Origin of the sequence: Pseudomonas sp. IT-P171 (assembly GCF_949767765.1) — a bacterium.
GTDB lineage: Bacteria > Pseudomonadota > Gammaproteobacteria > Pseudomonadales > Pseudomonadaceae > Aquipseudomonas > Aquipseudomonas fluorescens_B.
In genome coordinates, this window is the sequence record NZ_CATKQN010000055.1 from 112,629 (window position 1) to 168,969 (window position 56,341).

The following is a 56,341-nucleotide window of genomic DNA, read 5'->3' on the forward strand; positions in this document are numbered from 1 at the left end:
CGGTTGCTGGTGCAGCCAGCATTTTCATAATTAGATTCACGCGTTCACCCTCAATGGTGGCTAGTCACGCCTACGGCCACGGTTCGCAGGCGGGCGCAAGTATAGCGGTAAGCCCGCCGCACTGAAACAACCCCAAAGTCGAAGGGGTCTTGTTGCGCCGCGGAAAAACCCTTTGGGTGTCGCTGCCGTGCGGGCAGGACGCCTCTTCTCTTAGAAATTCGCCGGCGTGGCTGCGCTGATTAGCCGCGCCGGCGCATCGAACGGATTACGGAAGCGATGTGGCTTGGTACTTTCAAAGTAGTAGCTATCGCCTGCTTCAAGCACAAAAGTTTCCAGCCCGACCACCAGTTCCAGCCGTCCTTCCACCAGAATCCCGGTTTCCTCGCCCTCATGGGTGAGCATCTCGTCACCGGTATCGGCGCCTGGCGGGTAGATTTCATTGAGGAAGGCGATGGCGCGGCTCGGGTGCGCCCGGCCGACCAGTTTCATGGTCACGGCACCATCGGAAATATCGATCAGCTCGTTGGCCTTGTAGACGATCTGAGTCGGTTTTTCCTGCAGGATCTCTTCGGAAAAGAACTCGACCATGGACATGGGAATCCCGCCCAGAACCTTGCGCAGCGAACTGATCGAGGGACTGACGCTGTTCTTCTCGATCATCGAAATGGTGCTGTTGGTGACGCCCGCGCGTTTAGCGAGTTCACGCTGCGAAAGACCTTTGAGCTTACGGATGGATTGCAGTCGTTCACCGACGTCCAAGCTTGCGCCTCCAGGATTCAGGTTGTAGGAATATTGAGCGTTATCATGGCGACAGCGTTCAGTATTTACAACACTTTGGCCTGAATCCCGTGCGGCGAGGCGACTTCCGGTGCGCAGTGTTTGGGCTTAAGCCCCGGAATAGAGCAGCGGTACCCGGCGCAGGTTGCAAAAGATCTGGTAAGGAATCGTGTCAGCCGCTTCCGCAACCGTGCTGGCGAGCACATTTTTGCCCCACAACTCGACGGTCGAGCCGAGGCCGGCTTGCGGCACATCGGTCAAATCCACGCAGAGCATGTCCATCGACACCCGGCCGATCAACTGGCTGCGCTGACCGGCAACCATCACCGGTGTACCGGTTGGCGCGTGACGCGGATAACCATCGGCATACCCCATGGCCACCACGCCCACACGCATCGGTTTTTGCGTGATGAATTTTGCGCCGTAACCGATCGGCTCCCCAGCCGGCAGCTCACGCACGCAAATCACCTTCGATTCCAGGGTCATCACCGGTTGCAGGCGGGAGGCTACCGCGTTGGCTTCTTCAAACGGCGTGGCGCCGTAGAGCATGATGCCCGGGCGTACCCAGTCGCTTGGAATCTGCGGCCAACCGAGCACCGCCGGAGAGTTACGCAGGCTGATCTCGGCGGACAAACCCTGACGCGCCGCTTCAAATACGGCCACTTGCTCGGCACTGGCCTGACTGTGCAGCTCATCGGCACGGGCGAAGTGACTCATCAGCACGATCTTCGCGACCTTGCCGCTCGCCAGCAGACGTTGATAGCCCGCCTGGTAATCCTTCGGATGCAGGCCGACCCGGTGCATGCCCGAGTCAAGCTTGAGCCACACCGTGATCGGCTTGCTCAGCGCGGCTTTTTCGATGGCTTCGAGCTGCCACAACGAATGAACCACGCACCAGAAATCATGCTCGACGATCAGCGCCAGTTCATCGGCTTCGAAAAAACCTTCCAGCAGCAACACCGGCGCCCGAATGCCCGCGGCCCGCAGTTCCAGAGCCTCTTCGATGCACGCCACGGCAAACCCGTCCGCCTCGCCCTCCAGCGCCTGGGCGCAACGCACTGCGCCATGGCCGTAGGCATCGGCCTTGATCACCGCGAGGGCCTTGGCCCCTGTGAGTTCTCGGGCGATTTGGTAGTTGTGACGCAGGGCTTGAAGGTCGATCAGGGCACGGGCTGGACGCATGGCGGCAGGCTTCTAGGCGGTCGTGGAAATAAAAACCGGCGCTGGCTGACGGCGTTAACCGCCCACAGCACCGGGAGAGGGATCTTTCTGACAGGCTTATGGCAGAGCGGCTACAACCGACAGCTCTACCAGGATTTCCGGTTCGCACAGCTTCGACTCAACCGTTGCACGGGCCGGGGCGACGCCTTTTGGCAGCCACTTGTCCCACACCGTATTCATGCCCTCGAAGTGCGCGTCGATGTCTTTCAAATAAATCGTCACAGACAGCAAGTGGTGCTTATCGGTACCCGCCAGATCGAGCAATCGCTCGATATTGGCGAGGGCTTCGCGAGTCTGTTGTTCAATCCCGGCGTTCATGTCATCGCCGACCTGCCCGGCCAGATACACCGTACCGTTGTGAGCGACGATCTGACTCATGCGCTCATTGGTGAGCTGGCGCTGGATTGCCATGTTTTGCGGACTCCTGGAGTTTGCTGCCATAACGGGAAATATCGAGGCCTTCGGCGCTGATCTGTGGCGTTTTCTTCGCCATCAGGTCGGCCAGCAAACGGCCGGAACCGCACGCCATGGTCCAGCCGAGCGTACCGTGCCCGGTGTTCAGGAACAGGTTGCTGAACGGCGTTGCGCCAACAATTGGCGTACCGTCCGGGGTGGTCGGACGCAGACCGGTCCAGAAACTCGCCTGGGCCAGATCACCGCCCTGAGGATAAAGGTCGTTGACGATCATCTCCAGGGTTTCGCGCCGACGCGGGTTCAACGACAGGTCAAAACCGGCTATTTCAGCCATGCCGCCGACACGGATACGGTTATCGAAACGGGTGATCGCGACCTTGTAGGTCTCATCGAGGATAGTCGAAGTCGGGGCCATCGCCGGATTGGTGATCGGCACGGTCAGCGAGTAACCCTTGAGCGGATACACCGGGGCGCGGATGCCCAGCGGCTTGAGCAGTTGCGGCGAGTAGCTGCCGAGTGCCAATACATAACGGTCAGCGGTTTCCAGCTTGCCGTCGATCCATACACCGTTGATGCGATCACCGGCGAAGTCGAGCTTCTGAATGTCTTGGCCGAAGCGGAATTCCACACCAAGGTTCGTACACATCTCTGCGAGTTTGGTGGTGAACATCTGGCAATCGCCAGTCTGGTCGTTCGGCAGGCGCAGGGCACCGGCGAGAATGTCGGTGACGCTGGCCAGGGCCGGTTCAACGCGGGCAATACCGGCACGGTCGAGCAGTTCGAACGGCACGCCGGACTCTTTGAGTACGGCGATGTCTTTCGCGGCGCCGTCGAGCTGAGCCTGGGTGCGGAACAATTGAGTCGTACCGAGGCTTCGGCCTTCGTAGGCAATGCCGGTTTCGGCGCGCAATTCGTCGAGGCAGTCGCGGCTGTATTCGGACAAGCGGACCATGCGCTCCTTGTTCACCGCGTAACGGCTGGCGGTGCAGTTGCGCAGCATCTGCGCCATCCACAGGTACTGGTCGATGTCGGCGGTGGCCTTGATCGCCAGCGGTGCGTGGCGCTGCAGCAGCCACTTGATGGCCTTGAGCGGCACACCCGGCGCCGCCCACGGCGAGGCATAACCCGGCGATACCTGCCCGGCGTTGGCGAAACTGGTCTCCATGGCCGCAGCCGGCTGACGGTCCACCACCACCACTTCGAACCCGGCACGCGCCAGATAATAAGCACTGGTGGTACCGATGACGCCGCTACCCAAGACCATAACGCGCATTTTCATATCCCTCATCGCGGCGTGCCGCTGACGTTTGTAGTTCAGACCGTAGATGTGGGCAGTTTAAAAAAGATTAGCCAGTGCTTTTCACTATATAAGCACCTATATTTGGCGACAATTCTCGGCAAAAACGCTTTTCACGGAGGCGCATCCCCTATGCGTACCAACACTCAGACCAAACGTGAGCTGGACAAGATCGACCGCAACATCCTGCGGATCCTGCAAGCCGACGGGCGCATTTCCTTCACAGAGCTTGGGGAAAAGGTCGGGCTCTCGACCACACCCTGCACCGAGCGGGTTCGGCGCCTGGAGCGCGAAGGCATCATCATGGGCTACAACGCCCGGCTGAATCCGCAGCACCTCAAGGGTAGTCTGCTGGTGTTCGTCGAGATCAGCCTCGACTACAAATCCGGCGATACTTTCGAAGAGTTCCGACGTGCGGTGCTGAAACTGCCCCACGTGCTGGAATGCCATTTGGTGTCAGGGGATTTCGACTACCTGGTGAAGGCGCGGATTTCCGAGATGGCCTCGTACCGCAAGCTACTGGGCGACATTCTGCTCAAGCTGCCGCATGTGCGGGAATCCAAGAGCTATATCGTGATGGAAGAGGTTAAAGAAAGTTTGAGTTTGCCGATTCCGGATTGAGCCTTTGTGGTGTCTGTTCAGACCTCATCGCTAGCAGGCCAGCTGCTCCCACAGGTGGACTTCAGTGGACACACATTCTGTGTACGACACAGAACCATTGTGGGAGCTGGCCTGCTAGCGATTACAGGCGACTCGGTCTTCCTTCAGACGAGCACCTGCCGGGTAGAAGCCATGTACTCATGAATCTGCTTCTCCACCCGCGGATGAATCAACTCAACCGGCCCCCGCCCATTCGGGCACGGCAGCGTCTTGGTGGTGCCAAACAACCGACAAATCAGCGGCCGCTCGTCATACACCGTGCAGCCGTTCGGCCCAAGGTGCACACAGTTCAGCTCATCCATCGCCGCATCCTGCTCGGCGCGGGTCTTGCGCGGCAGGCGGGACATTTCTTCGGGTGATGTGGTCACCGGCCCACAGCAGTCATGGCAGCCGGGCACGCACTCGAACGAGGGGATCTGCTGGCGCAAGGTGCGGATTTTCTGACTGTTGCAGCTCATCGAAACGGTAGTCCAAAGCGGAATAGAGCGGGATTCTGCAGCAAAAGTGTCGATCCAGACAGCCACAACCGACCAGTGTTGCCCGCGCCGGAAGGTCCGGCTTATGCTCCGTCAAATTTTCTAGACACAAGACTCAGGATGACGCGCATGAATGCCCGCGCCCAGCACATTGCTTCCTATTACGCCGCCAGCAGCCTGCCACAGCCCGATTACCCGGTGCTTACGGAGGATTTGGTGGCCGATGTGTGCGTGATCGGTGGTGGGTTTTCCGGGCTGAACACCGCGCTTGAGCTGGCAGAACGCGGCCTCAGCGTGGTGCTACTCGAAGCGCAAAAGATTGGCTGGGGCGCCAGCGGCCGCAACGGAGGGCAGCTGATTCGTGGCGTCGGTCATGGGCTCGATCAATTCACCAACGTGATCGGCGCGGACGGTGTGCGTCAGATGAAACTCATGGGCCTGGAAGCGGTGGAAATCGTCCGACAGCGGGTCGAGCGTTTTCAGATCCCTTGCGACCTGACATGGGGTTACTGCGATCTCGCCAACAAGCCTCGCGACCTGGAAGGTTTCGCCGAAGACGCCGAAGAACTGCGCAGCCTCGGCTACCGCTACGAAACCCGTTTGCTGCAAGCCCATGAAATGCACTCGGTGGTGGGTTCCGACCGCTACGTTGGTGGCCTGATCGACATGGGCTCCGGGCATCTGCACCCTCTCAACCTGGCCTTGGGCGAAGCTGCCGCCGCGCAGGAATTGGGCGCGAAGTTGTTCGAACAATCGGCGGTAACCCGCATCGATTACGGCCCGGAGGTGAAGGCCCATACGGCTCGAGGTTCGGTTCGCGCGAAGACGCTGGTGCTGGGCTGTAATGCCTACCTTAACCAGCTCAACCCCGAACTCAGTGGCAAGGTGTTGCCCGCCGGCAGCTACATCATCGCCACCGAACCCTTGAGCGAAGAACAGGCGCACGAACTGCTGCCGCAGAACATGGCGGTCTGCGATCAGCGGGTGGCGCTCGATTACTACCGGCTCTCGGCGGATCGACGCTTGCTCTTTGGTGGCGCCTGCCACTATTCAGGTCGCGACCCGAAGGACATCGCCGCGTACATGCGGCCGAAGATGCTGGAGGTTTTTCCGCAACTGGGTGGGGTGAAAATCGATTATCAATGGGGCGGGATGATCGGTATCGGCGCCAACCGCCTGCCGCAGATCGGCCGGCTCAAGGATCAGCCGAATGTGTATTACGCCCAGGCTTATTCAGGTCACGGGGTGAATGCCACGCACCTGGCAGGCAAGTTGCTGGCCGAGGCGATCAGTGGGCAGCAGGGTGGTGGGTTCGATCTGTTTGCCAAGGTGCCGCATATCACCTTCCCCGGCGGGAAGCATTTGCGCTCGCCGCTGTTGGCGTTGGGGATGTTGTGGCACCGGATGAAAGAGTTGGTCTGAACCCTGTAGGCGCTGCCTTCGGCAGCGCCTACAGGGGATCGCGTTTAGGCTTCAGATCCTCCAGAAAGACTTAAGTCCCTCCTCCCGCGCCTGCTCCCGACTCAACCCGACATCCTTCAATTGCTCCGGCGTCAGATCGAGCAACGCCTTGCGCGTGTGCAGACGATGCCAGAACAGGCCCCAGCGACTCAGGCCGGACGGTGCGTTGCGCATAATCGCTTCCCGCGCACCGTTTTTTTGCCCTGCCGCCAGTTCCTGACTGCGTAACGCCAGCCGCACATCGCTCAAGCCGTTCATTTTGATTGCTCCTGTTTACTTGGGTAGCCAGAGCTTTCATGATGCGTGGACGGCGAAAAGCATTACAGATTCAACTTGTCAGTATTAACTCCATACAGATTTCGCGTTTTAGCCTCTGAATCATGATTTTTTACCTGATCTGTACTGGTTAAGCGAATCACCTACACCGAGACTGCGCCATGACCCTTTACGTCAACCTCGCCGAATTGCTCGGCACGCGTATCGAACAGGGCTTCTATCGCCCCGGTGACCGGCTGCCGTCGGTGCGGGCGCTGAGCGTCGAGCATGGCGTCAGCCTGAGCACGGTGCAGCAAGCCTATCGGGTGCTGGAAGACAACGGCCTGGCGATGCCGAAACCCAAATCCGGCTACTTCGTTCCGGTCAGTCGTGAACTGCCGGAGTTGCCGGCGATCGGTCGCCCCGCCCAGCGCCCGGTGGATATTTCGCAATGGGATCAAGTGCTGGAACTGATCCGTGCGGTACCGCGCAAGGATGTAGTGCAACTGGGCCGCGGTATGCCAGACATCACCACCCCGACCATGAAACCGTTGCTGCGCAACCTCGCCCGCATCAGTCGGCGGCAGGATATGCCCGGTCTGTATTACGACAACATTCACGGCACCCTCGAACTGCGCGAGCAGATCGCCCGCCTGATGCTGGATTCCGGATGCCAACTGACCGCCAACGACCTGGTGATCACCACTGGCTGTCACGAAGCGCTGTCCACCAGCATTCGCTCTATCTGTGAGCCAGGTGACATCGTCGCGGTGGACTCACCCAGCTTTCACGGCGCGATGCAGACGCTCAAGGGCCTGAATATGAAGGCCCTGGAAATCCCCACCGACCCGCTGACCGGGATCAGCCTCGATGCGTTGGAACTGGCTCTGGAACAATGGCCGATCAAGGCCATACAGTTGACGCCCAACTGCAACAACCCGCTGGGCTACATCATGCCGGAATCGCGCAAACGTGCGTTGTTGACGCTCGCACAGCGTTTCGACGTGGCGATTATCGAGGACGATGTGTATGGCGAACTGGCCTACAACTACCCGCGTCCCCGCACGATCAAATCCTTCGACGAAGACGGCCGGGTCCTGCTCTGTAGTTCATTTTCCAAAACGCTGGCGCCGGGTTTGCGCATCGGCTGGGTTGCACCGGGCCGGTATCTGGAGCGGGTGCTGCACATGAAATACATCAGCACCGGCTCTACGGCGCCGCAGCCGCAGATTGCCATCGCCGAATTCCTCAAAGCCGGTCACTTCGAACCGCATTTGCGGCGGATGCGCACGCAATACCAGCGCAATCGCGACATGATGATCGATTGGGTCAGCCGCTATTTCCCCGCCGGCACCCGCGCCAGTCGCCCGCAAGGCAGTTTCATGCTCTGGGTCGAACTGCCTGATGGTTTCGACACCCTGAAACTGAATCGCGCCTTACATGACCAGGGCGTACAGATTGCCGTCGGGAGCATCTTTTCGCCCTCGGGCAAGTACCGCAATTGCCTGCGGATGAACTACGCTGCCAAGCCAACACCACAGATCGAAGACGCGGTGCGCAAGGTCGGCGCTGCGGCGATCAAACTGCTGGCGGAAAATGACAGCTTCACGGACTGACTTTTTACCGGAATCCAGCGTCCATATGCGGACACCTGCCGCCAATCGGAACGATCCTACGTGAGAGTCAGACAGCCCCTGCTCGCTCTTCTGCTACTGGCCTCGCTCCTGGGAGGTTGCGCCAGCTTCGACGTTCAACGCGAGCCCAGTCAGGCGCTGCCCGCCAGTGATTCGGCATTCGGTCGATCGATCCAGGCCCAGGCCGCGCCCCATGAGGGGAAGTCCGGTTTTCGCCTGCTGTCCAATAGCGGCGAAGCCTTCATGGCCCGTGCCGAGTTGATCCGCAACGCCCAAAGCAGCCTCGATTTGCAGTACTACATCGTCCACGACGGCATCAGCACCCGCATGCTGGCAGAGGAATTGCTCAAGGCCGCCGACCGTGGCGTGCGCGTGAGAATCCTGCTCGACGACACCACCAGCGACGGCCTCGACTGGATCATTGCGACCCTGGCGGCGCACCCGCAGATCCAGATCCGCCTGTTCAACCCGTTGCATCTGGGCCGGGCCACAGGCGTGACGCGAACCATGGGCCGGCTGTTCAACCTGTCGCTGCAACACCGGCGCATGCACAACAAGCTGTGGCTGGCGGACAACAGCGCGGCCATCGTCGGTGGCCGCAATCTGGGGGACGAGTATTTCGATGCCGAGCCCAACCTGAACTTCACCGACATCGACATGCTCGGCGTCGGGCCGGTTGCCGAGCAGCTTGGCCATAGTTTCGACCAGTACTGGAACAGTGCGCTGAGCAAGCCGATCGATGAGTTCCTGTCGAGCAAACCGACGCAAAAGGACCTGCAAAATACCCGCACCCGCCTGGAAGAGTCGCTGGAAGAGACGCGCAAGCAGAATCACGCGCTGTATCAGCAGCTGATGACCTACACCACAAACCCGCGCATGGACATCTGGCGCCGGGAGTTGATCTGGGCCTGGAACCAGGCGTTGTGGGACGCACCGAGCAAGGTCCTGTCAGACGGCGAGCCTGACCCGCACTTGCTGCTCACCACGCAGTTGGCGCCCGAGCTCACCGGCGTCAGCAAAGAGCTGATCATGATCTCGGCATACTTCGTACCGGGGCAACCGGGGCTGGTTTACCTCACTGGCCGCGCCGATGCCGGGGTCTCCGTCAGCCTGCTGACCAACTCGCTGGAAGCCACCGACGTCCCGGCGGTGCACGGCGGGTACGCGCCCTATCGCCGGGCGCTGCTGGAACATGGCGTGAAGTTGTACGAATTGCGCCGCCAGCCCGGCGAAGGCGGCGGCAGCGGGCCGCATATTTTCTACAGCAAGTCCTACCGTGGTTCCGATTCGAGCCTGCACAGCAAGGCGATGATCTTCGATCAGCAGAAATCCTTCATCGGCTCGTTCAACTTCGACCCGCGCTCAGTGTTGTGGAACACCGAAGTCGGCGTGCTGGTGGACAGCCCCGAACTCGCCGCGCATGTGCGCACAGCGGCGATGGAGGGTATGGCGCCGCCCCTCAGTTATCAGGTGAAGCTGGAAAACGACCGGATCGTCTGGGTGACCGAGGACGACGGAAAAATGCATACGCTGACCAAGGAGCCGGGCAGCTGGTGGCGCCATTTCAATGCGTGGATGAGTACCGCGGTCGGCCTGGAACGGATGCTCTGACAGACGACACACCCCCCGCGGGACAGTCCGTGGCGTCAGGCAGGCTCGGCGACCGTACCGAATGCACCTTCGCGCATCAGCAAAATCACCAGCCCGAACGCACCAGCCGCCATCAAAAGAGGCAACGCGTGCCCGCTGATCCACTGACTGCCAGCCCCGGCAGCCAACGGTCCGACCAGACAACCAATGCCCCATAGCTGCGCGATATGCGCATTGGCGCGCACCAGCGCGTCGTCGCGATAACGCTCGCCGATCAGGATCAGTGACAAGGTGAACAAGCCCCCGGCACTGGCGCCGAACAGTACCCACAACGGCCAGATCAGCAACGTGTCGATCAGCAACGGGATTGCCAGACTCGACAGCATCAGCACCACAGCACAACCGGTGAACAACGTGCGTCGCGACAGGCGATCCGCCAACGCACCAATCGGCAATTGCAGCAAGGCATCACCGACCACCACGGTGCTGACCATCGCCAAGGCTATCTCAGTAGTGAACCCCTGACGCAGGCAATAGACCGGCAACAAGGTCAGGATCATCGCCTCGAACGCCGCGAACAGCGCCACACCCCAGGCAATCGCCGGCAGTCCTCGGCAGAAGCGCCACAAGTCGCTGAAGGTCACGCTGCAGGCTTCACTGGTGGGTGCGCCGCTGCGACCCAGCAACAGGAACGGCGCCACCGTGAGCAAACCGACGCCGACCCAGAAGCCATAATCGTGTTCGGTGCCCAGAACGCCCAACAGCAACGGCCCGGCCAACTGACTCAGCGCATAGCTGCTGCCGTACAGTGCCACCAGTCGGCCACGCCACTGCTCGACCACCAGCTGATTGATCCAGCTTTCGCCAAGAATGAAGACCAGCGTGAGGATCACACCAATCATCAATCGCAGCACCAGCCACACCGGATAGCTCGGCAACAGCGCCAGCAACCCGATGGATACCGCCCCGGCCCACAAGCACAGGCGCATCAGATTGGCCGTGCCGAGACGCGCCGCCAGATGACTGGAGATTTTCGCCCCCAGCAACACACCAATCGCCGGCATCGCGGCCATTACGCCGATGGCAAACGAACCGTAGCCCCAGCCTTCCAGGCGAAACGATACCAGCGGCATGCTGACGCCCAAGGCCAGGCCGACACTCAAGACAGACGCCAACACGGCGAAATAAGTCGCCCAACGCATGTTCCACGCTCCTGTGGATATCTTTATGTACAACACAAAACACTGTGGGAGCGAGCCTGCTCGCGATGACGGAGCAACATTCAACATTTTCGTCGACTGTTACACCGCTATCGCGAGCAGGCTCGCTCCCACAAGGGATCTGCGTCGTTCGGGAGGACTGTTACTTATAGGCCTCCCTTAACGGCTTACAACTTGATCCAGGTCGCCTTCAGCTCGGTGTACTTGTCGAACGCGTGCAGCGATTTGTCGCGACCGTTGCCCGACTGCTTGAAGCCACCGAACGGTGCGGTCATGTCGCCGCCGTCGTACTGGTTGACCCACACGCTACCGGCACGCAGCGCACGGGCAGTCAGGTGAGCCTTCGAGATGTCCTTGGTCCACACCGCGGCGGCCAAGCCGTAAGGCGTGTCGTTGGCAATCGCGACGGCTTCTTCGGCAGTGTCGAAAGCAATGACCGACAGGACCGGGCCAAAGATTTCTTCCTGAGCGATTTTCATCGCGTTGCTGACGCCGTCGAAAATCGTCGGCTCAACGTAAGTGCCACCGGTTTCCTGCAGCGTGCGCTTGCCGCCAGCGACCAGTTTGGCGCCATCGGCGTGGCCGGATTCGATGTAGGACAGCACGGTATTCATCTGCTGCGTATCCACCAGCGCGCCGACGTTGGTCGCCGGGTCCAGCGGGTTGCCTGGCTTCCAGGTTTTCAGGGCTTCGATCACCAGCGGCAGGAATTTGTCCTTGATCGAGCGCTCGACCAGCAGACGCGAACCGGCGGTGCAGACCTCGCCCTGGTTGAAGGCGATGGCGCCGGCGGCGGCTTCTGCGGCAGCTTGCAGGTCCGGAGCATCGGCGAACACGATGTTCGGGCTCTTGCCACCGGCTTCAAGCCAGACGCGCTTCATGTTCGATTCGCCGGAGTAGATCAGCAGTTGCTTGGCGATCTTGGTCGAACCGGTGAACACCAGGGTGTCGACATCGTTGTGCAGGGCCAGAGCCTTGCCGACGGTGTGACCATAACCCGGCAGCACGTTCAGCACGCCTTTCGGGATGCCGGCCTCAACGGCCAGCGCAGCGATGCGGATGGCGGTCAACGGCGATTTTTCCGACGGCTTGAGAATCACCGAGTTACCGGTGGACAGCGCCGGGCCGAGTTTCCAGCAGGCCATCATCAACGGGAAGTTCCACGGCACGATGGCGCCGACAACGCCCACCGGCTCGCGGGTCACCAGACCCAGTTGATCGTGCGGGGTCGCGGCGACTTCGTCGTAGATCTTGTCGATGGCTTCGCCGCTCCAGCTCAGGGCTTGCGCCGCACCGGGAACGTCGATGTACAGGGAATCGCTGATCGGTTTGCCCATGTCCAGAGTTTCAAGCAGGGCGAGTTCTTCGGCGTGCTGTTTCAGCAGGCCGGCGAAACGGATCATGGTGGCTTTGCGTTTGGTCGGCGCCAGGCGCGACCAGACGCCGGAATTGAACGTGGCACGAGCGTTTTCAACAGCGCGCTGGGCATCGGCGGCGTCACAGCTGGCGACTTTGCCCAGCAGACGGCCATCGACCGGGCTGATGCACTCGAAGGTCTCGCTGGAGACGGCATCGGTGTATTCGCCATTGATGTAGGCGCGGCCTTCGATCTTCAGATCGCGAGCCCGTTGTTCCCAATCGGCACGAGTCAGGGTGGTCATTCGAGTGTCCTCCTCTTATTGAATACGAGCGCCCCGCGTTCTTCGCGGACGTCCCCAGGAATTCTGCCCGGCCAGCCTGCAATTCGGCCAAAGGCAACCGCCACCCTAAACCAGTGACCGGGGTTGTTTCAATATATTTGACATAAGGTCGTTAAACGGCCTTGCGGTGTTCATTTTAATAAACATAGACTTTGGGCTTTCCAGCACCTTTCCAGCCACTCGCGCCGCAATCACGGGGGATAACAACAATGAGCATCCAGAACATCGTCGACTTCAGCCAGGCCGCTACCGAGCCCGAGCGCTACAGACCGGACCAGGCGAAAATCTTGAAGGGCGACCCTGAGCAGGTGGTTTACAACCACTACAACAGCCCGTGTGGCCAGTTGAATGCGGGCGTGTGGGAAGGGGCGGTTGGCCAGTGGCACGTGAACTTCACCGAGCATGAATACTGCGAAATCGTTCAGGGCGTTTCGGTGCTGCGCGACAACGATGGCAACAGCAAGACCGTGCGCGCAGGTGATCGCTTCGTGATCCCGGCCGGGTTCCGCGGCACCTGGGAAGTGCTGGAGCCGTGCCGCAAGATCTATGTGGCGTTTGAACAGAAAGCGTGAGGATTTGCGCTGTCTGAGCTGGGCAACAAGAAATTCAGGCAACAAAAAAGGCCCGTATCTCGCGATACGGGCCTTTTTCGTAAGAGGGAAAAATCAATTACTTGATTTTGCCTTCTTTGTAGATCACGTGCTTGCGAACAACCGGATCAAATTTCTTGATCTCGATTTTGTCCGGAGTAGTGCGCTTGTTCTTGTCGGTAGTGTAGAAGTGACCAGTACCGGCGCTCGAGATCAAACGAATCAATTCACGCATGATTATCTCCCTTAGATCTTGCCAGCTTTGCGGATTTCGGCCAGCACGACAGTGATGCCACGCTTGTCGATGATACGCATGCCTTTGGCAGATACGCGCAGACGCACGAAACGTTTCTCTTCTTCAACCCAGAAGCGGTGATGCTGCAGGTTCGGCAGGAAACGACGACGGGTTTTGTTGTTTGCGTGGGAAATGTTATTCCCAGTCACCGGACCCTTACCGGTAACTTGACATACTCTCGACATGCCTCAGCCCTCTAAAACCACATGCCCAACCCGGCATGGGTTGGCCGCTTAATCTCTCAGTCATTTGGCGCCAGGCGCCGCGTTTCTTTAGAGGTCTTACCGGCTACACCTACAGTGAAGGAACCGGGCCCCTAGAAAAGAGCGCTGCTTTATACCAGAAAGACTGGGGTGCAACAACATTCCGTGTGCACGGACTTGATAAAAACCCCGTTTTTCTGGCTCCGAGCGCCTTGGATAAAGGCTATCGTCGATAAAGACCGCTCGTCGCAGAAAATCGGCCAACCGGCCTGTTCAAGGTTTTCCTCGGCCGGCATTCACCGAAAACGATCGCATATAGTCCTCTTAAAATGAAAAAGGGGATAGTCATTTGCAAAAGAGCCCACTAGGGTAAGACGTTTCCAGACTGCACTTGCAGATGGGCCTTCGATCTGTAAAGGAATCCGACCATGCGCCTCGCTGCCCTACCGCTATTGCTCGCCCCGCTTCTACTGAGCCCGCTGGCCCATGCTGCCGCCCTGAGCGTCTGCACCGAGGCCAGCCCGGAAGGGTTCGACGTGGTGCAATACAACTCGCTGACCACCACCAACGCTTCGGCCGACGTGTTGATGAACCGTCTGGTGGACTTCGACACGGCCAGCGGCAAAGTGGTCGCCGGCCTCGCGGACAGCTGGGAAGTCACCCCCGACGGCCTGACCTACGTGTTCAAGCTGCATCCGCAGGTGAAATTCCACCGCACCGAATACTTCAGCCCTACGCGCGACCTGACCGCCGAAGACGTGAAATTCAGCTTCGACCGCATGCTCGACCCGGCCAACCCGTGGCACAAAGTGGCACAGAGCGGCTTCCCGCACGCGCAATCGATGCAGCTACCGGCGCTGATCAAGAAGATCGACGCGCTCGACCCGCTGACTGTGCGCTTCACCCTCGACCATCCGGATTCAACCTTTCTGCCGACCCTGAGCATGGGCTTCGCTTCGATCTACTCCGCCGAATACGCCGATAAACTGCTGAAAGCCGGTACGCCGGAGAAGCTCAACAGCCAGCCGATCGGCAGCGGCCCCTTCGTGTTCACGCGGTTCCAGAAAGATGCCTCGATTCGCTATAAGGCCAACCCGGACTACTTCCGTGGCAAGCCTGCGGTGGACCCGCTGATTTTTGCCATCACCCCGGACGCCAACGTCCGACTGCAGAAGCTGCGCCGCAACGAGTGCCAGATCGCCCTGTCGCCCAAGCCACTGGACGTACAAGCCGCGCTGAAAGAACCGACGTTGAAAGTGGAAAAGACCGACGCGTTCATGACGGCGTTCGTCGCCATCAACAGCCAGCATCCACCGCTGGACAAGCCTGAAGTACGGCAAGCCATCAATCTCGCGTTCGACAAGGCCAGCTATGTCAAAGCCGTGTTCGAAGACACCGCCGAAGCCGCCAACGGCCCGTACCCGCCCAACACATGGAGTTATGCCAAAGGCTTGCCGGGCTACGCGTACGATGTGGAAAAAGCCAAGGCACTGATGGCCAAAGCCGGGCTCAAGGACGGTTTCCAGACCACCATCTGGACGCGCCCATCCGGCAGCCTGCTCAACCCGAACCCAAGCCTCGGGGCGCAGATGCTGCAATCGGATCTCGCAGAGATCGGCATCCAGGCCGAAATTCGCGTGATCGAGTGGGGCGAAGTGATCCGCCGCGCCAAGGCAGGCGAACACGATCTGCTGTTCATGGGCTGGGCCGGCGACAACGGTGACCCGGACAACTTCCTCACGCCGCAGTTTTCCTGCGCGGCGGTCAAGTCCGGCACCAATTTCGCTCGCTACTGCAATCAGGATCTGGACAAGCTGATCAGTGCCGGCAAGACCACTTCCGAGCAAGGCGTGCGCACCAAGCTTTATGAACAGGCCCAGGCGCAGATCCAGCAGCAGGCGCTGTGGTTGCCGCTGGCCCACCCGACGGCCTTCGCGCTGATGCGCAAGGGAGTCGAGGGGTATTCGGTCAGCCCGTTTGGTCGCCAGGATTACTCCAGGGTCAACCTCAAGTAACGCTCGGAAACGCTGCGCAAATGCTTCTCTGTGGCGAGGGAGCTTGCTCCCGCCGGGCTGCGCAGCGGCCCTGAAGATCCTGTGAGCGCTGCGCACTCAAGCGGGAGCAAGCTCCTTCGCCACAGAAGCCCGTCCCCCGCCCTACATCCACCCATACTCGGCCATTGAAAGCGGCTCGCCGTCACCAATGATGAAATGGTCAAGCACCCGCACATCAATCAATTCCAGCGCCTCTTGCAGGCGTTTGGTCAGCGTGCGGTCGGCCTGGCTGGGGTTGGTGTTTCCCGAGGGATGGTTGTGGCAGAGGATCAACGCGGCGGCGTTGTGCGCCAGGGCGCGCTTGACCACCTGCCGTGGATGAACGCTCGTGTTGTCGATCGAGCCGCGAAACAACGCTTCGAAGGTCAGCACCTGATGCTTCGAATCCAGAAACAGGCAGCCAAACACTTCGTGAGGCTCGTGCCGAAGCATCGACTTCAGGTAATCACGAACGGCCTGGGGATTTTCCAGCGCCGGCTTCTGACGCGCGCGCTCGGCCAAATGTCGCCGCCCCATTTCCAGAATCGCCTGCAACTGAGCGAATTTCGCCGGACCGAGCCCTAATTGCTTGCTGAATGTTGCTTGATCGGCTTCCAACAGCGAACGCAGGCTGCCAAATTGGCTCAACAAGTGTCGCGCCAGATCCACCGCACTTTTACCGGCCACCCCGGTGCGTAAAAAAATCGCCAGCAGCTCGGCATCCGAAAGGCTCGCCGAGCCCAACTCCAGCAATCTCTCCCGCGGCCGCTCCGCCGCCGGCCAATCCCGAATACTCATAACACCTCCCTGGTCTGTGGGCGCCGCTGTTCCGTAGCGGTCGCTGTGATATCGTAGCCCATCTTTTTTGCGGGCGATTTCACTCCTGGGGAGGGGGTACCGCCACGCAGTCATCAACGAAATGAAAGGCAGACCTATGCAGCGGCTGTATCGGAAACGCATCGTTCTGGGCGTCGGCGGCGGTATTGCCGCCTACAAGAGCGCTGACCTGGTTCGCCGCCTGATCGACCAGGGCGCCGAAGTGCGCGTGGTCATGACCCGTGGCGGCAGCGAGTTCATCACCCCGCTGACCATGCAGGCCCTGTCCGGCCACCCGGTTCATCTGGACCTGCTCGACCCGGCGGCCGAAGCCGCGATGGGTCATATCGAGCTCGCCAAGTGGGCCGACATGGTGCTGATCGCCCCCGCCACTGCGGACCTGATCGCCCGCCTGGCCCAGGGTATTGCCGACGATCTGCTGACCACACTGGTGCTGGCCACCGACGCCGTGGTCGCCGTAGCCCCGGCGATGAACCAGGCCATGTGGCGCGACCCGGCCACCCAGGCCAACCTGCAAACCCTCGAAAGCCGCGGCATCAAAGCCTTCGGCCCGGCCTCCGGTAGCCAGGCCTGTGGTGACGTCGGTCTGGGCCGCATGCTCGAAGCCGTCGAACTCGCGCAATGCGCGGCGGACTGCTTCCAGCGCCAGGCGCTGACCGGCAAACACGTGCTGATCACTGCCGGCCCGACCCAGGAAAACATCGACCCGGTACGCTACATCACCAACCACAGCTCCGGCAAAATGGGCTTTGCGCTGGCCGAAGCGGCGGTTGAAGCCGGCGCCCGCGTGACCCTGATCACCGGCCCGGTGCACCTGCCAACCCCGGATCGCGTCACGCGCATCGACGTGGTCAGTGCCCGCGACATGCTCGCCGCTTGCGAAGCCGCGATCCCTTGCGACCTGTTCATTGCCTCGGCAGCGGTCGCGGACTACCGCCCCGAAGTCGTTGCCCCACAGAAACTCAAGAAAGACCCTACGAACGGCGACGGCTTGTTACTACAAATGGTGCGTAACCCAGACATCCTGGCCACCATTGCCACCCGCCCCGACCGTCCGTTCAGTGTCGGTTTTGCCGCCGAAACCGAACACCTGCTCGACTACGCTGCGCGCAAGTTGAAAGACAAAAACCTCGATTTGATCGTCGCCAACGACGTCGCCAACCCGAGCATTGGCTTCAACAGCGAAGAAAACGCCTGCAGCGTGATCGACCGGGAGCTACACGCCACACTTTTCGCCCAGACCAGCAAGAGCAAGATTGCTCGCCAGCTGATCACTTTTATCGCCGAACGTCTGAACCAGGTTTAATTTACATGCACGCTTTGCAAGCCAAGATCCTCGACCCCCGCATCGGTACCGAATTTCCGCTGCCGCAGTACGCCACCCCAGGCTCCGCCGGCCTCGACCTGCGCGCCATGCTGGAAAAAGACACCGTGATCAAGCCGGGCGAAACCGTGCTGATTCCGACGGGCCTGTCCGTCTACATCGGCGATCCAGGTCTGGCCGCGCTGATTCTGCCGCGCTCCGGCCTGGGCCATAAGCACGGCATCGTGCTGGGCAATCTGGTCGGCTTGATCGACTCCGATTACCAGGGTCCACTGATGGTGTCGTGCTGGAACCGTGGGCAGACCGACTTCAACATGGTGGTGGGCGAGCGTTTGGCACAGTTGGTTTTGGTGCCAGTGGTTCAAGCGCATTTCGAGATGGTCGAAGAGTTCGTTGAAACCCAGCGCGGTACGGGCGGTTTCGGGCATTCCGGCAGCCATTGATCGGATAGACGGCGACCCTGTGGCGAGGGAGCTTGCTCCCGCTGGGTTGCGTAGCAACCCTTAAATACTGTGAGTGCTCCGCACTCAAGCGGGAGCAAGCTCCCTCGCCACAGGATGCTGAAATCGCACAGCCGTCATCTGCAAGGTTTACTACTGAAAACCAAGGCATTGACCGGCCAGATGCTGACTGAAACCGGTGTCATGGCCTTTTCGCACCACGAACTCTCTGTGGAAAACGTCGTCATACCCTTCAGTTCGAACCCGCCAAAGCGTTCTTCGCGTGCAGGTCCAGCCACTTTCGAGATGGAGCATTCCTACAGATGAACACCCCCGCCCAAGTCGCACCCAAGTTCCCTGACAGCATTTTCCGCGCCTACGACATTCGCGGCACCGTCCCGGAATTCCTGAACGCTGAGACCGCTTACTGGCTCGGTCGCGCCATCGGCGCCCAGAGCCTGGCCGAGGGCGAACCGAACGTTTCCGTTGGCCGTGACGGTCGCCTGTCCGGCCCGGAACTCGTCGAACAACTGATCAAAGGCCTGGCCGAGGCTGGTTGCCATGTCAGTGACGTGGGCCTGGTGCCAACGCCGGCGCTTTACTACGCCGCCAACGTACTGGCCGGCAAGTCGGGCGTGATGCTCACCGGTAGCCACAACCCGTCGAACTACAACGGTTTCAAGATCGTCATCGCTGGCGATACCTTGGCCAACGAACAAATCCAGGCCTTGCACGACCGCCTCAAGACCAACAACCTGAGCAGCGGCAAGGGCAGCATCACCCAAGTCGAAATCCTCGACCGCTACAACACTGAAATCGTCGGGGACATCAAACTGGCTCGCCGCCTGAAAGTCGTGGTCGACTGCGGTAACGGTGCGGCCGGTGTGATCGCTCCGCAACTGATCGAAGCGCTGAACTGCGAAGTCATCCCGCTGTTTTGCGACGTCGACGGCAACTTCCCGAATCATCACCCGGACCCGGGCAAGCCTGAAAACCTTGTCGACCTGATCGCCAAGGTCAAGGAAACCAACGCCGACATCGGCCTGGCCTTCGACGGCGACGGCGACCGCGTTGGCGTGGTGACCAACACCGGCAGCATCGTCTACCCGGACCGCCTGCTGATGCTGTTCGCCCGCGACGTGGTGGCGCGCAACCCGGACGCGGAAATCATCTTCGACGTCAAATGCACCCGCCGCCTGACGCCGCTGATCAAGGAATACGGCGGTCGTCCGCTCATGTGGAAGACCGGTCACTCGTTGATCAAAAAGAAAATGAAACAGACCGGCGCCCTGTTGGCCGGCGAAATGAGCGGGCACATTTTCTTCAAGGAGCGCTGGTTCGGTTTCGACGACGGCATTTACAGCGCCGCGCGACTGCTGGAGATCCTGAGCAAGGAAAAATCCACGGCGGAAGAGCTGTTTGCGACCTTCCCGAACGATATTTCTACGCCGGAAATCAATATCCATGTGACCGAAGAGAGCAAATTCAGCATCATTGATGCATTGCACGACGCGAAGTGGGGCGAAGGCGCCGACCTGACCACCATCGACGGCGTGCGAGTCGACTATGCCAAAGGCTGGGGCCTGGTGCGCGCGTCCAACACCACACCGGTGCTGGTGCTGCGCTTCGAGGCCGATGACGAGGCTGAATTGCAGCGCATCAAGGACGTATTCAAAGTCCAGTTGAAGCGTGTTGCACCTGATCTCCAACTACCGTTCTGATTCACCCGGAGCCCTGAATGACCCTCGAACGCGAAGCCGCCGCCAACACCGCCAAGGTCCTGTCCGAAGCGCTGCCTTACATTCGCCGCTATGTCGGCAAGACGCTGGTGATCAAATACGGCGGCAACGCGATGGAAAGCGAGGAGCTGAAAACCGGCTTCGCCCGCGACATCGTGCTGATGAAAGCCGTGGGCATCAACCCTGTGGTGGTTCACGGCGGTGGTCCGCAAATCGGCGACCTGCTCAAGCGTCTGTCGATCGAGAGCCACTTCATCGATGGCATGCGCGTGACGGATGCGCAAACCATGGACGTGGTGGAAATGGTCCTCGGTGGCCAGGTGAACAAGGACATCGTCAACCTGATCAACCGTCATGGCGGCAGCGCCATCGGCCTGACCGGTAAAGACGCCGAGCTGATTCGCGCGAAAAAACTCACCGTGACCCGCCAGACCCCAGAGATGACCCAACCGGAAATCATCGACATCGGCCAGGTGGGCGAAGTGGTCGGGATCAACACCGACTTGCTGAACCTGCTGGTAAAAGGCGACTTCATTCCGGTGATCGCGCCAATCGGCGTCGGTGCCAACGGCGAGTCGTACAACATCAACGCTGACCTCGTGGCCGGTAAAGTCGCCGAGGCGTTGAAGGCTGAAAAGCTGATGCTGCTGACCAACATCGCTGGCCTGATGGACAAGTCGGGCACGGTTCTGACCGGCCTGACGACTCAGCAGGTGGACGATCTGATCGCCGACGGCACCATCTACGGCGGCATGCTGCCGAAGATCCGTTGCGCGCTGGAAGCGGTTCAGGGCGGCGTGGGCAGTTCGTTGATCATCGATGGTCGGGTACCGAATGCGATTCTGCTGGAGATCTTCACCGATACGGGTGTGGGTACGTTGATCAGCAATCGCAAGCGTCACTGATTCAAAAACGTTAAAAGATCGCAGCTTTTGGCAGCGCCTTCGGATGTAAGAAAATTCCGTAGGCTCTGAAGAAATCTGCGATTTTTTTTATGGGCATAGGAAATGCCTGACCTGATTCAGCGAAACGCCTGACATCGCTCAGGAATCAATCTGCATAGGATCTTCCCTGTATCCACAGGAGGACTCCCTCATGAAAAAAGATTACGTTCCTTACGGCAGCGATGTTTCCCCAGGTACTTACGAGTGTGTCGACTGCGGCCACCAATATTCGAATCAGGCCAAAACTTCGATGCCGCCGTGTCCACAGTTTCGTAAAACCGTGCATTCGCGCTATGGCTGGAAAATTCTCACCGGCCAAGGCGACGCAGTGAAGGATCCCTATCCGGAGAAATCGGAAAACCCTGGAATCAAAAGCGCCGAGGTCATCAAACCCGCGAGCAAAAAATAACCTCGCGGACGCCCCCGATCCAGAAAAAAACCCCGATCAGCCTGACTGAGCGGGGTCTTTTTTCGCCTGCGATCCCTGAGGGAGCTGCCGTTATACGCCGAATTGGGCGCGGTAAGCTTCTACAGCTGGCAGGTGCTGCTTGAGCTGCGGATCGTCAGCCAGGAATTCCAGCACCTGATTCAGCGAAACAATGCTGATCACCGGAATGCCGAAGTCACGCTCCACTTCCTGGATTGCCGACAACTCACCGTTGCCACGCTCCTGACGGTTGAGGGCGATCAGCACGCCCGCCGCCTTGGCGCCGTCCTGGGAAGCGATGATCTGCATCACTTCGCGGATCGCGGTGCCAGCGGTGATCACGTCGTCGATGATCAGCACGTCACCGGTCAACGGTGCGCCAACCAGGCTGCCGCCTTCGCCGTGGGCCTTGGCCTCTTTACGGTTGAAGCACCATGGCAAATCACGGTTGTGATGTTCAGCCAGGGCCACCGCAGTGGTCGCCGCCAACGGAATGCCCTTGTACGCCGGGCCAAACAGTACATCGAACGAAATACCGCTCTCGACAATGGCTGCCGCGTAGAAACGACCCAGCTGCGCAAGGGCGGAACCGGTGTTGAACAGGCCGGCATTGAAGAAGTAAGGACTGGTGCGCCCGGACTTCAGGGTGAACTCACCGAAGCGCAAAACGCCGCGATCGATGGCAAAACGAATGAAATCGCGCTGATACGCTTGCATGAAAAAAACCCCAAATACCACGGATTTAGCTAATTAGGTTGACGCCGTGTATCATACACGCACGCGATTTTTGGGGCCATTTATGCGGATCATCAGTGTGAACGTCAATGGTATTCAGGCTGCAGTGGAGCGAGGTTTGCTCAGTTGGCTGCAAGCACAGAATGCCGACGTCATCTGCCTGCAGGACACCCGCGCCTCCGCCTTTGAACTGGACGATCCAGCCTTCCAACTGGATGGCTACTTCCTTTATGCCTGCGAAGCCGAAGTTCCCGCCCAGGGTGGCGTGGCTTTGTATTCGCGGTTGCAACCGAAGGCAGTCATCAGCGGTCTCGGGTTCGAGACGGCCGACCGCTACGGGCGCTACCTGCAAGCCGATTTCGACAAGGTCAGCATCGCGACCTTACTGCTCCCTTCGGGGCAGAACGGCGATGAAGACTTGAACCAGAAGTTCAAGCTAATGGACGATTTCGCCCGTTATCTGGATAAACAGCGGCGCAAACGTCGCGAGTACATTTACTGTGGCTCGCTGTACGTGGCGCAACAGAAGCTGGATATCAAAAACTGGCGCGACAGCCAGCAATCCCCGGGCTTCCTGGCACCTGAGCGTGCCTGGATGGACGAGATTGTCGGCAACATGGGTTATGTCGATGCCCTGCGCGAAGTCAGCCGGGAAGGTGACCAGTACAGCTGGTGGCCGGATAATGAGCAGGCAGAAATGCTCAACCTGGGCTGGCGCTTCGATTACCAGATACTGACCCCGGGCCTGCGCCGCTTTGTACGCAGTGCGCGCCTGCCACGTCAGCCACGGTTCTCGCAGCATGCTCCGCTGATCGTTGACTACGACTGGACACTGACTATCTAGTTTTCGCTGACACGAAAACCTGCTGACCGGTGAACGAAAATGCCCGTATCGAAAGATACGGGCATTTTTCTTATGGGTTATCCCTTCACGCAGCAGCGAGGAATGGCAGCGCCAGATACAACTTGATCACGATCACATTAATGATGTCGATGAAGAAAGCACCCACCATTGGCACCACCAGAAACGCTATCTGCGAAGACCCATAACGCTGCGTCACCGCTTGCATGTTTGCGATGGCAGTTGGCGTTGCACCCAGTCCAAAACCGCAATGCCCTGCCGCCAGAACGGCGGCATCGTAGTTACTGCCCATCATTCTGAATGTCACGAAAATCGCAAACAGCGCCATGACCAACGCTTGCGCAGCGAGGATGATAAAGATCGGCAAAGCCAGTGCGGCCAGATCCCACAGCTTGAGCGACATCAGAGCGATCGCCAGAAACAGCGATAAGCTGACATTCCCCAACACGGAAACTTCACGCTCAAACACCTGATACAAGCCAAGCGCTGATAGCCCGTTCCGTAAAATCACCCCCACGAACAAGACGCAAACGAACGTCGGCAGCTCAAATGCAGTTCCTTGGAGCTGACCATTCAGGAGAGAACCCACCAGCAAACTGACGGAGATCAGAGCGAGCGTCTCGACAAACGAAAATGGCGTGATCGAGCGCTCTTTGTTCGGTTGCTCAAACCCCCTTGGCAGCCGTGGCTTTTCTTGCGTAAGACCGGGCACCTGGACACGCTTGATGAGCAGGCGAGCGACCGGACCACCAATCAAACCGCCCAACACCAGGCCGAACGTCGCAGAGGCCATCGCGAGCTCGGAGGCAGAAGCCAGACCGTACTTCTCACTGAACACCGTTCCCCACGCAGCGCCTGTACCGTGACCGCCCGCCAGGGTTATCGAGCCTGTCAGCAGGCCCATCAACGGATCGAGTCCCAACGTTTTTGCCAGCGCGAGGCCCATGGCATTCTGGACCACCAAAAGCGTGGTGACCGCCAGTACAAAGATTCCCACTACGCGCCCGCCTTTCTTCAGGCTGGCGAAGTCTGCACTCAAGCCGATGGTGGCAAAAAATGCCAGCATCAAGGGCGTTTGCAGTGAGGTGTCAAACCGGACGTCAATATCGAGCCCCCGCAAAGCCAGGAGAAGCAGAGCAACCACCAGGCCGCCTGCTACAGGCTCAGGGATATTGTAGTTACGTAAAAAACCGATTCGTGTGACCAGCCCGCGCCCCAGTAACAGTACTAAAGAGGCGGCCACAAGTGTTCCATAAAAATCGAGCTGAACCATTGGGATTATTCTTTGATATATATTCAGGGGCGAACTTTTTACCTGGACACGCCTCTTGAACAGGTTGATTTATCAACGCTGGTTAGTTTTGGATTCAAGGACCGTCAATGGTCAGAATATATCGAAATATTTCTTGATAAATATTACTTGGCGCAACTCTATCAACCGCCAAGTCAGATTGCCAAGCTCATACACGGCACTGAAGCTTTACAGTTGTGACTAAAAGTGTAAGGGAGATAGTTATACAAGTGTAAATCTGGGCAGAGGCTTAGCCAGTCGGGCACGCATCTTTTACATCGGGAGAAAGTTTCAACTTTAAAAAAAGAAAAGTCCTACACGGCAGGGTAATTAATTTCAAGTTTCGGTGCACTGCGTTTTGCCGCTGAATTTTAAATGTGAAAGCGGGCTTGCTCGCGAAAGTGGTGTATCACTCAACTTAAGTGTTGAATGATAAGCCGCTTTCGCGAGCAAGCCCGCTCCCACATGAATTACGTGCTACTGGCTACTTGATCAACCGCCAAGTGAACGGATACCGGTACGGCACGCCCTCATTGGCTTTCACGCCAGCAATGATCGTCAACACCAACGCACCAATCGCCACCAGCCCAAACAGGAAGAACCCGATGATCACCACCATCAGCAAGAAGCAGATGGCGGAGGCAATGGCGACGGTGATCTGGAAGTTCAGCGCCTCCTTGCCCTGCGCATCGACAAACGGGTCCATATCGCGCTTCATCTGCCAGAGAATCAGCGGGCCGATCAACGTGCCGAACGGAATCCAGATTCCCAGCAAGGCGGACAGATGACAAAACATTGCCCACTGCCGAACCTCTTTGCTCGGGGTGGGAAGCAGCTCTTGCTCGTCACTCATGATGTCCTCCTTGTCTGGAATGGTTCCGGTCAGTCAGCCAGTGCAGCCTTTTGCAATTCGAAGATTTCGGTCATGCCTTTCTTCGCCAGCTCCAGCATGGCATTCAGCTCTTCAGGCTGGAACGGCGCACCTTCGGCGGTGCCCTGCACTTCGATGAAGCCACCGGTGCTGGTCATTACCACGTTCAAGTCCGTCTCGGCAGCCGAGTCTTCCAGGTAGTCGAGGTCGAGCACAGGCTCGCCCTGATACATGCCCACCGAAACGGCCGCGATCATTTGCTTGAGTGGGTCGCCGCCTTTCAGGCCGCCACGCTTCTTGATGACTTTCAAGGCATCGACCAGTGCAACCATGGCACCGGTAATGGACGCCGTGCGGGTGCCGCCGTCAGCCTGGATCACGTCGCAGTCGACGTACAGGGTAACGTCGCCCAGCTTGGACATGTCCAGCGAGGCGCGCAGGGAACGACCGATCAGGCGCTGGATCTCCAGGGTCCGGCCGCCTTGCTTGCCACGGCTCGCTTCACGCTGGTTACGCTCGCCGGTGGCGCGCGGCAGCATGCCGTATTCGGCGGTCAACCAGCCTTGGCCCTGGCCTTTGAGGAAACGCGGCACGCCGTTTTCAACGCTGACGGTGCAGATGACTTTGGTATCACCGAACTCGACCAGTACAGATCCCTCGGCGTGTTTGGTGTAGTTGCGGGTAATGCGGATCGAGCGGAGCTGATCGGCAGCGCGACCACTTGGACGTTTCATAGGGAATACCTGTACGGAGGACGGAAAACTGCCGAGCATTATAGAGCCGCGCGCCAAGACTGGGCACTTCTAAAAAAGCCGCCCGACGATTGAAGGGCCTGGTTTGAGCTTAGAACAGCGCTTAACCGACGGCCTGCAGCCCTTTGTCACACCGTGTGTTTGGGCGCATCCGCCCCACTGCGCTACAATCCTGCGCCTTTGCTGCCTCTTGGCTTCAATTCACAGATAGCGGGTCCGCGAAACCTTGGGTAACGCATGGACCTGCATTGCGAGGTACCTCCATGGTGCACAGCATGACCGCCTTCGCCCGCGTCGAAAAAGCCGGCGCCCAAGGCACCCTGAGCTGGGAACTGCGCTCGGTCAACAGCCGCTACCTGGAACCCCACCTGCGCCTGCCCGAGTCGTTTCGCGACCTCGAAGGCGCGGTCCGCGAGGCACTGCGTCAGGGCATCTCCCGAGGCAAACTCGAGTGCACCCTGCGCTTCACCGAAGAAAACACTGACAAACCCCTGCAAGTGGACCGCGAGCGCGCCGCGCAACTGGTTGCGGCCGCCGAAACCATCGCAGGCCTGATCAAGAATCCGGCGGCGCTGAACCCGCTGGAAGTGCTGGCCTGGCCCGGCGTTCTGGTCGGCGACGCCAGCGACCCGCAAGCCTTGAATGCCGAAGCGCTGGCACTGTTCAACGAAGGCCTGAAAGAACTCAAGGCTGGCCGCGAGCGCGAAGGTGCGGAGCTGGCACGGTTGATCAACGATCGCCTGACCTCCATTGAAGAAGACGTGGTGACCCTGCGAGAACTGGTTCCGCAGATGCTCGCCACCCAGCGCCAGAAAGTCCTCGACCGCTTCGCCGATATGAAAGCCGAGATGGACCCGCAGCGCCTGGAACAGGAAATGGTCATGCTCGCGCAAAAGAGCGACGTCGCCGAAGAACTGGATCGCCTGAGCACTCACATCATTGAAGTTCGCCGGGTGCTCAAGTCCGGCGGTGCTGCCGGTCGGCGCCTGGACTTCCTGATGCAGGAACTCAACCGCGAAGCCAACACACTGGGCTCCAAAGCCTTCGACCCGCGCAGCACACAGGCAGCGGTCAACCTCAAAGTGTTGATCGAGCAGATGCGCGAACAAGTGCAGAATATTGAGTAAGGCAAACCCGACATGACCCACAGCACCGGCACCCTGTACATCATTTCCGCCCCTTCGGGCGCGGGCAAGAGCAGCCTGGTCAAGGCCCTGACCGACACCAACCCGGAGATCCGCGTATCGATTTCCCACACCACCCGTGCCATGCGCCCGGGTGAAGTGGACGGCGTGAACTACCACTTCGTGAGCCGCGAAGCCTTTGTGAAGATGGGCGAACACGGCGATTTTCTGGAGCGCGCCGAAGTATTCGGCAACTTCTATGGCACCTCGCAAAGCCATCTGCAGCAAACGCTGGACGAAGGTCACGACCTGATTCTGGAAATCGATTGGCAAGGCGCCGAACAAGTGCGAAAGCTGATGCCTCAGGCGCGTTCGATCTTCATTCTGCCGCCATCGCTGCAAGCCTTGCACCAGCGCCTGACCCACCGTGGCCAGGACAGCGACGAGATCATTGCGGGCCGGATGCGTGAAGCCGTCAACGAAATGAGCCACTATGTCGAGTACGACTACCTGATCATCAATGACGATTTCTCCCACGCACTGGATGACCTGAAGGCGATTTTCCGTGCCAATCAATTGCAACAGAAGCGCCAACAGGTGCGTTTCGGCATGTTGCTGGCTGAATTGCTGGGCTGAAACAGCTCTTCCCAAAACCGCTGCAAGGGCTTTACATTGGCACTTGCAGCGCGTTGAAGGGCTTGGTCAAAAAATCAGCGCTTCCCTAATCGCTGGTGATTTTTTAAACTGTTGAGTCCGCTCGCCCAACCGGGCAGCGCGCATATTGCATTCGCTCCGAGGAATACCATGGCCCGCGTAACCGTTGAAGACTGCCTAGAACACGTGGAAAACCGCTTTGAGCTGGTCATGCTCTCTACCAAGCGTGCCCGTCAACTGGCCACAGGCGGCAAAGAGCCACTGGTTCAGTGGGAAAACGACAAGCCTACCGTTGTAGCCCTGCGTGAAATCGCCGAAGGCCTGATGAGCTACGAGTTCATCGCCAACGCTGAAATCGTCGAAGACGAACCGCTGTTCGCAGCGTTCGAGGACGAGTCCAACGAGGCCGTCTAAGCCTATGCCTGGTCGACGTAGCACGGCGCGGGGTCACAACGAACGGCTGGAGTCATCATGCCGAGCATAGACGCCCTCGCCGATCGCTTATCGACCTACCTCGGCAAGGACCAGGTCAACCTGGTCCGCCGAGCGTACTTCTACGCCGAACAAGCCCACGACGGCCAACGCCGCCGCAGCGGTGAGGCGTATGTCACGCATCCTCTTGCCGTGGCCAATATTCTTGCCGACATGCACATGGACCATCAGAGTTTGATGGCCGCGATGCTGCATGACGTGATCGAAGACACCGGTATTGCCAAGGAAGCGCTGCAAGCGCAGTTCGGTGAAACCGTGGCCGAACTGGTCGATGGCGTCAGCAAGCTGACCCAGATGAACTTCGAGACCAAGGCCGAAGCACAAGCAGAAAACTTCCAGAAGATGGCCATGGCCATGGCGCGCGACATTCGCGTGATCCTGGTCAAGCTCGCCGACCGCCTGCACAACATGCGCACGCTGGAAGTCCTGTCTGGCGAAAAACGCCGGCGGATCGCCAAGGAAACCCTGGAAATCTATGCACCCATCGCCAACCGGCTGGGCATGCACGCCATCCGCATAGAATTCGAAGACCTCGGCTTCAAGGCGATGCACCCGATGCGTTCCGCACGGATCAACCAGGCGGTCAAGCGCGCCCGGGGCAACCGCAAGGAAATCGTCAACAAGATCGAAGAGTCCCTCAGCCACTGCCTCGCCATCGACGGTATTCAGGGTGAGGTCAGCGGTCGTCAGAAACATCTCTACGGCATCTACAAGAAAATGCGCGGCAAGCGTCGGGCCTTCAACGAGATCATGGACGTCTATGCGTTCCGTATCATCGTCGACAAGGTCGATACCTGCTACCGCGTGCTGGGTGCCGTGCATAATTTGTACAAACCGTTGCCGGGTCGCTTCAAGGATTACATCGCGATCCCCAAGGCCAACGGCTATCAATCGCTGCACACCACGCTGTTCGGCATGCACGGCGTACCGATCGAGATTCAGATCCGCACCCGTGAAATGGAAGAGATGGCCAACAATGGCATCGCCGCCCATTGGCTGTACAAATCCAGCGGCGACGAGCAGCCCAAAGGCACTCACGCCCGCGCCCGCCAGTGGGTCAAAGGCGTGCTGGAGATGCAGCAACGCGCCGGCAACTCGCTGGAATTCATCGAGAGTGTGAAGATCGACCTGTTTCCGGACGAGGTCTACGTGTTCACGCCCAAAGGCCGGATCATGGAGCTGCCCAAAGGCTCCACGGCAGTCGACTTCGCTTATGCGGTGCACACCGACGTCGGCAACAGCTGCATCGCCTGTCGGATCAATCGTCGTCTCGCGCCGCTGTCCGAACCGCTGCAAAGCGGCTCCACGGTCGAGATCGTCAGCGCTCCCGGCGCACGGCCGAATCCGGCGTGGCTTAACTTCGTGGTCACCGGCAAGGCGCGGACGCATATCCGTCATGCACTCAAACTGCAACGCCGCTCCGAATCCATCAGCCTGGGCGAGCGCCTGCTGAACAAGGTGCTGAATGGCTTCGACAGCTCGCTGGAAAAAGTTGCGGCGGAGCGCGTCAAGGCGATGCTCACCGAGTACCGTCTCGAACTGATCGAAGACCTGCTCGAAGACATCGGCCTGGGTAATCGCATGGCTTACGTGGTCGCCCGCCGCCTGTTGGGCGAAGGCGAACAGTTGCCAAGCCCGGAAGGCCCGCTGGCGATTCGCGGCACCGAAGGTCTGGTCCTCAGTTACGCCAAGTGCTGCACGCCGATCCCGGGCGACCCGATTGTCGGTCACCTGTCCGCAGGCAAAGGCATGGTCGTGCACCTGGACAACTGCCGCAACATCAGCGAAATCCGCCACAACCCGGAAAAATGCATCCAGCTCTCGTGGGCCAAGGATGTCACCGGCGAATTCAACGTCGAGCTGCGCGTCGAGCTGGAACACCAGCGTGGCCTGATCGCACTGCTGGCCAGCAGCGTCAACGCGGCCGACGGCAATATCGAAAAAATCAGCATGGACGAGCGCGATGGTCGCATCAGCGTGGTTCAACTGGTGGTCAGCGTGCACGACCGCGTGCACCTGGCCCGCGTGATCAAGAAACTGCGCGCACTGACCGGGGTGATTCGCATCACCCGCATGCGCGCCTAAGCCAACCTATTACAAGGAGTCATTCATGACCAAGACTGTTATCACCAGCGACAAGGCCCCGGCCGCCATCGGCACTTACTCCCAGGCGATCAAGGCGGGTAACACCGTCTACATGTCGGGTCAGATTCCTCTGGACCCAAAAACCATGGAACTGGTTGAAGGCTTCGAAGCCCAGACCGTCCAGGTGTTCGAAAACCTGAAAGCCGTGGCCGAAGCCGCTGGCGGTTCGTTCAAGGACATCGTCAAACTGAACATCTTCCTCACCGACCTGAGCCACTTCGCCAAGGTCAACGAGATCATGGGCAAGTACTTTGACCAGCCATACCCTGCCCGCGCCGCCATCGGTGTAGCCGCCCTGCCAAAGGGTTCGCAGGTTGAAATGGATGCCATTCTGGTCATCGAGTAATACGTCCGGCGCAGCCCCTGGGCTGCGTCGATTCTGTTTTGAAAGGATTCCACCATGCGCCAAGCGCTAGCCCTCTCGCTGGTCGCCCTGTTCTTGGGCGGATGTGCCAGCAACCCTGCCGACCGTGACATCAGCGGCACCTGGATCAATCAGGTGGCGATCGACGCTGCATCCAAAGGCGGCCCACTGCGTGAAGCGCTCCAGGCCTATGGCCCGAACCTGGAATGGGACGTCAACACCAAGGCCGGGCAGGCCCGCTACACCAACGGTTTTGAAAATGTCGACGGCAAGCTGCTGGGCGAGGAGTCCGGCGCCTGGAAAGTCGACTTCTATGGCAGTTCCGCCAGCGAGCTGAAGCGTGACGGCAAGCAACTGAGCCAGATCGCCAGCGACAACGAACCCGCACAGGTCTTTGACCGCGCCCTGATCCCCGTACCGGATGGCGCGCCGATGGGTGCGAGCTTCGAACGCGCGCTGTATTCCGCCTACATGGGTGGCAGCTGGAAAGTCGTCAGCGGCCCCGGTGAAGGTAGCACTGTGCAATTCCAGGCCGACGGCCAGGTGACCGGTCTGCCGGGCGCGGATCGCTATGCCCTGTGTCTGGCCGGCGATTGCGCGTCGATGAGTGGCGGCGACGACAACATGTGGCTGCAACTGAACGGCCAAGGCAACACGTGGATCTTTGCGCGCAAGGGCAAGGAACTGGAGATCCTGCAGGCAGTGAACACCGCACAGGCGGATGAAATGCCTCAGTTCACGCCGGGTCAGCGCAAATGGTTGCTGGAAAAACAGTAACCCGATCTTAAGACCACCAAAAAACTAATGTGGGGGCGGGCTTGCTCGCGAAAGCGGTGAAACAGTCAACGATGATGTTGAATGTTATGGCGCCTTCGCGAGCAAGCCCGCCCCCACATTTGGTTTGTGGTGACAGGGGTCAGCAGCGGCCTTCGAGAATGGCGGCGTAACCTTCACGATAGCTTGGGTACTTTGGCGTCCAGCCCAAGGCCTTCGCCCGTGCATTACTGCACCGTTTGCTACCTGTGCGCCGCACGCTCGCATCCTCGGACCATTCAGTCACGCCCAGATATTCACGCAACCAGTCCACCACTTCGGCCAGCGGTGCAGGCGCATCGTCGACACCGATATAGATGTCATCCAGCGCAACACCACGCCGATCCGCCTCAAGCAGAAACGCCATCAGCCCCGCCGCGTCATCCGCGTGAATGCGGTTGCCGTACAACGGCGGATCGATCGCCACGCGATAGCCGCGACGAACCTGAGTCAGCAGATATTCACGGCCCGGGCCATAAATACCGGTCAAACGCACGATGCTCGCCGGGATGCCACTGTTGAGCGCCACTTGCTCCGCCTCCAGCATCAGTCGACCTGAATAGCCGGCAGCGATGGTCGGCGATGTTTCGTCGACCCACTCGCCCTCCTGCTGGCCATAAACACTACTACTGGAAACGAACAGCAAGCGATTGGGCACCTGCCCATAGTCGCCCAGCCACTCAAGCACGTGCTCCAAGCCCTCGACATAAGCGGCGCGGTAACCGGCTTCATCGTGATCGGTGGCGGCCGCGCAATACACCAGGTAGTCCACCGCACCAACCGGCCAGGTGTGCGGGCAGTCTTTGTTGAACAGGTCGCCGGCAACACCGATCACCCCATTGGGCAGGCGCGAGACGTCACGTCGCAGGCCGTGAACCTCCCACCCTGCAGCCAGCAATTGTGTGGCCAGACGACTGCCGACGTCGCCGCAGCCGGCGATCAAAACAGATGGCGCGGACATCAAAAAACTCCTATCGGAAAGCCACAGACTAGCGCCGGCAATGGACGAGCGGCTAGCGATGAAGGAAAAAAAGATACTCTATTACTTTTGTTAACAAGAATTACTTGCAATAATGCCCACCACTTTTGTTCTCGGCCTTCGAGGCCTGGAAGAACATTTACCGTCTTTTTCTCTCAGGTCCGGCCAGCATGACACGCAATCAATTCCTCGCTTCGCCAACCAAACGACCTCGCGCCTGGAGCGCGGTGGCCGCCCTGCTGCTCAGCCTGATGCTGGCGCCAACCGCCACATTTGCTGACGCACAAGCGCCGGCTACCCCAGCCACCCAGGCCGCGGCCGTACCTGCTCCAGCCGATCACGCCGCACCGGTGGCCACCGACCCGGCCCAGGCAGTAGACACCACTGCCGAAGACGCTCCTGAAGTCCTCGAAGCCGACAACTCCCTGGGCATGGCCCATGACCTGTCGCCGTGGGGCATGTATCAGAACGCCGACATCATCGTGAAAATCGTGATGATCGGCCTGGCTATCGCATCGATCATCACCTGGACCATCTGGATCGCCAAGGGTTTCGAGCTGATGGGCGCCAAGCGTCGTCTGCGCACCGAAATCGTCCACCTGAAAAAGGCCACCACCCTCAAGGAAGCCAGCGCGTCTGCCACCAAGGCAGGCACCCTCGCCAACTTGCTGGTGCATGACGCGCTGGAAGAAATGCGCCTGTCGACCAACAGCCGCGAGAAAGAAGGCATCAAGGAACGTGTCGCCTTCCGCCTCGAGCGTCTGGTCGCAGCCTGTGGTCGCAACATGAGCAGCGGCACCGGTGTACTCGCCACCATCGGCTCTACCGCGCCGTTCGTGGGTCTGTTCGGTACCGTATGGGGCATCATGAACAGCTTCATCGGCATCGCCAAAACCCAGACTACCAACCTTGCCGTCGTGGCCCCCGGCATTGCCGAAGCCCTGCTGGCGACGGCACTGGGCCTGGTGGCCGCGATTCCAGCCGTTGTGATCTACAACGTCTTCGCCCGCTCCATCGCCGGCTACAAGGCGCAAGTGTCCGACGCCTCGGCAGAAGTCCTGTTGCTGGTCAGCCGCGACCTCGACCACCAGCCTGAGCGCAGCTCGCAACCGCACATGGTGAAAGTGGGGTAATCGGCCATGGGCCTGCATTTGAAAGAAGGCGCAGACGACGATCTGGCCGAGAACCACGAAATCAACGTCACGCCGTTCATCGACGTGATGCTGGTGCTGTTGATCATCTTCATGGTGGCCGCTCCGTTGGCCACCGTGGACATCAAGGTCGACCTGCCCGCCTCCAGCGCCAAACCGGCGCCACGGCCAGAGAAACCGGTGTTCCTCAGCGTCAAGGCTGACCAGCGCCTGTTCCTCGGCGAAGAAGAAGTGAAGGCCGAAGCCCTCGGCGCCACCCTCGACGCCAGGACCCAAGGCAAGAAAGACACGACAATCTTCTTCCAGGCCGATAAAGGCGTGGACTACGGCGACCTGATGAGCGTGATGGATAACCTGCGTTCCGCGGGCTACCTGAAGGTGGGTCTCGTCGGGCTTGAGACGGCAGTCAAGAAATGATCACGACGCGCCATAAGCTGACGCGTTACAGCGGGAGCCTGGCCGTGGTGCTGGGCGTCCATGCAGTGGCCATTGCGCTGGCGATGAACTGGACCGCACAACCACCCATCGAGCTGCCACCGCAGGCGATGATGGTCGAGCTGGCGCCGGTTCCTGCCCCGCCACCGCCGGCACCGCCAAAGGTGATAACGCCGCCACAACCACCCGCGCCGGTGGAAGAACTGCCGATCCCGAAACTGGCCGAAGTGCCGAAGGCAGAAATTACCGTACCGAAACCGGTCAAACCCAAGCCGAAGCCTCAGCCGCCCAAGCCTGTGGAGAAAAAGCCGGAGCCGCCGAAGGAAAAACCGTCCGAGGAAAAACCGAGCGACACGCAACCGACCCAGGCACCGACGGAAAAATCCGCACAACCGGCACCGGGCCCATCGCCCGCACAGCAGGCCGCCAAGGCCAGCTGGCAAGGGACGCTGCTCGCTCACCTGGCCAAGTACAAAAAGTACCCGGCCAGTGCCCAGGCGCGGGGCAAGGAAGGCTTGAACCGTCTGCGTTTCGTGGTGGATGGCGAAGGTAACGTACTGTCATTCGAACTGGTGGGCCGCTCCGGCAACGCCGATCTGGACCGGGCGACCCTGGAAATGATCAGACGTGCCCAACCGTTGCCCAAGCCACCGGCCGACATGCTGAACAACGGTTCCATCGAAATCGTTGCACCGTTTGTTTATTCGCTCGAACGTCGCCGCTAATCCACCGCTGAACCAGGGTGGGAATGGGCTTGCTCGCAAAGGGGCCGTATCAGATGACATCAATGTTGGATGACACACCGCTATCGCGAGCAAACCCGCTCCCACAGGAGATCTTCAGCGAGCGAAATACCTGCAAAAGGCACCCGAAAGGTGCCTTTCGCATATCCGCCAGCGGCAAACCCGCATTGCCCGGTGTCACCCGACACACTCTCTCTGATAACGTGCGTCTATCGATTGCAGCCGGTATGCTTGGCCCGCAACTTCATGGACGCTCGCTATGACTCTTACAGAATTACGCTACATCGTTACCCTCGCCCAAGAGCAGCACTTCGGCCACGCGGCCGAGCGTTGCCACGTCAGTCAGCCGACCCTGTCGGTGGGCGTGAAAAAGCTTGAAGACGAACTCGGTGTGCTGATCTTCGAGCGCAGCAAGAGTGCCGTGCGCCTGACCCCGGTCGGCGAAGGCATCGTGGCCCAGGCACAGAAAGTCCTGGAACAGGCCCAGGGCATCCGCGAACTGGCCCAGGCCGGCAAGAACCAGCTGACCGCCCCGCTGAAAGTCGGCGCGATCTACACCGTCGGCCCGTACCTGTTTCCGCACCTGATCCCGCAACTGCACCGGGTCGCCCCGCAGATGCCGTTGTACATCGAAGAAAACTTCACCCACGTGCTGCGCGACAAACTGCGCAACGGCGAACTCGACGCGATCATCATCGCCCTGCCGTTCAACGAAGCCGACGTGCTGACCCTGCAGCTCTATGACGAGCCGTTCTACGTCCTGATGCCGGCCCAGCACCCGTGGACGCAAAAAGAATCCATCGACGCCGCCCTGCTCAACGACAAGAGCCTGCTGCTGCTGGGCGAGGGCCACTGCTTCCGCGACCAAGTGCTGGAAGCCTGCCCGACGCTGACCAAAGGCAACGACGGCGCCAAGCACACCACGGTGGAATCCAGCTCGCTGGAAACCATTCGCCACATGGTTGCCTCGGGGCTCGGGATTTCGATCCTGCCGCTCTCGGCAGTCGACAGCCACCACTACGCCCCCGGCGTGATCGAAGTGCGGCCACTGACACCGCCGGTGCCGTTCCGCACCGTGGCCATTGCCTGGCGCGCGAGCTTCCCGCGGCCGAAGGCGATTGAAATCCTCGCTGACTCCATTCGCCTGTGCTCGGTGGCCAAACCGCCCGCGCCGGTAGTTGCGGCTTAAGTCGCTGTCATGACCGAGTTGTCGCAAGTGTCGGTAACGGCACTCAAGGGTGTCGGCGAGGCCATGGCCGAGAAACTGGCCAAGGTCGGCCTGGAGAATCTCCAGGACGTGCTGTTCCACCTGCCGCTGCGCTATCAGGACCGCACTCGTGTGGTGCCGATCGGCCACTTGCGACCCGGACAGGACGCCGTGATCGAAGGCACCGTCAGCGGCGCCGACGTGGTCATGGGCCGTCGCCGCAGCCTGGTCGTGCGTTTGCAGGACGGCACTGGCGGGCTCAGCCTGCGCTTCTACCATTTCAGCAACGCCCAGAAAGAAGGCCTCAAACGCGGCACGCGGATTCGCTGCTACGGCGAAGCGCGGCCCGGTGCGTCGGGGCTGGAAATCTACCACCCGGAATACCGCGCCATCACCGGCGACGAGCCGCCGCCCGTGGATGAAACCCTGACGCCGGTCTACCCGCTCACCGAAGGCCTGACCCAACAGCGTTTGCGCCAACTGTGCATGCAAACCCTGACGATGCTCGGCCCGACCAGCCTGCCCGACTGGCTGCCGACCGAACTGGCGCGGGACTATCAACTGGCGCCGCTGGCCGACGCGATCCGCTACCTGCATCACCCGCCGGCCGATGCCGACGTCGACGAACTCGCCCTCGGTCATCACTGGGCCCAGCACCGTCTGGCCTTCGAAGAACTGCTGACCCATCAACTGTCGCAGCAACGCCTGCGCGAAAGCATGCGTTCCCTGCGCGCGCCAGCGATGCCGAAAGCCACGACGCTTCCGGCCAAGTATCTGGCCAACCTGGGGTTCGCACCGACTGGCGCCCAACAGCGCGTCGGCAACGAAATCGCCTACGACCTCAGCCAGCACGAACCGATGCTGCGGCTGATTCAGGGCGACGTCGGTGCGGGTAAAACCGTGGTCGCCGCCCTCGCCGCGCTCCAGGCTTTGGAGGCGGGTTATCAAGTCGCGTTGATGGCCCCCACCGAAATCCTCGCCGAGCAGCACTTCATCACCTTCAAGCGCTGGCTCGAGCCGCTGGGCATTGAAGTCGCGTGGCTGGCCGGCAAGCTCAAAGGCAAGAACCGCGCGGCTGCGCTCGAGCAGATCGCCAGCGGCACACCGATGGTGGTCGGCACTCACGCGCTGTTTCAGGACGAAGTGAAGTTCAAGAACCTCGCCCTCGTGATCATCGACGAACAACACCGCTTCGGCGTGCAGCAACGCCTGGCATTGCGACAGAAAGGCGTCGGCGGGCGGATGTGCCCACATCAGCTGATCATGACCGCCACGCCGATTCCTCGAACGCTGGCCATGAGTGCCTACGCCGACCTCGACACTTCGATCCTCGACGAACTGCCGCCCGGCCGAACGCCGGTGAACACGGTGCTGGTCACCGACACCCGGCGCGTCGAAGTCATCGAACGGGTGCGCGGCGCCTGTGCCGAAGGGCGTCAGGCCTATTGGGTGTGCACGCTGATCGAAGAGTCGGAAGAGCTGACCTGCCAAGCGGCGGAAACCACTTTTGAGGACCTCACCGCCGCCCTCGGCGAGTTGAAGGTCGGACTGATCCACGGGCGCATGAAGCCCGTCGAAAAAGCTGCTGTGATGGCCGAGTTCAAGGCCGGCAACCTGCAACTGCTGGTCGCCACCACCGTGATTGAAGTCGGCGTCGACGTGCCGAACGCCAGCCTGATGATCATCGAAAACCCCGAACGCCTCGGCCTTGCGCAACTGCACCAGTTGCGCGGCCGCGTCGGCCGAGGCAGCGCCGCCAGCCATTGCGTGCTGCTCTACCATCCGCCGCTGTCGCAGATTGGCCGTCAGCGTTTGGGCATCATGCGCGAGACCAACGATGGGTTTGTCATCGCGGAAAAAGACCTCGAACTGCGCGGCCCCGGCGAAATGCTCGGCACGCGTCAGACCGGCCTGCTGCAATTCAAGGTTGCCGACCTGATGCGCGACGCCGATCTTCTTCCCGCCGTGCGCGACGCCGCCCAGGCATTGCTGGAGCGCTGGCCGGATCACGTCAGCCCGCTGCTCGACCGCTGGCTGCGCCATGGGCAGCAATACGGCCAAGTGTGAGCACCGTCGCAGATTCTGGACGATGCCTTTAGACAAGCTGGTTATACTCCTGCAATTGTTTGAATACGGATACAGACCATGACTGAAGCTGCCCTCGTCCCCGAAACCCCGCACGCTCCGTCTGTTATTCGGCTGCTGCTCGCCAAACTGGGCATCGCCTACGAAGAAGTCCTCGACCACCACGGCCTGAACGCCTCGCGCAAAGTGCAGGCGGTATTGCTCGACGACGCCGTCGGCGCGCTGATGGTGCTGTTTCCGCAGAGCCAGTTGCTCGACCTCAATCGTCTCGCCGAACTGACCGGTCGCCGCCTCGCTGCCGTGTCGACCGAGCGCCTGGAAAAAATGCTCGGCAAACACAGCCTGAGCCTGCTGCCCGGCCTGCCGGCACTGACCAGCTCGCCGTGCCTGTACGAAGAAAGCCTGCTGCGCGAACCGAAGTTGCTGATCAACTCGGGCGAGCCGGGCGTATTGCTGGAAATCACCAGCGAAGCCTTCAAGACCATGCTGACCAAGGCCAGCGCCGCCAACTTCGGCGAAAACCTGACCAGCATCCGCCCGAACCTCGACCGCCCCGACGATGACCGCGAGGAAATCACCCAGGCCGTCCAGGCGTTCACCGCTCGGCGCATCCAGCAACGCCTGGAAGCCACCATCGAAATTCCGCCGCTGGCCGAGACCGCACAGAAAATCATCAAACTGCGCGTCGACCCCAACGCCACCATCGACGACATCACTGGCGTCGTCGAAACCGACCCGGCCCTGGCCGCACAAGTGGTGAGCTGGGCGGCATCGCCGTACTACGCGTCGCCGGGCAAGATTCGTTCAGTAGAAGATGCGATCGTCCGCGTGCTGGGTTTCGACCTGGTGATCAACCTGGCGCTGGGACTGGCCCTGGGCAAAACCCTCAGCCTGCCCAAAGACCACCCGCAACACACCACGCCGTACTGGCAGCAATCGATCTACACCGCCGCCGTCATCGAAGGCCTGACCCGCGCCATGCCCCGTGCCCAGCGCCCGGAAGCCGGCCTGACCTACCTTGCCGGCCTGCTGCACAACTTCGGCTACTTGCTGCTCGCGCACGTCTTCCCGCCGCACTTCTCGCTGATCTGCCGCCACCTGGAGGTCAACCCGCACCTGTGCCACAGCTTTGTGGAGCAACACCTGCTGGGCATTAGTCGTGAACAGATCGGCTCATGGCTGATGCGCTACTGGGACATGCCGGACGAACTGGCCACTGCGTTGCGCTTCCAGCACGATCCGAGCTACGACGGCGCCTACGCTGAATATCCGAACCTCGTGTGCCTGGCGGTGCGCTTGCTGCGTAGTCGCGGCATCGGCTCCGGCCCGGATGAAGACATCCCGGATGCCTTGCTTGAACGCGTAGGTTTGACCCGCGACAAAGCCAACGACGTCGTCAGCAAAGTCCTCGAAGCTGAAGTGCTGCTGCGTGAACTCGCGTCGCAATTCACCCAAGCCTAAAAAGCATCGTCGGATCGCCGCCCGGACCAAACCAAGCTCCCACAGGACTTAGGCGATCCCCGTGGGAGCGTGGCTTGCCCGCGCTGAATCCCATTCTAAATGAGCGACTCAAGCCAGATAGCGGATAATCCAACCACGAGAACGTGAGACGCCACAAACGACGATGCGCCCGTTTTTCATGATCACCATATCAATCACCGACTCATGTTCATCTTCATAATTGAAGGCGGCCCATCCCTGACCATTGAACTTCATGTCCGGTGTGCCGTCAGGGTTATATCGTGCCGTTACCGCCAATGAATTAATGGTTAAGAGACCGTCGTTGATGACAACAATCGCCCCATCTGCTTGCCAGGCGCATCGCCGCCAATGATTCGCAAGAATCGGTAAATCCGAGTACAACGGCTTTCCGTTATTGAAGACCTGATTGTAAGAGCCGGTGGTGTTCAAGACGACAATCAGCCCGTGATCACTCACCGCTACAATCCCGCCGTCACTTTCTCTAACGGCTATTGCATTAAATGACATATTGGAATGAGCGACAGGAATAATTACCGGACGACCGTTGTTAAAACTGGCATCCACCTGTCCTTGCGCGTCGTATCGCGCAATGTAAATCCCGACTTGGTCACCCCAGTAATTTCCAGCAACCAATACTTTGTCATCCTTTTGCACGGCAATAGCACCGATTTTATTCCCATCATGCGCCACGCCGTGAAGCTCGACGATCACTGATCCCCCATTAAAGGTTTTATCACGCGAACCGTCACGATTAAGGCGTAACAAAATCCCTTTCTCACGACTATCGGTCCAAAAGCGGCTGCTGAAGATGAGCTTGCCATCTAACTGTTCAACGATAGCGTTCCCTTGGTTCCAAGGCGTTGTATGTTTCTCTGCGGAAATCTGTTCATCTTCCAGAGGCATAACGGGGTGGCCAATTTCGTCGTAGGGAATAAATACCCCCCCGCCCTCGCCGAAGGATGCGTCTAACGTTCCATCCTCGCACTGACGTACCACCGCTACACCAAGAAAATGTGGAAAACCATCAGTAGAGTATTCGCCAAAAAGCACCCATCCTCCATTCGAAGAAGCAGTGAGTGCGAGTTTCCCATGTACATAGACGTTTTCGAAGAACACAGGCAGGACGCCCCTGCTGCCAAACCGGGAGTCGAACGTTCCGTCCTCATTAAAACGCGCCAAAGTAAACGAGGGTGTTCCCTCATTGGGCTCTCCCCACGGCGTCGCAACGGCGACAAGCAACTTGCCCTGAGGTAACGCGAGAATGGCCTTTGAAGTTCCCCTAGTATCGGCAGGATAAATGACCACTCCGGTTTCATTAAATGTCGGGTCCAGGGTACCTGCGTTTTTTTCCATCTGTAGTCGGCTCATGATTTTTCAACCTCCAATGTTGAGAGGTCCGTAATGGACCTCTCACATCAGTAGAGCATTCGGAGCCCCTCTCAAACACTTGTCAGAAATTACAGTATTGATGTCTTTGAGAGACGAATGAGTGACGTACGGAGCCAAAACCTCAGTGAAACTCGTCTTTGCATCAATGCAACGAAGATCGGGCTCATGGCTGATTAACTCGGGCATGCCCGACAATCTCGCCGCCTTCGTGCACTTCCAGCGCGCAGGCCCGCGAAGAGTCCAGCTCGGTCTACCTGTCACACTTCACGCTCACCTCTCATCCAGCGTTATCCCAAGTAACAGACCGCAAAAGGCTTTAAAGACTGGTTCGCAAGAATAACGATTTTGTTATCTGCCGTTAGCGAGCTGTCCTTGTAGATAAAATCTCCCATCTCACGGTAAACAGTCCAGCCTATGCCTGCGAACGTACGATCCAGAGAACCATCGAGGTTGTAACGCGCAACTATCAAGTTTCGAGTATCGCCCGTCCCCATGACGATAATCTTTCCGCTCTGCTGAATGGCACACTCGTAGAAATGCAATTGCGCCAAAAAACTGGAGTACAACGGAGCTCCGTTATTGAAGACAAGATTGAAACTACCGCTGGCATTAAGAACAGTAATCAAACCTTCACGTACACCGCTTATGCCCGAGCGGCCCGTCACTACGATCATATTGTTTGCGCCTACAGCGATAGAGGTAAGAAAAGATCTTCGATCATCAGTACCGTTGGGAATGATGACTCTTCCGCGATCGCCGAACGAAGTATCTTCCTTACCACTATCGTCATAGCGGCTTACAAAAGCATCTCCCTCAAAGTAGCCAGTAGCGAAGATTGTACCGCCCACGAGTACGCCGTCTCGATGGACAGCCAAAGACCCAAGGCCTATCTGCGCGTCCTGCACCCCAATTAATACAAAACCGCCATTAAAGCTTGTGTCCGGCGAGCCATTTTCATTAAGGCGAAATACAACACCTTTGATCCCCTCGGAGTAAGCATAGGTAGCACTCAAATAAATTTTTCCGCTTTGCTCGGAAACAGCCATCCAAGTGGATGCGACTAACTGTATATCACCCGTTGCGTCCTTATCCTCAACGCTAACCGTGGCAATGCCCTCGTCACCAAAAGCTTTATTCAGTTGGCCGTTTTCCAGCAGTCGAAATACGTGCACTTTATTTTCGGACCGCTTTTGGCCGCCACTGATCAGGTATCCGCCATCTTGAAGTGCAATTATTTTGTCTGGGTAAATATCAACGCCACTTTTATCAGGGATTACAACTTCACCACCCGGCCCAAACGACTCGTCGGGCGCTCCCCTCTCAGTAAGTCTTACTATCTTATGCGAGTGACCAATTTCAAAACCTGTCGCAAGAATTAGTTTGTTATCCGGCAGAGCGGCAATTGCCTTTGTTCTGTCCGGCATTGTCGCCAAGCCGCCCTCGCCAAAAAGTAGATCCAAGTCACCCGCCGCCCGCAAACCTGATACCTGGTTCATCAACATGCTCCCTGAACGATCTAAATGATGCCCGGCAGGACATCTCTCGACCTCAGTGGAGCACGCTTCCCAATAGCTGCCACCTGTTAGAAATAACAGCTGTGCTGGCTTTACGAGCCTAATCGATTGCCTAACGGGTCACCGTATCGTCCCGAAATCAATAGCCAACTAATGGGCAGCAGCAGGTTTTTTTCTAGGCTTCAAATACTTGGTCAACCCCTGAAACCAGATCACCAGCGCCGGATTCCCCTTGATCTGAATCGACTTGTCCTGAATCCCCGTCATAAACGCCAACTGCTTGTTCTTCGCCTGCATCGTGGCAAAGCCATACGCTGCATCCTTGAACGCAATCGCAAACGCCGGTTCGGCATACACACCCGACTTGCTGGTAATGCGCTGATCCTTCACAAAGAAATGCCGCGCCACTTTCCCGTCCAGGGTCTGTAGCTGGAACACCAATTCCTTGTCACCCAACTGCTGCTGAAACGCAGGATTAGTCCGACTGGCCTTACCCATCAACAAACCCAGCATCCACAGAAGAAAACGAAATTTCATACGTGCAGCCTCAAGAGAAAAATGAACGGCCGGCGCAGTGTAGCGGCTTCGAGCAGGAACGCCACTGTTGTGCAGTGTTAGAAGAAGATGCCGGTATTTTTGACGCTGATGACTACCAAGTCATTGACTAAACGTCGATGTTTAAAAGCCGAGGACTTTTGATCTTTCTACGCTCGGTTCTATCGGACATTTCCTTCAACACGTGGCGCTGTTCATGAACTAGGCAGCCACTGACTGCACCGATAGTCTTTGTTCGTTACCGCAAAAACGGTGACACGGACGTGCAAGTCCGGTACATATCGCCGCACACTCGCCAATCCAACGTCGAGCGTTTTTCATGCTCGCTGTAAATGCTTCATGGCGGCTGTGCGTGGGAGGTCCCTTTGGGGTCTGCCGGGTTCCGATATGCCCGGTCTTGCACACCTACGCATGGCTGCCACCCTTATTCGAATGCAAGCGACGGGGAGACAGCCACACCCAAAACACATATCGGGAAACACCAATGATCAAGCCAACTCCGAATCCCCCAGAACACGAAGCCACTTCCCCCTACGAATCCTTCGATTCCAAAAAACTCCACGAAGCCGCCGAACGCGCCCTCGACCATCACTTCGCTCCGCCCCAAGAAAAACCCTCCCCAGGCATGGGCCCGCTCTTCATGGTCTGCCCGGACGTCCACACCGAAACCCTCCTGGCCAACGCCTCGGAAGACCTGCTATCCATCAGCGCCATCGCCGCCGACCTGGCCGACGGCGTAGAAGGCTCCCGCCGCTCAATCGCCCTAGCACTGAGCAGAATGGCCGACGGGGTTCATCTGTTAGTGGAGCGAGCACTGGATCATATTGATTCGCCGGATCCGGCGGAGCATCGGGCTAAGACATAGCAAGAAATACGAAGGGGACTGATGTCCCCTTCTTTATTCCAATGCATTGTCACGTCTGCACTTCGAGCTTTAGATGCAGTGACTTGCCTTGACCGATTCCGTGCCTTGCGATCCCAAGCGCCTCACGTTGTTGATACCTTCCTGATTACCTTTGTCAGCTGACAATTGAAAACAGGCCAACGCTCGGGAGATGTCCTTCGTGCCCAACTCCCCACTCTCAAAAGAAATAGCCAAATAGTTCATCGCGTCTGTGGAGCCCATGGCAATAGCGCGAATAACCTCCTTTTCTGCAAGTTCAGGGTGCAGACAAGGGCCGTTATAATCGGTGGAATTACCGTTACAAAAATACGTGGCATAACCCAACGCGCCGCTCGGTAGTGTCGAGGCTGCTTTGAACAAAGCCTCAAGCTTGCTGGTTTCCAACTGAGGTGCCATCTGCGAAAGACTCAAGCGTGCCGCCGACAGACTCGCCTGTGGATCACCCGATTCTGCAGCACAGACATAGTTTTCCAGGGACGCTTCAAGCAGTTCTTTAGTCAGTCGGTATTGCTCCATCGCGCCTAAACCACCCAAACCCTCTGCACGTTGGTAACAGAAGTTTTCGGCGCGGCTCATTCCGGGCTTACTGGATGCAACAAGCTCCTTCTCGCTGATTGACCAGTCTTCGACCCCCACAAGCGCCCAGCACGCCTTTCGAGAAAAGTTAAAAATTTTGATGTTGCTGTTGCCTGCTCGTTTATCCACAACGTTCACGTGACCGTCGTCGACTCGTTCGATCTCAACTCCTTCAGTCTTACCTTTCCCCACCGCAGCCATCAACGGAAACGCCAAACTGGAGCCTGTTTCCCCAGTAATGGAAGGTTCAAATCGGCCCGGGTCGTCTGTCCGCTTCAACACCAGCATCTTCACCGCCAACGCGGTGAGGCGCCTCTGGGACTCAGCATTTGCGGAAAACGCTGGTAGAAATTGAGCAAAGTTCTGAGATGGACAGGAGACATCCGCCCCTTGCCCTACAGCTAAGCCACTCACGATATCGGGCGCAATATTGTCTAGAAAAACTGAACGCTCGCGGCTCATTCTCGCGACGCAGTTATTCACGGTCGTCACGTAGGCAGAAGTACCCTGCTTAATCTCAAACGCCTCGAGCGGACAATTTGCGTCACGCAATTTTATCCACGCGCGCTGCGCTTCTTTGACCTTCGCCGTATACGCCGTACCCGTGTCGGGTTCGGCTCGATACTGAGTTTCGAGTCGAGCCATCAGTTGGTGATAACTCGTATTCAACTGTGAATCGGCAGCGATTTTCGACACCTCAGAGCACTTATCAACTTGTTGGCTTGTGGTGATCCCGGCGCACTCGTCCTGAGCAAGCGCGATTGAAACCGGCAGAACGGCTTGGTAGGTCAGCGCACAAATAACGCTTAAAACGAAACGTTTCACGGTCTTCTATCCTTGAACTATTCAGATGAAATCTAGGCAGTCTAATCTGGGAAAAAATGGGTGACACAGAGCTTTGGCTCATTCATTTCCCAGTAGGTGCTGAGCAGAGTTCTCTTGTCGCGCTCTACGCGCAGATTGACGAAATCGTCGCCACAAGCTGGAGTCAGCTCCTTGAAAAAACCTGCCTCGGGCTGGTAAATAAAAACCCTGTGAATGGTGTAGGTGCCCATTCCGTCATCGATCTGCCAGGCCGCAAAATCCTTTGCACCGTCGAAATTGAAATCGTCTATTTGCACATGCAGTTCGTTTTCAGCTTTAAAAGCGATTGTCCGAGAGTCACTTTGGATATTGCTTTTAACAGCGACCGTTAACGTTGAGCCTGCCAGCACGAGCGTCGCTTCGACGTTTTCGGTTGGGCTGAAAGTGGTTGATTCGGCAAATACCGGTGCCGTCCACAACACGCCAAGCAGGGATATGGCTAAATACTTGAATCGCATGTGCTCGCCCTACTTCCACTTACATCCGGTTTCCAAAGAAAAAATCGGAGACCATCTGAGCGCCCCTGAGACACCAACTCATAGATTCCATTCCTTTAACGGTTCATGGGTAACTGAAAGCGCATCCGTACAGCGCAATAGGCGAGGTCTTCACGAAACAGACGGAAATTCATGTCGCACTGCCCGTCCGCATATTGCTTCCAAACCGGATCGTCGAACTCAACCCCTCCCAGCAGATTGATCGAGGCCTTCAAGCCGTTTTCGCGATCCTGCCCTGCCATCAGCGATGCCGCTTTGTAAAAGCCATCATTCGGCAGCCCTGTCTGTAGATAAATGAGTTCACCCAACCGGGCATTGGTTGCACGTGCCAAACACGCAAGCCTCTCGATGGGCGCCTCCGCTCCCGGCAAAGCGGACTGATAGATATCCTCACAATACGTTTCTTTGAAACGCACCCACTTTCTTTGCACATTGGTCAGTTGCTTCTTGTCTGCGGGAGACAAGCTGACCAGGACTTTCTTGTATTGGTCATTCAACACGGCATCGACTCTCTCGAGGCTTTGTTGACCGCAAGTGATCAAATCTGGATTGGTAAAGCTGTCGGGATTGCAGGTTTCCTTGGCGTTAGCGGAAGCAACTGAAACACTATTCACCGATGTTTCATTTTTTTCCGACCCAATGGGTAAACAGTCGGACAGACAAACCATCGCCGACAGATCCGGCTCCTCACTTTTAGCAAAAACGTAAGTCGCAGCACCGACACGGGTTCGGGAGCTGTACACGGGAACACTGACAACCAACGATTTGGCGGGCACTGAAATAGACGATTTTACCGGCACCATTACCACTTCACCTTCAACGTCGCCGCACAGCGCCTGCATTGCTGATTCGCTGAAAGACTCACCGCTTGGCGGGCTGAATGGTTTGGAGTCGGGCCGGCAGTCGTAACCATGCCAGTGAGGCCGTGACTGTTCAGACGCGTTTAACGAGAAAATATAAATCCTCTGCAGAACAATTCTCCCACCGTCATAGCCAAACACCACCCAGCGGCGCGACTGAGCCCTTGAGAAATTTTCATTGGCCAGAATGTATCGATTGCCATCCCGGTAAAGCTGAAACGAATTCAACGCTCCAGTCGACTCAGCTGTGTCGGACAGCTTCTTGCCGGAATGGGCATCCACCAAATAACTATTGCTGTCCATGACCACCGAGCAATTACTCGTGGCACTGCCTTGCTTGCATAACTGCAGAGACTGAAAGATCGGTTCAGCGACCACTACCAAGGGACACAAAAGCATCACCGACAAAAATAACTTTCTCAATACCATTCCCTTGTTTTGATGCAAAAATGCGAAATCGTCATATCGAAAGCTGAATATAAAGATGACAGATTTATTTATCGACGACCACCCTACGCAATGGCAAGTTTATTAAATAAATCCGCCCCCTTTTCCCTCATCCTTGATTATGGAGCAACCTATTTTAAGTTTACTTCAGCTACTTTGATGGCGGAGCGACCGCAATCTGCCTGGCACGATCAAGGGTCAGACGAATCAAGCAACTAGCCGATTGCTCACCATATATAGATTTTACACACTCGAGATCCCGAAGTTTCATCCAAGCTCGTTGAACCTCACGAAACGCGGTTTTCTTTTCGTCGCTTAAACGATATGCCTTATCATGGTAAGCCGAATTAAGCAGCGCATCCGCATCCGCCAAAACCAACTGATAAATATCGCTCTCTTGCACTATTTTGACTTGAGGTAAACTCTGAGGCAGATCCGCATCCCAGTTGTTCAATCCATTATTGTCATCAACTCTTAGCTTGACCGTTTTATTATCAAACCACCCATATTGATTTTTTGTCTGCTCCGACTTGTAAAGCAACTCAATATAAATTGGATCGCTTCCCCGCTGTGGATCATTTAGCAGAGTCTGCTTTAAAACACTGACATTTCCATTTCCCTCATCCAGTTCGAAAGAAAAGCAAGGGTTTGGCCCAGGCTGAGCAGCTGACTTGCTAGCACGCATACAGGCCGCTCGAGTGGAGCCGCTCGGCTCATTACTTCCCGTTTCTACATCTTGAATTCTAATTAGTAGCCTCAGGTTAGGGGCCGCAGAATAGTCGGCTTGTAATATCTTCGCGGAATAGAACGGTTCTGCTTGAACGGTAGCGACGCCAAATACAAAAAGTGCCGAGCACGCCAAGAAAATTACATTTTTAACCACAGAGAATAATTCCATTTTATTAAAAAAACGGGGACAGTTTTATTTATCGAAAGCTAAACCTACCTTACAAATAAAATCAGTCCCCTTTTTGCTTTTATAAGCGCAAACAGCATTTTTCCTGTCGCTAATCAGTTATTTATCACCAGATGCAACATAATAAGTCTCAGCGTGCTTAAGCAACGACAGAAAGCTTCTCCTCACCTCATTCGTGTCCTTTTCCTCGCCACATGTCTCTATAAAAAAAACATGATTCCTGCCGGCCTCAAATGATGTGGTAAAACAGACGGCACCTAAAAAATATACGCCCTCTACTCCAGACCAATTGCTACCAGAGTACAGGTTTGCTTTTGATAGCGGATGCGATCCAGCTCCAACTTTCAATCCATCTTTCTCTTGCACATAATCGCCAGCTATTGCATCCGCCAGAGTCATATCTTCGCAGCCGACCTTGATATCCCGCACCCTACCGTCTTTATATTTGTACTTAACAATAGTCTCGCCTTCACTTGTTTTCCCAGATGAGAAACCAGCGAAATCTTTTACCTTCATCACACAACCATTGCTTTCAACAACTAGATTCTCTCCAGCGTACGCCAGCAAAAACGAGGACAACAAATACAAAGCCGCGACCTTAATCACTGTTTCTGCCTCTTAATAAATGAAGGAATTGATGCAGGCAACTCTCCGGGCACTGGAAAAGGGGGCAGATTTATTTACTACAGCTAACCTAGCTTACAAATAATCGCCAACTTTTCTAGCAAAAAATTGGCTTCTTTATTGTTAGCGATGACCAGCTTTACCCCCCTACCCAATTTCATCCACGCAAAGGCTTTATTTTCTCAAACGCCTTCTTTATATCGTCAATAGTAGGGTCCATTTTATTAGAGGACTTAGGCACACATACAGATAATGTCGCTGTCGAGCGCCCCACGCCAACAAGGCCATAAAAACAACTAAATTTTAAGCCCGACTTCAAGATTGAAAATTTTTCCTGCGCTTTGCTAATGCTTTCTTCTGAATCCCACAGAATAAACGGGGACATTGTCACTCGCAGCTCTGCTGCCCCAAACGCAACTGAACGTTCAACGTTCACCTTTCCTTTCTCAGAAACTTGTTCAATAGCTCCATTTACCGAGTAATTATAAATATAGCCACCTTTTCTACTAAAGCGCCCAGACTCCTTTAGCGCATTTCGAAATGAAATCGGCCGAATGGTAAAAGTGTTTTCCTCAACGAGAATTGGCGGACTTAGCTCTACGAGAGAAACCAGCTCCCCATAACAAACATTATTCTCTGATTTCACCGTCACTTTAAGCCCAGGTATTTCAGGTATAAATGCCCCACAAGCTTCTAATGAATCTGCGTGAGCAACACCAGACACCAGAATGGAGGCAATCAGCCACTGCCATAAAATGCGTAACCTCATCACAAGACTCTCTTACGGAATACACCAGGCGGAGTGGTTACCAACTCAGACAATACATAGTAGGATTATTGGAAAAATGGTCGACACCAAACCATGTGAAAAGACGCCTAGTAAGTTGCCTTGTCAGTGTTAATATTTTGGGGGAAAGAGGACAGATTCAATTATCTATAGTCAACCTACCTCATAAACAAATCTGTCCCCTTTACGTAAAAAAACAAATCTCCCACTTTTTATTCGACCTATTAACAAGACCCCACGCAACCAACAGCGCCTGATCAGGCGATGATAAACACCCTATTCTCTACTCTGACTCCCCTTCATACTTCTGAGATCCGGCATCAAACTTCCAAATGTGCGAAGTGGTTAAAGGCTTGCCACCTTTTTGCTGAATACTGCCATCCGAGCTCCGCTTGTAAGAATATATCTTTATTTCCTTGAAAACGTTCTTTTGTTCGTTCTCTGGCTCCACTACTTCTACCTTGGCAAAGTAATCTGCACCAAGCAATTTCAGATAGCCATGGCACTGGAGTAAAAAACTAAAAACTTGATCTCCACTTGAACCAACACCTGTTGACGCTTCAAAAATAAAATCGTCATTTCCATCATTATTCAGGTCACCGACATACATGATGCGCCCGTGATCGATCAAAAACTCCTTTCCATCTTGCGTTGACAACACCTTCGTCTTACTGCTTCCAGATTTCCAATCAGTAATAAAACTTTTTGAATCTTGTTCCAGATTACACACATCACCCACAGAAGACCATGCAGCTGCCGGAAGCAAGCTAATCAACAGTAAAAAATATTTCATAGATCACACATCCATAATGAAGGAATTTCTACCAGGTCTTACAGCACCTTGAGGGAGGTTAACGCCATATAAAATCGCATTAGTGATGGAATCATTTAGAGCTGCAAGCTTCCTTTGAATTTCTTCGGTCAATGCGCTTTCGTGTGCATCCCCCCAACTGGCGACTGGCAAGGCCCAGTTGACCTGACTTGTAGAGTCAATCACAGATTGAATTGCAGGAGCAACACGTGATGATCCGCTAACGACGTGAGCGGGGCGATAAACGTGCCAGCGAAGCAATATGGCGATTGCTTTTTCTGAAGTGAACACAGCGCCTAGCGTGCTGACGACCTCATGCCCAGCAACTCTAAATTTCACTTCTTTTTCTAAGATTTTGCTAAGCCGCAACTTAGTCATTTTCCACATGGCTTTACGGTATGCATCTATTGTTCGCCCGGCCATGCTGAACCTATAGTGCCAGTGCCAGGTCTTCATATAGTGCGCGCCTTCCTTCGTCTTTGGTAAATCCGAAAAATCCGTTTCGGCGCTAAGCTTCACCCATGAGTTATATGTGCGCACACCAGTAGAATACATTCCAGCCTCCCCCCACTGAAGAACGGTGTCTAACCCAAACTTTCCAAAGGCCTTTTCAAAAGCCTCCGGACTTATGCTTTTGAAATAGGCAATAAAACCTGGCAATTCTCCATCAGCATATTCCGAACCAAACACACCCATCGTCCAGTGGCAAGGACCTGCGGATATAAGTGCGTTATCCCACGCGTTCAAAACATCAAATCGGCCATAGCACTCTGCCTCAGCCACCACGCGCATCGCCCGATACGTAGAGACTTTTGCACTGTTCACTTCAGCACTGTTGTATGGTGCACCTGAAACATTTAAAACTGACATCTCAGCTTCAGGCGACCAACTGTGCTTAAGGGCTGTATTGGGCCCACCAAAAGTTCCTGACTGATAATAGCCTAATGTCTGATACTCTAGCTTATTACGTGTACCTGGGTAATCGTAATAACTAGTGAAGTCCCTGAAGAATATTCGCGGCGCACCACTTGTGAAACTATCATGAGCCCATAAATTACACCCATTTTGAGCCAATTCGGTCCGAACCCCAGCGGATGTGTTATTCCACGCCTCAATTATTACCGGGCATCTGTAGTCATTATCTAGCCAATGTTCAATTGCGGCTCGCGTAAGCTCGTTGACGACACCACTAATAGGACCAGCATAGACAGATGCATTTACTACAGATTGAAGACTATCGACGTAATAACTAACAGGCCCCACAGTCTCACCAGTTACTACCGCTGTCTTTCCAGCTTTTGCCACTATGGAAGCAGCGCTATCAAAATACACGTCCATATTATTAATCTTTACCGGCGCACCCGTCGCATCAAGTAACAGTTGTCCTTTTTTCTCTTCTCTTACCTTAGCGACCTGTGCCATAGACGCATATATCTGAAACTCTCTAACGGCCCATTCAGTACGACCACCGAAACCTCCATCAGGTTTACCCACAATGGAAAACCCTAAGGTAGTCAAATCCTCTTGGAGTTTCCTCACATGTTCTGGGACACCCAAGGCTGCACTACTACCCAAAAATGCAGCCGCTGTTTCAGCGGGCACTACTGCCAATACTGGGTTGTCGCTCCCTCCCCAACGGGGGGGCTTGTTTTGTGCTGGTTTTCCATCATGATCACCCCGACGGAGATCAAAACTTCCATAAATCATTGCTTACTCCATTATGCAATATGTTGATCTTCCAGACGCTTAACATCGCTGGAAGAAAGATAATCTTTATCTGTTAACTCGCATGAGCGATGGAAACAACGAGTGGCGTACTTTGTTTTCGGTCCGTTTTCACCGTCGATTTTTCCGTCATAGAAACCAAGGTTTTTAAGTCGCGACTGGAGTCCCTTAACATCCGAGGCTTCCGACTGCGCTTTTAAATCCAGCTCCCACACCCATGGTTGCGATTCTGCACCGAATGGATAAAACGTAAGTTTTCCCTTCTTCGCATCAGGTGGAACTGGCTGGTCTACAAAACCATCACCAGAAGTCGTGCCTTTATAGGTTACGCCGTCCACTTCCAACGTATAGGGCTGTCCTGCGATCCCTTTTTTGTCATATGGACGTTTCATCTGAATGCGGAAGCTCTTTTTCTCAGCCTCTACCGGAGGCGGTGGCGGCGCATTCCCCAACGCCTGATCCATCAAACTCCCCGCCTTATCCTTATCCGCAGCCCCCGGCAACACAGGCGGTTTGATCCCAATCCCCGTCCCCGATCCCGCCGCCCCACCGGCATTGATCTTCACAATCGGCCCAACAACCGTCACGCCACCGCCATCCAGCTTGATAAAGCTGCCACCACCCAAGATGGTCAGCTCCGACCCTGCCTCGATAACAATCTTCGCCCCAGCCTTCAGGTGAATCTCTTTCCCAACGCTGGTCAGTTGAGCGGTGCCGAGCTTCACATGCTGGTTCTGCCCAATCGTCAGGTGATCATCCACCCGCGCCTCAACCTTACGGTCGGACACAGTGGTGCGGTGTTCCTCGGCCTTGAGCTCGGTGTAGGTGTTCTTCACCACCGTGTCGTGGCGTTCGTTACCCACGCGAATCTTCTGGTCATGCTCAATGTTTTCATCCCAATCCCGCTGGGCATGGATGAAGATCTGCTCCGCGCCTTTCTTGTCTTCAATCCGCAGTTCATTGAACCCGCCGCCCCCCGGTGAGCTGAGCGTTTTGAAGACGCTGCGAGTCTTGTTCGCCGGCAGGTCGTAGGGAACCTGGTTTTCCTTGTGGTACAGGCAGCCGGTCACCAGCGGCTGATCGGGGTCGCCTTCGAGGAAGGTGACGAGGACTTCCATGCCGATGCGCGGGATGACGATGGCGCCGTAGCGGTCGCCGGCCCAACTTGAGGAGACGCGCATCCAGCAGCTGGTTTTGTCGTCGGCCTGGCCTTCGCGGTCCCAGTGGAATTGCACTTTGATGCGGCCGTATTGATCGCAGTGGATTTCTTCGCCGGCGGGGCCGGTGACTTTGGCGGTCTGGCTGCCGAGTACGCGGGGCTTTGGATGTTCCAGCGCCGGGCGGTAGAACACGTCCCACGGGGTGGCGAGGAAGCGGTTGCGGTAGCCCTGGTGGAAGTCGTCTTTGTTGTCGGTGGTGTCGCTGGTCACCGATTCTTCGAGGACTTGCGGCTGTTTGCCTTCGTGGACGATTTCGGTGAGCAGCCAGAGGTCGTTCCACTCGGTGCGCGGGTGGTCGGACATTTCCAGGAAGTGGCCGCTGATCAAGCGGGTCTGGTCGCCGTGGCCTTCGGCTTGCTGGTAGTCGGCGCGGTGGCGTTCGAGGGCGCGCTGGCTGAGGAATTTGCCGCGCGCGCGGTCGAGGAAGCGGCCGGGGTAGTCGTAGTCTTCGAGGTCGGGTTCGTCGCTCTGAACATCAGGTTTGTAGGCCGCTTCGAGTTGCAGGCGTGGTTTTTCAAAATCGTAGTCGCGGCGGGTGGTGCGACTGGTGCGGGTTTCCAGGCGCAGTTTGAAGCCTTTGATCACCGGCTCGTCGGCGACCATGCCGCTGCCTTGCACATAGGCGGTGGGCTGGCCGAGTTTCGGGAACACGGTCTGGTCGTCGCCGAACACCAACAAGTGAGCTTTTGCGCTGTGCTGGAAGTGGTAGTGAATGCCTTCTTCTTCGCACAGGCGCTGGACGAAGTGCAGGTCGGTTTCGTCGTACTGCACGCAGTAGTCGCGGTCCGGGCACGGCTGGCTGAGCTGAAAGTTGTAGGCGTTGCCCTTGATGCCGTGTTCTTCGAGGATCAGCGCGATGATTTTCGGCGCGGACATCTGCTGGTAAATGCGCTGGTTGGTGCGGTGATGCAGGTATTGCAGCTGCGGCACCAGGGAGATTTTGTAGCGGGTCAGGCGTTTGCCGGCGTCACCTTGGGCGACGCGGTAGATCTGGCCGTGGATGCCGGAACCCTGCGGATCGAATGCGAGGAACGCCTGCTTGTGCAGGAGTTTTTCCAGGTCCAGATCGGGGTTTTCGCTGACCAGTTCAATGTCGAAGCGATACGGCTGGCTGATGCCTTCGGTGCCGGTGAACGACAGCACTTGCAGGTCGCCCACGTAGTCTTCGACAGTCAGGCTGAAGTGGGTTTCGTTAGCTGAGTTGAACATTGCTTGCTCCCTGTTCGGTAGTCATCCGTTACGCCCGAAGTCGCAGACGTTGCAGCAAAGACGAAGTGGCGCCCATGGCGTCACGCAGTTGGGCGGCGGTGATCGTTCGATCGGCCGCGTCGAATGCCAGCGCCGTTCGCAGGGCTGGCCAGCAGTGTTTCGGTAGATTCCGGGGTGCGTGCAGTTCGCGGTCGAGGTGCGCGTCGCGGGCCTCGGTCGAAGGCAAGCGCCGGAACGGGTGTTTGCCGCCCGCCAGTTCGTAGAGCACGCAGGCCACACCGTAGACGTCGGCGCTGGCAGACAGCGGCTGGCCTTCGAGCAGTTCGGGGGCGGCGTAGCCCGGGGTCCAGGCGTTGAAGCGGTCGCGGCTCAGGTGTGGCAAGCCAGGGAGGATGCCCTCCTCGGCCTGGCCCAGGCCGAAGTCGAACAGGCGCACGCCCTCTTCGCAGAGCATCACGTTGCTCGGTTTCATGTCGCCGTGCAGTACGCCGCGCGCGTGGGCGTAGGCCAGGGCGTCGAGCAGCGGCAGCGCGATGTCGCGCAGTTCTTTCCACGGCAGGCCCAGGGGCCGCTCGCAGAGCAGTTTGTCCAGGGTCAGCCCACGCATGAGTTCCATGGTGATGAAGGCGCGCTGGCAATCGGTGTCCACTTCAAAGGTGTGCGGTCGCAGCACGTTGTCGTGGCGCAGTCGTCGGGTCAGGGCGAACTCGCTGTAGAGCAAGGCGCTGGCGTCCGGCGATTCGGCAAATTCTTCGCTGAGGATTTTCAGCGCGATGTAAGGGTCGGGATCGCCGAACTGTTCGCTCAGCAAGTCCCGTGCGCGGTAAACCGCGCCCATGCCGCCGGCACCGAGCAGGCGCTCGATGCGGTAACGGCCTGCGAGCACGTCGGGCATTTCGCCGACACTGGCCTTTGTAGGCGCCAGCGCGGGCTCTGCTTTATGCGATTTAGCAAACGCAAAGTAAGTCAGGTTACTGTCTTGCTCTTCGCTCACCAGCAGGTCGTCGAGCGGCGGCATGAGTTGAGTCATTGGCGGATCACCACGGCAGTCAGGTTGTCCCGGGCCGAGCCACGCAAAGCGCCGTCGAACAGACGCTCCAGCGCGACGTGTGGCGCGGTCAGGCTCAGGGCATTGCCCAAGGCATCAGTGCTCAGCCCGTTGTACAAACCATCGCTGCACAACAGAAACGCATCGCCGGGATAGACCTCGAGTTCCAGCACGTCCAGCGTCAACTGCTCGGCCGCCCCGACCGCACGGGTCAAGGCGTGGGCGGAAGGATGCGCACGGGCGTCTTCGAGACTCATGTGTTGCTCGTCGATGAGTTGCTGTTGCAGTGAATGGTCCTTGGACAGCTGATACAAACGCTGGCCGCGCCACAGGTAGCAACGGCTGTCGCCGGCCCAGATGCAGGCCGCGCGATTGCCGTCCACCAGCAGCGCCACCACGGTGCTGCCCATGATGCTGTCGTGGCGCCCGGCGGTGACGGTCAACTCCTGACCCAGGCGGCGATTGAGCCAGTGCAGGCACTGGCGAATGCCTTTGAGTCGTTCGTCGAAGTCATCCTGCGCCGGCAATTCCGCCAGGCTGGCGACGATCAACTGGCTGGCAACATCGCCACCCTGATGACCGCCCATGCCATCCGCGACCACCCATAGCCCCTGCTGTGGACAGTCGAGAAAAGCATCTTCGTTGCGCGCCCGAACCTTGCCGGCATCGGTAC

The 56,341-nt window shown here is 57.6% G+C and carries 55 protein-coding genes and 1 pseudogene (2 of these 56 only partly in view); 25 read left to right on the plus strand and 31 right to left on the minus strand.

All coding sequences use genetic code 11. The features are described from left to right. From ACM6I5_RS22790 to dadA, 5 genes are all read right to left on the minus strand, one after another. Positions 1–28: the beginning of a c-type cytochrome gene (locus tag ACM6I5_RS22790; protein WP_017341466.1), read on the minus strand. The gene continues 386 nt to the left of window position 1, outside the view; the window shows 28 of its 414 coding nt (coding positions 1–28); the start codon lies at positions 26–28; its stop codon lies beyond the left edge, outside the window. A gap of 182 nt (positions 29–210) precedes the next feature. Then, positions 211–759, minus strand: coding sequence for a cupin domain-containing protein (locus ACM6I5_RS22795; RefSeq protein ID WP_007947433.1), 549 nt, complete (start codon positions 757–759; stop codon positions 211–213). Positions 760–885: 126 nt separating this feature from the next. Further along, positions 886–1,959, minus strand: a complete 1,074-nt coding sequence (gene alr, locus ACM6I5_RS22800; RefSeq protein WP_414884766.1) for an alanine racemase — start codon at positions 1,957–1,959, stop codon at positions 886–888. A gap of 96 nt (positions 1,960–2,055) precedes the next feature. After that, on the minus strand, positions 2,056–2,409 hold the full coding sequence (locus ACM6I5_RS22805) for a RidA family protein (protein ID WP_017341468.1): 354 nt from the start codon (positions 2,407–2,409) through the stop codon (positions 2,056–2,058). Beyond that, on the minus strand, positions 2,381–3,685 hold the full coding sequence (dadA, locus tag ACM6I5_RS22810) for a D-amino acid dehydrogenase (RefSeq protein WP_031319174.1): 1,305 nt from the start codon (positions 3,683–3,685) through the stop codon (positions 2,381–2,383). The genes ACM6I5_RS22805 and dadA overlap by 29 nt, the downstream gene beginning before the upstream one ends. A 156-nt stretch (positions 3,686–3,841) precedes the next feature. On the opposite strand from dadA, the gene ACM6I5_RS22815 reads away from it, so the two are divergent. Further along, positions 3,842–4,330 carry an Lrp/AsnC ligand binding domain-containing protein gene (locus ACM6I5_RS22815; protein WP_003177284.1) on the plus strand — a complete coding sequence of 163 codons (489 nt, stop codon included), beginning with the start codon at positions 3,842–3,844 and terminating at the stop codon, positions 4,328–4,330. 143 nt (positions 4,331–4,473) lie between these two features. Here ACM6I5_RS22815 and ACM6I5_RS22820 read toward each other — a convergent pair whose 3' ends face one another. Beyond that, complete coding sequence (locus tag ACM6I5_RS22820; RefSeq protein ID WP_007947437.1) at positions 4,474–4,827, minus strand: YkgJ family cysteine cluster protein; 354 nt, start codon at positions 4,825–4,827, stop codon at positions 4,474–4,476. A gap of 147 nt (positions 4,828–4,974) precedes the next feature. Here ACM6I5_RS22820 and ACM6I5_RS22825 point away from each other — a divergent pair, with 147 nt between their 5' ends. Further along, a complete protein-coding gene (locus ACM6I5_RS22825; RefSeq protein ID WP_414877953.1) occupies positions 4,975–6,267 on the plus strand; it encodes an NAD(P)/FAD-dependent oxidoreductase in 1,293 nt (430 codons plus the stop codon). Positions 6,268–6,318: 51 nt separating this feature from the next. On the opposite strand, the gene ACM6I5_RS22830 is transcribed toward ACM6I5_RS22825, so the two are convergent. Continuing rightward, positions 6,319–6,564: a DUF1127 domain-containing protein gene (locus ACM6I5_RS22830; RefSeq protein ID WP_017341471.1), complete on the minus strand. Its 246-nt coding sequence runs from the start codon at positions 6,562–6,564 to the stop codon at positions 6,319–6,321. Between the two features lie 179 nt (positions 6,565–6,743). Here ACM6I5_RS22830 and ACM6I5_RS22835 point away from each other — a divergent pair, with 179 nt between their 5' ends. Continuing rightward, a complete protein-coding gene (locus ACM6I5_RS22835; RefSeq protein ID WP_017341472.1) occupies positions 6,744–8,177 on the plus strand; it encodes a PLP-dependent aminotransferase family protein in 1,434 nt (477 codons plus the stop codon). Positions 8,178–8,237: 60 nt separating this feature from the next. Continuing rightward, complete coding sequence (locus ACM6I5_RS22840; RefSeq protein ID WP_017341473.1) at positions 8,238–9,806, plus strand: phospholipase D family protein; 1,569 nt, start codon at positions 8,238–8,240, stop codon at positions 9,804–9,806. A gap of 35 nt (positions 9,807–9,841) precedes the next feature. Here ACM6I5_RS22840 and ACM6I5_RS22845 read toward each other — a convergent pair whose 3' ends face one another. Together ACM6I5_RS22845 and ACM6I5_RS22850 are read right to left on the minus strand one after the other, a co-directional pair. Next, positions 9,842–10,987: an MFS transporter gene (locus ACM6I5_RS22845; RefSeq protein WP_017341474.1), complete on the minus strand. Its 1,146-nt coding sequence runs from the start codon at positions 10,985–10,987 to the stop codon at positions 9,842–9,844. Between the two features lie 185 nt (positions 10,988–11,172). Beyond that, positions 11,173–12,666 carry an aldehyde dehydrogenase gene (locus ACM6I5_RS22850; RefSeq protein ID WP_017341475.1) on the minus strand — a complete coding sequence of 498 codons (1,494 nt, stop codon included), beginning with the start codon at positions 12,664–12,666 and terminating at the stop codon, positions 11,173–11,175. A gap of 248 nt (positions 12,667–12,914) precedes the next feature. Here ACM6I5_RS22850 and ACM6I5_RS22855 point away from each other — a divergent pair, with 248 nt between their 5' ends. Continuing rightward, positions 12,915–13,277 (plus strand): cupin domain-containing protein, encoded by a 363-nt coding sequence (locus ACM6I5_RS22855; RefSeq protein WP_017341476.1) that lies wholly within the window; start codon positions 12,915–12,917, stop codon positions 13,275–13,277. 97 nt (positions 13,278–13,374) lie between these two features. Here the strand turns inward: ACM6I5_RS22855 and rpmG are convergent, their stop codons facing one another. Next, a complete protein-coding gene (gene rpmG / locus ACM6I5_RS22860; RefSeq protein ID WP_007894709.1) occupies positions 13,375–13,530 on the minus strand; it encodes a 50S ribosomal protein L33 in 156 nt (51 codons plus the stop codon). 11 nt (positions 13,531–13,541) lie between these two features. Next, positions 13,542–13,775 carry a 50S ribosomal protein L28 gene (rpmB, locus tag ACM6I5_RS22865; RefSeq protein WP_007894701.1) on the minus strand — a complete coding sequence of 78 codons (234 nt, stop codon included), beginning with the start codon at positions 13,773–13,775 and terminating at the stop codon, positions 13,542–13,544. Between the two features lie 446 nt (positions 13,776–14,221). Here rpmB and ACM6I5_RS22870 point away from each other — a divergent pair, with 446 nt between their 5' ends. Continuing rightward, complete coding sequence (locus ACM6I5_RS22870) at positions 14,222–15,808, plus strand: ABC transporter substrate-binding protein (RefSeq protein WP_017341477.1); 1,587 nt, start codon at positions 14,222–14,224, stop codon at positions 15,806–15,808. Positions 15,809–15,949: 141 nt separating this feature from the next. Here ACM6I5_RS22870 and radC read toward each other — a convergent pair whose 3' ends face one another. Beyond that, positions 15,950–16,624 carry a RadC family protein gene (gene radC / locus ACM6I5_RS22875; protein ID WP_017341478.1) on the minus strand — a complete coding sequence of 225 codons (675 nt, stop codon included), beginning with the start codon at positions 16,622–16,624 and terminating at the stop codon, positions 15,950–15,952. Positions 16,625–16,760: 136 nt separating this feature from the next. On the opposite strand from radC, the gene coaBC reads away from it, so the two are divergent. From coaBC to ACM6I5_RS22900, 5 genes and pseudogenes are all read left to right on the plus strand, one after another. After that, entirely contained in the window at positions 16,761–17,969 is a 1,209-nt protein-coding gene (coaBC, locus tag ACM6I5_RS22880) for a bifunctional phosphopantothenoylcysteine decarboxylase/phosphopantothenate--cysteine ligase CoaBC (protein WP_017341479.1), read from the plus strand. 5 nt (positions 17,970–17,974) lie between these two features. Continuing rightward, entirely contained in the window at positions 17,975–18,430 is a 456-nt protein-coding gene (gene dut, locus ACM6I5_RS22885) for a dUTP diphosphatase (RefSeq protein WP_017341480.1), read from the plus strand. Between the two features lie 341 nt (positions 18,431–18,771). Next, a pseudogene (locus ACM6I5_RS22890) lies at positions 18,772–20,148 on the plus strand (phosphomannomutase/phosphoglucomutase); the annotation flags it as partial. 17 nt (positions 20,149–20,165) lie between these two features. Continuing rightward, on the plus strand, positions 20,166–21,071 hold the full coding sequence (gene argB, locus ACM6I5_RS22895) for an acetylglutamate kinase (protein WP_008007602.1): 906 nt from the start codon (positions 20,166–20,168) through the stop codon (positions 21,069–21,071). Positions 21,072–21,261: 190 nt separating this feature from the next. Next, positions 21,262–21,519, plus strand: a complete 258-nt coding sequence (locus ACM6I5_RS22900; RefSeq protein WP_414884767.1) for a hypothetical protein — start codon at positions 21,262–21,264, stop codon at positions 21,517–21,519. Positions 21,520–21,609: 90 nt separating this feature from the next. Here the strand turns inward: ACM6I5_RS22900 and pyrE are convergent, their stop codons facing one another. Next, positions 21,610–22,254, minus strand: a complete 645-nt coding sequence (pyrE, locus tag ACM6I5_RS22905) for an orotate phosphoribosyltransferase (protein WP_017341484.1) — start codon at positions 22,252–22,254, stop codon at positions 21,610–21,612. A gap of 82 nt (positions 22,255–22,336) precedes the next feature. Between pyrE and ACM6I5_RS22910 the strand changes: the two genes are divergently transcribed. Then, a complete protein-coding gene (locus tag ACM6I5_RS22910) occupies positions 22,337–23,116 on the plus strand; it encodes an exodeoxyribonuclease III (RefSeq protein ID WP_008030595.1) in 780 nt (259 codons plus the stop codon). Positions 23,117–23,201: 85 nt separating this feature from the next. On the opposite strand, the gene gltS is transcribed toward ACM6I5_RS22910, so the two are convergent. From gltS to rph, 3 genes are all read right to left on the minus strand, one after another. Continuing rightward, positions 23,202–24,407 (minus strand): sodium/glutamate symporter, encoded by a 1,206-nt coding sequence (gene gltS / locus ACM6I5_RS22915; RefSeq protein WP_414884769.1) that lies wholly within the window; start codon positions 24,405–24,407, stop codon positions 23,202–23,204. Positions 24,408–24,909: 502 nt separating this feature from the next. Further along, the gene (locus ACM6I5_RS22920; RefSeq protein ID WP_414884770.1) at positions 24,910–25,278 is read right to left on the minus strand and encodes a DUF4870 domain-containing protein; all 369 of its coding nucleotides are present in this window, start codon (positions 25,276–25,278) and stop codon (positions 24,910–24,912) included. Between the two features lie 29 nt (positions 25,279–25,307). Next, positions 25,308–26,030 (minus strand): ribonuclease PH, encoded by a 723-nt coding sequence (gene rph / locus ACM6I5_RS22925; RefSeq protein WP_010465211.1) that lies wholly within the window; start codon positions 26,028–26,030, stop codon positions 25,308–25,310. Between the two features lie 281 nt (positions 26,031–26,311). Here rph and ACM6I5_RS22930 point away from each other — a divergent pair, with 281 nt between their 5' ends. The 6 genes from ACM6I5_RS22930 (at position 26,312) to ACM6I5_RS22955 (ending at position 31,604) form a co-directional block, all read left to right on the plus strand. Then, entirely contained in the window at positions 26,312–27,175 is an 864-nt protein-coding gene (locus tag ACM6I5_RS22930) for a YicC/YloC family endoribonuclease (protein ID WP_253433788.1), read from the plus strand. Positions 27,176–27,187: 12 nt separating this feature from the next. Continuing rightward, on the plus strand, positions 27,188–27,808 hold the full coding sequence (gene gmk / locus ACM6I5_RS22935; RefSeq protein ID WP_017341488.1) for a guanylate kinase: 621 nt from the start codon (positions 27,188–27,190) through the stop codon (positions 27,806–27,808). 168 nt (positions 27,809–27,976) lie between these two features. After that, a complete protein-coding gene (rpoZ, locus tag ACM6I5_RS22940; protein WP_003177259.1) occupies positions 27,977–28,240 on the plus strand; it encodes a DNA-directed RNA polymerase subunit omega in 264 nt (87 codons plus the stop codon). Between the two features lie 57 nt (positions 28,241–28,297). Next, positions 28,298–30,403, plus strand: a complete 2,106-nt coding sequence (spoT, locus tag ACM6I5_RS22945; RefSeq protein WP_017341489.1) for a bifunctional GTP diphosphokinase/guanosine-3',5'-bis pyrophosphate 3'-pyrophosphohydrolase — start codon at positions 28,298–28,300, stop codon at positions 30,401–30,403. 25 nt (positions 30,404–30,428) lie between these two features. Next, positions 30,429–30,809, plus strand: coding sequence for a RidA family protein (locus ACM6I5_RS22950; protein ID WP_003229509.1), 381 nt, complete (start codon positions 30,429–30,431; stop codon positions 30,807–30,809). Positions 30,810–30,863: 54 nt separating this feature from the next. Continuing rightward, positions 30,864–31,604, plus strand: coding sequence for a hypothetical protein (locus tag ACM6I5_RS22955; protein ID WP_017341491.1), 741 nt, complete (start codon positions 30,864–30,866; stop codon positions 31,602–31,604). Positions 31,605–31,743: 139 nt separating this feature from the next. On the opposite strand, the gene ACM6I5_RS22960 is transcribed toward ACM6I5_RS22955, so the two are convergent. Further along, positions 31,744–32,601 carry an SDR family oxidoreductase gene (locus ACM6I5_RS22960; protein ID WP_017341492.1) on the minus strand — a complete coding sequence of 286 codons (858 nt, stop codon included), beginning with the start codon at positions 32,599–32,601 and terminating at the stop codon, positions 31,744–31,746. 188 nt (positions 32,602–32,789) lie between these two features. Between ACM6I5_RS22960 and exbB the strand changes: the two genes are divergently transcribed. The 6 genes from exbB (at position 32,790) to ACM6I5_RS22990 (ending at position 39,701) form a co-directional block, all read left to right on the plus strand. Further along, on the plus strand, positions 32,790–33,752 hold the full coding sequence (exbB, locus tag ACM6I5_RS22965; protein WP_414884771.1) for a tonB-system energizer ExbB: 963 nt from the start codon (positions 32,790–32,792) through the stop codon (positions 33,750–33,752). A 6-nt stretch (positions 33,753–33,758) separates the two neighbouring features. Continuing rightward, positions 33,759–34,187 (plus strand): TonB system transport protein ExbD, encoded by a 429-nt coding sequence (gene exbD / locus ACM6I5_RS22970; RefSeq protein ID WP_017341494.1) that lies wholly within the window; start codon positions 33,759–33,761, stop codon positions 34,185–34,187. After that, the gene (locus ACM6I5_RS22975) at positions 34,184–34,930 is read left to right on the plus strand and encodes an energy transducer TonB (protein WP_017341495.1); all 747 of its coding nucleotides are present in this window, start codon (positions 34,184–34,186) and stop codon (positions 34,928–34,930) included. The genes exbD and ACM6I5_RS22975 overlap by 4 nt, the downstream gene beginning before the upstream one ends. A 277-nt stretch (positions 34,931–35,207) precedes the next feature. After that, on the plus strand, positions 35,208–36,137 hold the full coding sequence (locus tag ACM6I5_RS22980; protein WP_017341496.1) for a hydrogen peroxide-inducible genes activator: 930 nt from the start codon (positions 35,208–35,210) through the stop codon (positions 36,135–36,137). 9 nt (positions 36,138–36,146) lie between these two features. Then, positions 36,147–38,222, plus strand: coding sequence for an ATP-dependent DNA helicase RecG (gene recG, locus ACM6I5_RS22985; RefSeq protein WP_017341497.1), 2,076 nt, complete (start codon positions 36,147–36,149; stop codon positions 38,220–38,222). A gap of 78 nt (positions 38,223–38,300) precedes the next feature. Continuing rightward, positions 38,301–39,701: an aminoacyl-tRNA deacylase and HDOD domain-containing protein gene (locus ACM6I5_RS22990; protein WP_017341498.1), complete on the plus strand. Its 1,401-nt coding sequence runs from the start codon at positions 38,301–38,303 to the stop codon at positions 39,699–39,701. 108 nt (positions 39,702–39,809) lie between these two features. Here ACM6I5_RS22990 and ACM6I5_RS22995 read toward each other — a convergent pair whose 3' ends face one another. The 3 genes from ACM6I5_RS22995 to ACM6I5_RS23005 all read right to left on the minus strand — a co-directional run bounded on the left by ACM6I5_RS22995 (position 39,810) and on the right by ACM6I5_RS23005 (position 43,162). Then, entirely contained in the window at positions 39,810–41,090 is a 1,281-nt protein-coding gene (locus ACM6I5_RS22995) for a hypothetical protein (protein ID WP_414884772.1), read from the minus strand. A gap of 308 nt (positions 41,091–41,398) precedes the next feature. Beyond that, positions 41,399–42,607 carry a hypothetical protein gene (locus ACM6I5_RS23000; protein WP_414884773.1) on the minus strand — a complete coding sequence of 403 codons (1,209 nt, stop codon included), beginning with the start codon at positions 42,605–42,607 and terminating at the stop codon, positions 41,399–41,401. A gap of 168 nt (positions 42,608–42,775) precedes the next feature. Further along, the gene (locus ACM6I5_RS23005) at positions 42,776–43,162 is read right to left on the minus strand and encodes a helicase (RefSeq protein WP_414884774.1); all 387 of its coding nucleotides are present in this window, start codon (positions 43,160–43,162) and stop codon (positions 42,776–42,778) included. 502 nt (positions 43,163–43,664) lie between these two features. Between ACM6I5_RS23005 and ACM6I5_RS23010 the strand changes: the two genes are divergently transcribed. Further along, positions 43,665–44,045 (plus strand): DUF6124 family protein, encoded by a 381-nt coding sequence (locus ACM6I5_RS23010; RefSeq protein ID WP_414884775.1) that lies wholly within the window; start codon positions 43,665–43,667, stop codon positions 44,043–44,045. A gap of 69 nt (positions 44,046–44,114) precedes the next feature. Here the strand turns inward: ACM6I5_RS23010 and ACM6I5_RS23015 are convergent, their stop codons facing one another. The 11 genes from ACM6I5_RS23015 to ACM6I5_RS23065 all read right to left on the minus strand — a co-directional run. Continuing rightward, positions 44,115–45,485: a lysozyme inhibitor LprI family protein gene (locus ACM6I5_RS23015; protein ID WP_414884776.1), complete on the minus strand. Its 1,371-nt coding sequence runs from the start codon at positions 45,483–45,485 to the stop codon at positions 44,115–44,117. Positions 45,486–45,526: 41 nt separating this feature from the next. Next, a complete protein-coding gene (locus ACM6I5_RS23020) occupies positions 45,527–45,982 on the minus strand; it encodes an XAC2610-related protein (RefSeq protein ID WP_414884777.1) in 456 nt (151 codons plus the stop codon). Between the two features lie 95 nt (positions 45,983–46,077). Continuing rightward, positions 46,078–47,184, minus strand: coding sequence for a lysozyme inhibitor LprI family protein (locus ACM6I5_RS23025; protein WP_414884778.1), 1,107 nt, complete (start codon positions 47,182–47,184; stop codon positions 46,078–46,080). A gap of 295 nt (positions 47,185–47,479) precedes the next feature. Beyond that, on the minus strand, positions 47,480–48,211 hold the full coding sequence (locus ACM6I5_RS23030) for a lysozyme inhibitor LprI family protein (RefSeq protein WP_414884779.1): 732 nt from the start codon (positions 48,209–48,211) through the stop codon (positions 47,480–47,482). A 132-nt stretch (positions 48,212–48,343) separates the two neighbouring features. Further along, positions 48,344–48,850: a hypothetical protein gene (locus tag ACM6I5_RS23035; protein WP_414884780.1), complete on the minus strand. Its 507-nt coding sequence runs from the start codon at positions 48,848–48,850 to the stop codon at positions 48,344–48,346. Between the two features lie 175 nt (positions 48,851–49,025). Then, complete coding sequence (locus ACM6I5_RS23040) at positions 49,026–49,637, minus strand: hypothetical protein (protein ID WP_414884781.1); 612 nt, start codon at positions 49,635–49,637, stop codon at positions 49,026–49,028. Between the two features lie 301 nt (positions 49,638–49,938). Next, positions 49,939–50,448, minus strand: a complete 510-nt coding sequence (locus ACM6I5_RS23045; protein WP_414884782.1) for a hypothetical protein — start codon at positions 50,446–50,448, stop codon at positions 49,939–49,941. Between the two features lie 3 nt (positions 50,449–50,451). Continuing rightward, positions 50,452–52,173 (minus strand): peptidoglycan-binding domain-containing protein, encoded by a 1,722-nt coding sequence (locus ACM6I5_RS23050; RefSeq protein WP_414884783.1) that lies wholly within the window; start codon positions 52,171–52,173, stop codon positions 50,452–50,454. 11 nt (positions 52,174–52,184) lie between these two features. After that, positions 52,185–54,620, minus strand: coding sequence for a type VI secretion system tip protein TssI/VgrG (tssI, locus tag ACM6I5_RS23055; protein ID WP_414884784.1), 2,436 nt, complete (start codon positions 54,618–54,620; stop codon positions 52,185–52,187). 28 nt (positions 54,621–54,648) lie between these two features. After that, positions 54,649–55,650, minus strand: a complete 1,002-nt coding sequence (locus ACM6I5_RS23060; RefSeq protein WP_414884785.1) for a serine/threonine-protein kinase — start codon at positions 55,648–55,650, stop codon at positions 54,649–54,651. Beyond that, positions 55,647–56,341: the 3' portion of a PP2C family protein-serine/threonine phosphatase gene (locus tag ACM6I5_RS23065; protein WP_017341528.1), read on the minus strand. The gene runs 34 nt beyond the window's last position; only the last 695 of its 729 coding nucleotides appear in the window; its start codon lies beyond the right edge, outside the window; the stop codon is at positions 55,647–55,649. Before ACM6I5_RS23065 ends, ACM6I5_RS23060 begins: the two co-directional genes overlap by 4 nt.

What these genes read in the sequence shown, in the direction of transcription:
- ACM6I5_RS22870 (WP_017341477.1), top strand. Translation starts at nt 14,222, where the DNA reads ATGCGCCTCGCTGCCCTACCGCTATTGCTCGCCCCGCTTCTACTGAGC.
- ACM6I5_RS23040 (WP_414884781.1), bottom strand. Translation starts at nt 49,637, where the DNA reads ATGAGGTTACGCATTTTATGGCAGTGGCTGATTGCCTCCATTCTGGTG.
- ACM6I5_RS22950 (WP_003229509.1), top strand. Translation starts at nt 30,429, where the DNA reads ATGACCAAGACTGTTATCACCAGCGACAAGGCCCCGGCCGCCATCGGC.
- ACM6I5_RS22815 (WP_003177284.1), top strand. Translation starts at nt 3,842, where the DNA reads ATGCGTACCAACACTCAGACCAAACGTGAGCTGGACAAGATCGACCGC.
- alr (WP_414884766.1), bottom strand. Translation starts at nt 1,959, where the DNA reads ATGCGTCCAGCCCGTGCCCTGATCGACCTTCAAGCCCTGCGTCACAAC.
- pyrE (WP_017341484.1), bottom strand. Translation starts at nt 22,254, where the DNA reads ATGCAAGCGTATCAGCGCGATTTCATTCGTTTTGCCATCGATCGCGGC.
- rpoZ (WP_003177259.1), top strand. Translation starts at nt 27,977, where the DNA reads ATGGCCCGCGTAACCGTTGAAGACTGCCTAGAACACGTGGAAAACCGC.
- rpmB (WP_007894701.1), bottom strand. Translation starts at nt 13,775, where the DNA reads ATGTCGAGAGTATGTCAAGTTACCGGTAAGGGTCCGGTGACTGGGAAT.
- tssI (WP_414884784.1), bottom strand. Translation starts at nt 54,620, where the DNA reads ATGTTCAACTCAGCTAACGAAACCCACTTCAGCCTGACTGTCGAAGAC.
- ACM6I5_RS22930 (WP_253433788.1), top strand. Translation starts at nt 26,312, where the DNA reads ATGGTGCACAGCATGACCGCCTTCGCCCGCGTCGAAAAAGCCGGCGCC.
- dadA (WP_031319174.1), bottom strand. Translation starts at nt 3,685, where the DNA reads ATGCGCGTTATGGTCTTGGGTAGCGGCGTCATCGGTACCACCAGTGCT.
- coaBC (WP_017341479.1), top strand. Translation starts at nt 16,761, where the DNA reads ATGCAGCGGCTGTATCGGAAACGCATCGTTCTGGGCGTCGGCGGCGGT.
- ACM6I5_RS22855 (WP_017341476.1), top strand. Translation starts at nt 12,915, where the DNA reads ATGAGCATCCAGAACATCGTCGACTTCAGCCAGGCCGCTACCGAGCCC.
- ACM6I5_RS23025 (WP_414884778.1), bottom strand. Translation starts at nt 47,184, where the DNA reads ATGGACAGCAATAGTTATTTGGTGGATGCCCATTCCGGCAAGAAGCTG.
- ACM6I5_RS22960 (WP_017341492.1), bottom strand. Translation starts at nt 32,601, where the DNA reads ATGTCCGCGCCATCTGTTTTGATCGCCGGCTGCGGCGACGTCGGCAGT.
- ACM6I5_RS22920 (WP_414884770.1), bottom strand. Translation starts at nt 25,278, where the DNA reads ATGAGTGACGAGCAAGAGCTGCTTCCCACCCCGAGCAAAGAGGTTCGG.
- rph (WP_010465211.1), bottom strand. Translation starts at nt 26,030, where the DNA reads ATGAAACGTCCAAGTGGTCGCGCTGCCGATCAGCTCCGCTCGATCCGC.
- ACM6I5_RS23005 (WP_414884774.1), bottom strand. Translation starts at nt 43,162, where the DNA reads ATGAAATTTCGTTTTCTTCTGTGGATGCTGGGTTTGTTGATGGGTAAG.
- ACM6I5_RS22990 (WP_017341498.1), top strand. Translation starts at nt 38,301, where the DNA reads ATGACTGAAGCTGCCCTCGTCCCCGAAACCCCGCACGCTCCGTCTGTT.
- dut (WP_017341480.1), top strand. Translation starts at nt 17,975, where the DNA reads ATGCACGCTTTGCAAGCCAAGATCCTCGACCCCCGCATCGGTACCGAA.
- exbD (WP_017341494.1), top strand. Translation starts at nt 33,759, where the DNA reads ATGGGCCTGCATTTGAAAGAAGGCGCAGACGACGATCTGGCCGAGAAC.
- ACM6I5_RS22845 (WP_017341474.1), bottom strand. Translation starts at nt 10,987, where the DNA reads ATGCGTTGGGCGACTTATTTCGCCGTGTTGGCGTCTGTCTTGAGTGTC.
- ACM6I5_RS22900 (WP_414884767.1), top strand. Translation starts at nt 21,262, where the DNA reads ATGAAAAAAGATTACGTTCCTTACGGCAGCGATGTTTCCCCAGGTACT.
- exbB (WP_414884771.1), top strand. Translation starts at nt 32,790, where the DNA reads ATGACACGCAATCAATTCCTCGCTTCGCCAACCAAACGACCTCGCGCC.
- argB (WP_008007602.1), top strand. Translation starts at nt 20,166, where the DNA reads ATGACCCTCGAACGCGAAGCCGCCGCCAACACCGCCAAGGTCCTGTCC.
- spoT (WP_017341489.1), top strand. Translation starts at nt 28,298, where the DNA reads ATGCCGAGCATAGACGCCCTCGCCGATCGCTTATCGACCTACCTCGGC.
- recG (WP_017341497.1), top strand. Translation starts at nt 36,147, where the DNA reads ATGACCGAGTTGTCGCAAGTGTCGGTAACGGCACTCAAGGGTGTCGGC.
- ACM6I5_RS22955 (WP_017341491.1), top strand. Translation starts at nt 30,864, where the DNA reads ATGCGCCAAGCGCTAGCCCTCTCGCTGGTCGCCCTGTTCTTGGGCGGA.
- ACM6I5_RS23010 (WP_414884775.1), top strand. Translation starts at nt 43,665, where the DNA reads ATGATCAAGCCAACTCCGAATCCCCCAGAACACGAAGCCACTTCCCCC.
- ACM6I5_RS23050 (WP_414884783.1), bottom strand. Translation starts at nt 52,173, where the DNA reads ATGATTTATGGAAGTTTTGATCTCCGTCGGGGTGATCATGATGGAAAA.
- ACM6I5_RS22910 (WP_008030595.1), top strand. Translation starts at nt 22,337, where the DNA reads ATGCGGATCATCAGTGTGAACGTCAATGGTATTCAGGCTGCAGTGGAG.
- ACM6I5_RS22830 (WP_017341471.1), bottom strand. Translation starts at nt 6,564, where the DNA reads ATGAACGGCTTGAGCGATGTGCGGCTGGCGTTACGCAGTCAGGAACTG.
- ACM6I5_RS23000 (WP_414884773.1), bottom strand. Translation starts at nt 42,607, where the DNA reads ATGAACCAGGTATCAGGTTTGCGGGCGGCGGGTGACTTGGATCTACTT.
- ACM6I5_RS22975 (WP_017341495.1), top strand. Translation starts at nt 34,184, where the DNA reads ATGATCACGACGCGCCATAAGCTGACGCGTTACAGCGGGAGCCTGGCC.
- ACM6I5_RS23060 (WP_414884785.1), bottom strand. Translation starts at nt 55,650, where the DNA reads ATGACTCAACTCATGCCGCCGCTCGACGACCTGCTGGTGAGCGAAGAG.
- ACM6I5_RS23045 (WP_414884782.1), bottom strand. Translation starts at nt 50,448, where the DNA reads ATGAAATATTTTTTACTGTTGATTAGCTTGCTTCCGGCAGCTGCATGG.
- ACM6I5_RS22850 (WP_017341475.1), bottom strand. Translation starts at nt 12,666, where the DNA reads ATGACCACCCTGACTCGTGCCGATTGGGAACAACGGGCTCGCGATCTG.
- radC (WP_017341478.1), bottom strand. Translation starts at nt 16,624, where the DNA reads ATGAGTATTCGGGATTGGCCGGCGGCGGAGCGGCCGCGGGAGAGATTG.
- ACM6I5_RS22835 (WP_017341472.1), top strand. Translation starts at nt 6,744, where the DNA reads ATGACCCTTTACGTCAACCTCGCCGAATTGCTCGGCACGCGTATCGAA.
- ACM6I5_RS22805 (WP_017341468.1), bottom strand. Translation starts at nt 2,409, where the DNA reads ATGGCAATCCAGCGCCAGCTCACCAATGAGCGCATGAGTCAGATCGTC.
- ACM6I5_RS22820 (WP_007947437.1), bottom strand. Translation starts at nt 4,827, where the DNA reads ATGAGCTGCAACAGTCAGAAAATCCGCACCTTGCGCCAGCAGATCCCC.
- ACM6I5_RS22980 (WP_017341496.1), top strand. Translation starts at nt 35,208, where the DNA reads ATGACTCTTACAGAATTACGCTACATCGTTACCCTCGCCCAAGAGCAG.
- rpmG (WP_007894709.1), bottom strand. Translation starts at nt 13,530, where the DNA reads ATGCGTGAATTGATTCGTTTGATCTCGAGCGCCGGTACTGGTCACTTC.
- ACM6I5_RS22995 (WP_414884772.1), bottom strand. Translation starts at nt 41,090, where the DNA reads ATGAGCCGACTACAGATGGAAAAAAACGCAGGTACCCTGGACCCGACA.
- gmk (WP_017341488.1), top strand. Translation starts at nt 27,188, where the DNA reads ATGACCCACAGCACCGGCACCCTGTACATCATTTCCGCCCCTTCGGGC.
- ACM6I5_RS23020 (WP_414884777.1), bottom strand. Translation starts at nt 45,982, where the DNA reads ATGCGATTCAAGTATTTAGCCATATCCCTGCTTGGCGTGTTGTGGACG.
- gltS (WP_414884769.1), bottom strand. Translation starts at nt 24,407, where the DNA reads ATGGTTCAGCTCGATTTTTATGGAACACTTGTGGCCGCCTCTTTAGTA.
- ACM6I5_RS22825 (WP_414877953.1), top strand. Translation starts at nt 4,975, where the DNA reads ATGAATGCCCGCGCCCAGCACATTGCTTCCTATTACGCCGCCAGCAGC.